This is a genomic window from Mycolicibacter algericus DSM 45454 (genome assembly GCF_002086455.1).
GTDB classification, from domain to species: Bacteria; Actinomycetota; Actinomycetes; order Mycobacteriales; family Mycobacteriaceae; genus Mycobacterium; species Mycobacterium algericum.
In genome coordinates this window covers 1-57,071 of sequence record NZ_MVHC01000024.1, presented here as the reverse complement: position 1 = coordinate 57,071, position 57,071 = coordinate 1, and the positions used below count along the sequence as shown (strand labels likewise).

At 68.4% G+C, this 57,071-nt stretch carries 52 protein-coding genes, 1 tRNA gene and 2 pseudogenes; 36 read left to right on the top strand and 19 right to left on the bottom strand.

Translation table 11 applies throughout. The features are described 5' to 3' along the window. Window positions 1-226: 226 nt before the first annotated feature. The 11 genes and pseudogenes from BST10_RS23550 to xerD form a co-directional block, all read left to right on the top strand. A pseudogene (locus BST10_RS23550) lies at window positions 227-1,120 on the top strand (hypothetical protein); the annotation flags it as partial. Next, complete coding sequence (locus BST10_RS17695; RefSeq protein WP_109559573.1) at window positions 1,109-2,146, top strand: HAD-IIA family hydrolase; 1,038 nt, start codon at window positions 1,109-1,111, stop codon at window positions 2,144-2,146. The pseudogene BST10_RS23550 and the gene BST10_RS17695, both read left to right, overlap by 12 nt. Window positions 2,147-2,194: 48 nt before the next feature. After that, window positions 2,195-2,371 carry a hypothetical protein gene (locus tag BST10_RS23360; RefSeq protein WP_013828785.1) on the top strand — a complete coding sequence of 59 codons (177 nt, stop codon included), beginning with the start codon at window positions 2,195-2,197 and terminating at the stop codon, window positions 2,369-2,371. 8 nt (window positions 2,372-2,379) lie between these two features. Beyond that, window positions 2,380-3,186 carry a TlyA family RNA methyltransferase gene (locus BST10_RS17690; RefSeq protein WP_083039465.1) on the top strand — a complete coding sequence of 269 codons (807 nt, stop codon included), beginning with the start codon at window positions 2,380-2,382 and terminating at the stop codon, window positions 3,184-3,186. Continuing rightward, window positions 3,183-4,115: an NAD kinase gene (locus tag BST10_RS17685; protein WP_013828787.1), complete on the top strand. Its 933-nt coding sequence runs from the start codon at window positions 3,183-3,185 to the stop codon at window positions 4,113-4,115. Before BST10_RS17690 ends, BST10_RS17685 begins: the two co-directional genes overlap by 4 nt. Before the next feature lie 15 nt (window positions 4,116-4,130). Further along, on the top strand, window positions 4,131-5,927 hold the full coding sequence (gene recN / locus BST10_RS17680; RefSeq protein ID WP_083039463.1) for a DNA repair protein RecN: 1,797 nt from the start codon (window positions 4,131-4,133) through the stop codon (window positions 5,925-5,927). Between the two features lie 103 nt (window positions 5,928-6,030). Next, window positions 6,031-7,212 (top strand): putative cytokinetic ring protein SteA, encoded by a 1,182-nt coding sequence (gene steA / locus BST10_RS17675; RefSeq protein ID WP_013828789.1) that lies wholly within the window; start codon window positions 6,031-6,033, stop codon window positions 7,210-7,212. A gap of 18 nt (window positions 7,213-7,230) precedes the next feature. Continuing rightward, the gene (locus BST10_RS17670) at window positions 7,231-8,172 is read left to right on the top strand and encodes a copper transporter (protein ID WP_083039460.1); all 942 of its coding nucleotides are present in this window, start codon (window positions 7,231-7,233) and stop codon (window positions 8,170-8,172) included. 141 nt (window positions 8,173-8,313) lie between these two features. Beyond that, a complete protein-coding gene (locus BST10_RS17665; protein WP_083039477.1) occupies window positions 8,314-10,116 on the top strand; it encodes a CTP synthase in 1,803 nt (600 codons plus the stop codon). Continuing rightward, window positions 10,109-10,732, top strand: coding sequence for an NUDIX domain-containing protein (locus BST10_RS17660; protein WP_083039458.1), 624 nt, complete (start codon window positions 10,109-10,111; stop codon window positions 10,730-10,732). Before BST10_RS17665 ends, BST10_RS17660 begins: the two co-directional genes overlap by 8 nt. Beyond that, complete coding sequence (gene xerD / locus BST10_RS17655; protein WP_083039456.1) at window positions 10,729-11,685, top strand: site-specific tyrosine recombinase XerD; 957 nt, start codon at window positions 10,729-10,731, stop codon at window positions 11,683-11,685. Before BST10_RS17660 ends, xerD begins: the two co-directional genes overlap by 4 nt. A gap of 101 nt (window positions 11,686-11,786) precedes the next feature. Here the strand turns inward: xerD and BST10_RS17650 are convergent, their stop codons facing one another. Beyond that, window positions 11,787-12,539 (bottom strand): O-methyltransferase, encoded by a 753-nt coding sequence (locus tag BST10_RS17650; protein ID WP_083039475.1) that lies wholly within the window; start codon window positions 12,537-12,539, stop codon window positions 11,787-11,789. Window positions 12,540-12,654: 115 nt separating this feature from the next. Here BST10_RS17650 and BST10_RS17645 point away from each other — a divergent pair, with 115 nt between their 5' ends. From BST10_RS17645 to BST10_RS17615, 7 genes are read left to right on the top strand one after another with little or no spacing between them, the layout of a single operon-like run. Next, on the top strand, window positions 12,655-13,512 hold the full coding sequence (locus BST10_RS17645) for a ParA family protein (RefSeq protein ID WP_083039454.1): 858 nt from the start codon (window positions 12,655-12,657) through the stop codon (window positions 13,510-13,512). Further along, window positions 13,509-14,330, top strand: a complete 822-nt coding sequence (locus BST10_RS17640) for a segregation/condensation protein A (RefSeq protein ID WP_083039452.1) — start codon at window positions 13,509-13,511, stop codon at window positions 14,328-14,330. Before BST10_RS17645 ends, BST10_RS17640 begins: the two co-directional genes overlap by 4 nt. A 14-nt stretch (window positions 14,331-14,344) precedes the next feature. Next, on the top strand, window positions 14,345-15,109 hold the full coding sequence (gene scpB / locus BST10_RS17635) for an SMC-Scp complex subunit ScpB (protein WP_235673589.1): 765 nt from the start codon (window positions 14,345-14,347) through the stop codon (window positions 15,107-15,109). Continuing rightward, window positions 15,109-15,870: a pseudouridine synthase gene (locus BST10_RS17630; RefSeq protein ID WP_013828799.1), complete on the top strand. Its 762-nt coding sequence runs from the start codon at window positions 15,109-15,111 to the stop codon at window positions 15,868-15,870. The genes scpB and BST10_RS17630 overlap by 1 nt, the downstream gene beginning before the upstream one ends. After that, a complete protein-coding gene (cmk, locus tag BST10_RS17625; protein WP_083039450.1) occupies window positions 15,867-16,559 on the top strand; it encodes a (d)CMP kinase in 693 nt (230 codons plus the stop codon). The genes BST10_RS17630 and cmk overlap by 4 nt, the downstream gene beginning before the upstream one ends. Beyond that, window positions 16,556-17,974: a ribosome biogenesis GTPase Der gene (der, locus tag BST10_RS17620; protein WP_083039448.1), complete on the top strand. Its 1,419-nt coding sequence runs from the start codon at window positions 16,556-16,558 to the stop codon at window positions 17,972-17,974. Before cmk ends, der begins: the two co-directional genes overlap by 4 nt. A gap of 22 nt (window positions 17,975-17,996) precedes the next feature. Continuing rightward, window positions 17,997-18,779 (top strand): sulfite exporter TauE/SafE family protein, encoded by a 783-nt coding sequence (locus BST10_RS17615; RefSeq protein ID WP_109559570.1) that lies wholly within the window; start codon window positions 17,997-17,999, stop codon window positions 18,777-18,779. 5 nt (window positions 18,780-18,784) lie between these two features. Here the strand turns inward: BST10_RS17615 and BST10_RS17610 are convergent, their stop codons facing one another. Beyond that, window positions 18,785-20,470, bottom strand: a complete 1,686-nt coding sequence (locus BST10_RS17610; RefSeq protein WP_083039443.1) for a patatin-like phospholipase family protein — start codon at window positions 20,468-20,470, stop codon at window positions 18,785-18,787. A gap of 163 nt (window positions 20,471-20,633) precedes the next feature. Between BST10_RS17610 and BST10_RS17605 the strand changes: the two genes are divergently transcribed. Beyond that, a tRNA-Pro gene (locus BST10_RS17605) sits at window positions 20,634-20,707 on the top strand. A gap of 123 nt (window positions 20,708-20,830) precedes the next feature. On the opposite strand, the gene BST10_RS17600 is transcribed toward BST10_RS17605, so the two are convergent. From BST10_RS17600 to BST10_RS17590, 4 genes are all read right to left on the bottom strand, one after another. Then, on the bottom strand, window positions 20,831-21,385 hold the full coding sequence (locus tag BST10_RS17600; protein WP_083039441.1) for a hypothetical protein: 555 nt from the start codon (window positions 21,383-21,385) through the stop codon (window positions 20,831-20,833). A 79-nt stretch (window positions 21,386-21,464) separates the two neighbouring features. Further along, a complete protein-coding gene (locus BST10_RS17595; protein WP_133054441.1) occupies window positions 21,465-21,827 on the bottom strand; it encodes a toll/interleukin-1 receptor domain-containing protein in 363 nt (120 codons plus the stop codon). A 33-nt stretch (window positions 21,828-21,860) separates the two neighbouring features. Further along, window positions 21,861-21,992: a recombinase XerD gene (locus tag BST10_RS22640; protein ID WP_109559569.1), complete on the bottom strand. Its 132-nt coding sequence runs from the start codon at window positions 21,990-21,992 to the stop codon at window positions 21,861-21,863. Between the two features lie 87 nt (window positions 21,993-22,079). Next, window positions 22,080-22,307, bottom strand: a complete 228-nt coding sequence (locus tag BST10_RS17590; protein WP_083039437.1) for a hypothetical protein — start codon at window positions 22,305-22,307, stop codon at window positions 22,080-22,082. Window positions 22,308-22,477: 170 nt separating this feature from the next. Here BST10_RS17590 and BST10_RS17585 point away from each other — a divergent pair, with 170 nt between their 5' ends. The 4 genes from BST10_RS17585 (at window position 22,478) to BST10_RS17565 (ending at window position 27,226) form a co-directional block, all read left to right on the top strand. Then, entirely contained in the window at window positions 22,478-23,017 is a 540-nt protein-coding gene (locus tag BST10_RS17585; RefSeq protein WP_083039435.1) for a GIY-YIG nuclease family protein, read from the top strand. Window positions 23,018-23,131: 114 nt separating this feature from the next. Continuing rightward, on the top strand, window positions 23,132-25,348 hold the full coding sequence (locus BST10_RS24205) for a PGRS repeat-containing protein (protein ID WP_163762320.1): 2,217 nt from the start codon (window positions 23,132-23,134) through the stop codon (window positions 25,346-25,348). Between the two features lie 19 nt (window positions 25,349-25,367). Continuing rightward, window positions 25,368-26,033 (top strand): chymotrypsin family serine protease, encoded by a 666-nt coding sequence (locus BST10_RS17570; protein ID WP_083039433.1) that lies wholly within the window; start codon window positions 25,368-25,370, stop codon window positions 26,031-26,033. 197 nt (window positions 26,034-26,230) lie between these two features. Beyond that, entirely contained in the window at window positions 26,231-27,226 is a 996-nt protein-coding gene (locus tag BST10_RS17565; RefSeq protein WP_083039429.1) for an oxygenase MpaB family protein, read from the top strand. Window position 27,227: 1 nt separating this feature from the next. On the opposite strand, the gene BST10_RS17560 is transcribed toward BST10_RS17565, so the two are convergent. Continuing rightward, window positions 27,228-27,728 (bottom strand): TspO/MBR family protein, encoded by a 501-nt coding sequence (locus tag BST10_RS17560; RefSeq protein WP_013828810.1) that lies wholly within the window; start codon window positions 27,726-27,728, stop codon window positions 27,228-27,230. A gap of 67 nt (window positions 27,729-27,795) precedes the next feature. Here BST10_RS17560 and BST10_RS17555 point away from each other — a divergent pair, with 67 nt between their 5' ends. Both BST10_RS17555 and BST10_RS17550 read left to right on the top strand, forming a co-directional pair. Beyond that, a complete protein-coding gene (locus BST10_RS17555) occupies window positions 27,796-28,485 on the top strand; it encodes a type 1 glutamine amidotransferase domain-containing protein (protein WP_083039427.1) in 690 nt (229 codons plus the stop codon). Window positions 28,486-28,508: 23 nt separating this feature from the next. Beyond that, window positions 28,509-30,875 (top strand): AAA family ATPase, encoded by a 2,367-nt coding sequence (locus tag BST10_RS17550; protein ID WP_235673590.1) that lies wholly within the window; start codon window positions 28,509-28,511, stop codon window positions 30,873-30,875. Between the two features lie 55 nt (window positions 30,876-30,930). On the opposite strand, the gene BST10_RS17545 is transcribed toward BST10_RS17550, so the two are convergent. From BST10_RS17545 to BST10_RS17520, 6 genes and pseudogenes are all read right to left on the bottom strand, one after another. Continuing rightward, window positions 30,931-31,641 (bottom strand): VldE C-terminal domain-containing protein, encoded by a 711-nt coding sequence (locus tag BST10_RS17545; RefSeq protein ID WP_083039425.1) that lies wholly within the window; start codon window positions 31,639-31,641, stop codon window positions 30,931-30,933. A gap of 25 nt (window positions 31,642-31,666) precedes the next feature. Continuing rightward, window positions 31,667-33,310, bottom strand: a complete 1,644-nt coding sequence (locus BST10_RS17540) for an NAD-dependent malic enzyme (protein ID WP_083039423.1) — start codon at window positions 33,308-33,310, stop codon at window positions 31,667-31,669. A 13-nt stretch (window positions 33,311-33,323) separates the two neighbouring features. Beyond that, a complete protein-coding gene (locus BST10_RS17535; protein ID WP_013828815.1) occupies window positions 33,324-34,583 on the bottom strand; it encodes an amidohydrolase family protein in 1,260 nt (419 codons plus the stop codon). An 18-nt stretch (window positions 34,584-34,601) separates the two neighbouring features. After that, a complete protein-coding gene (locus BST10_RS17530; RefSeq protein ID WP_041317798.1) occupies window positions 34,602-35,393 on the bottom strand; it encodes an LLM class flavin-dependent oxidoreductase in 792 nt (263 codons plus the stop codon). A 42-nt stretch (window positions 35,394-35,435) separates the two neighbouring features. After that, a pseudogene (locus tag BST10_RS17525) lies at window positions 35,436-36,459 on the bottom strand (DNA topoisomerase IB). Between the two features lie 57 nt (window positions 36,460-36,516). Next, window positions 36,517-36,840: a DUF732 domain-containing protein gene (locus BST10_RS17520; RefSeq protein WP_235673591.1), complete on the bottom strand. Its 324-nt coding sequence runs from the start codon at window positions 36,838-36,840 to the stop codon at window positions 36,517-36,519. A gap of 125 nt (window positions 36,841-36,965) precedes the next feature. On the opposite strand from BST10_RS17520, the gene BST10_RS17515 reads away from it, so the two are divergent. Next, complete coding sequence (locus tag BST10_RS17515; RefSeq protein WP_013828819.1) at window positions 36,966-37,358, top strand: hypothetical protein; 393 nt, start codon at window positions 36,966-36,968, stop codon at window positions 37,356-37,358. Window positions 37,359-37,364: 6 nt separating this feature from the next. Here BST10_RS17515 and BST10_RS17510 read toward each other — a convergent pair whose 3' ends face one another. Together BST10_RS17510 and BST10_RS17505 are read right to left on the bottom strand one after the other, a co-directional pair. Then, on the bottom strand, window positions 37,365-39,020 hold the full coding sequence (locus tag BST10_RS17510) for a ribonuclease H-like domain-containing protein (RefSeq protein ID WP_083039419.1): 1,656 nt from the start codon (window positions 39,018-39,020) through the stop codon (window positions 37,365-37,367). A gap of 12 nt (window positions 39,021-39,032) precedes the next feature. Next, a complete protein-coding gene (locus BST10_RS17505; protein ID WP_205277390.1) occupies window positions 39,033-39,371 on the bottom strand; it encodes a hypothetical protein in 339 nt (112 codons plus the stop codon). Between the two features lie 54 nt (window positions 39,372-39,425). Here BST10_RS17505 and BST10_RS17500 point away from each other — a divergent pair, with 54 nt between their 5' ends. Then, on the top strand, window positions 39,426-39,938 hold the full coding sequence (locus BST10_RS17500) for an SAM-dependent methyltransferase (RefSeq protein ID WP_371869212.1): 513 nt from the start codon (window positions 39,426-39,428) through the stop codon (window positions 39,936-39,938). Here the strand turns inward: BST10_RS17500 and BST10_RS17495 are convergent. Further along, complete coding sequence (locus BST10_RS17495) at window positions 39,935-40,579, bottom strand: glycoside hydrolase (protein ID WP_083039469.1); 645 nt, start codon at window positions 40,577-40,579, stop codon at window positions 39,935-39,937. The two genes, BST10_RS17500 and BST10_RS17495, sit on opposite strands and share 4 nt — an antisense overlap. Before the next feature lie 647 nt (window positions 40,580-41,226). Between BST10_RS17495 and BST10_RS17490 the strand changes: the two genes are divergently transcribed. Beyond that, window positions 41,227-41,790 carry a hypothetical protein gene (locus BST10_RS17490; RefSeq protein WP_013828824.1) on the top strand — a complete coding sequence of 188 codons (564 nt, stop codon included), beginning with the start codon at window positions 41,227-41,229 and terminating at the stop codon, window positions 41,788-41,790. Window positions 41,791-41,824: 34 nt separating this feature from the next. On the opposite strand, the gene BST10_RS23350 is transcribed toward BST10_RS17490, so the two are convergent. From BST10_RS23350 to BST10_RS17475, 3 genes are all read right to left on the bottom strand, one after another. After that, window positions 41,825-42,226: a hypothetical protein gene (locus tag BST10_RS23350; RefSeq protein WP_083039415.1), complete on the bottom strand. Its 402-nt coding sequence runs from the start codon at window positions 42,224-42,226 to the stop codon at window positions 41,825-41,827. Window positions 42,227-42,286: 60 nt separating this feature from the next. After that, on the bottom strand, window positions 42,287-44,047 hold the full coding sequence (locus tag BST10_RS17480) for a molybdopterin-dependent oxidoreductase (protein WP_083039414.1): 1,761 nt from the start codon (window positions 44,045-44,047) through the stop codon (window positions 42,287-42,289). Window positions 44,048-44,230: 183 nt separating this feature from the next. Then, window positions 44,231-46,030 (bottom strand): molybdopterin-dependent oxidoreductase, encoded by a 1,800-nt coding sequence (locus tag BST10_RS17475; RefSeq protein WP_083039412.1) that lies wholly within the window; start codon window positions 46,028-46,030, stop codon window positions 44,231-44,233. A 568-nt stretch (window positions 46,031-46,598) separates the two neighbouring features. Between BST10_RS17475 and eccB the strand changes: the two genes are divergently transcribed. The 8 genes from eccB to BST10_RS17435 all read left to right on the top strand — a co-directional run. Then, window positions 46,599-48,110, top strand: a complete 1,512-nt coding sequence (gene eccB / locus BST10_RS17470) for a type VII secretion protein EccB (protein ID WP_041317807.1) — start codon at window positions 46,599-46,601, stop codon at window positions 48,108-48,110. Beyond that, the gene (eccCa, locus tag BST10_RS17465; RefSeq protein WP_083039410.1) at window positions 48,107-52,306 is read left to right on the top strand and encodes a type VII secretion protein EccCa; all 4,200 of its coding nucleotides are present in this window, start codon (window positions 48,107-48,109) and stop codon (window positions 52,304-52,306) included. The genes eccB and eccCa overlap by 4 nt, the downstream gene beginning before the upstream one ends. Window positions 52,307-52,657: 351 nt before the next feature. Continuing rightward, the gene (locus BST10_RS17460; RefSeq protein WP_013828830.1) at window positions 52,658-52,957 is read left to right on the top strand and encodes a PE family protein; all 300 of its coding nucleotides are present in this window, start codon (window positions 52,658-52,660) and stop codon (window positions 52,955-52,957) included. A 93-nt stretch (window positions 52,958-53,050) separates the two neighbouring features. Beyond that, window positions 53,051-53,347 carry a WXG100 family type VII secretion target gene (locus tag BST10_RS17455; protein WP_013827942.1) on the top strand — a complete coding sequence of 99 codons (297 nt, stop codon included), beginning with the start codon at window positions 53,051-53,053 and terminating at the stop codon, window positions 53,345-53,347. Between the two features lie 20 nt (window positions 53,348-53,367). Then, window positions 53,368-53,652, top strand: coding sequence for a WXG100 family type VII secretion target (locus tag BST10_RS17450; RefSeq protein ID WP_013827941.1), 285 nt, complete (start codon window positions 53,368-53,370; stop codon window positions 53,650-53,652). A gap of 144 nt (window positions 53,653-53,796) precedes the next feature. Then, window positions 53,797-54,696 carry an ESX secretion-associated protein EspG gene (locus BST10_RS17445; RefSeq protein WP_013828831.1) on the top strand — a complete coding sequence of 300 codons (900 nt, stop codon included), beginning with the start codon at window positions 53,797-53,799 and terminating at the stop codon, window positions 54,694-54,696. A gap of 173 nt (window positions 54,697-54,869) precedes the next feature. Beyond that, window positions 54,870-56,384: a type VII secretion integral membrane protein EccD gene (gene eccD, locus BST10_RS17440; protein ID WP_083039408.1), complete on the top strand. Its 1,515-nt coding sequence runs from the start codon at window positions 54,870-54,872 to the stop codon at window positions 56,382-56,384. Further along, window positions 56,362-57,071 (top strand): S8 family serine peptidase (locus tag BST10_RS17435; protein WP_242665672.1); only part of this gene is annotated, 710 nt, incomplete at its 3' end. The genes eccD and BST10_RS17435, both read left to right, overlap by 23 nt.

Below are 57,071 nucleotides of genomic sequence, written 5' to 3'. Positions count from 1 at the left end.
CCCGGAAGCTAAGCCTGTCAGCGCCGATGATACTGCCCAACCGGGTGGAAAAGTAGGACACCGCCGAACACAACATAAAGCCCTGTGGCCCCCAAAACAATTGGGGGCCACAGGCATTTCCAACAGCCCGAGCCGAAACGCGTGACCAGAGCGCGGGTCGGTGCAGTAGCCGGACTATTAGCGGCGGGCCGTATCCTTACATGAGGTTTTACGGTGAAAGGTTTCCGTGGTCGACAACAGAGCAAGTGGCGGACGTGGTCAGTCGCGCGGGGGCGCCGGGCGTGACCAACGCGGCCCGCAGCAACGGCGGGGAGCTGGCGACCAGCGGCGCACACCCACCGGCGATCAGCGGCGCACGCCCCGAGGCGGCGGACCGGATCGGGATCGGCGCAGCCAACCGCGGCGCGACCACGACGGCGGCTCACGGCCGCCGCATACCGCCGCTGCGGAACCGGCTGCGCGCTACGACGATCCACCGCTTCCCCCCGGGATCGAACCCAAGCAACTGGCCCCGGAGGTGCGTCGGGAACTGAGCACGCTGAACCGGGCCACCGCGGACGGTGTCGCCTGTCATCTGGTGGCCGCCGGGATGCTGCTGGACGACGACCCGCCGGCGGCTCTTCGGCACGCCCGGGCCGCCCGGTCCCGCTCGACGCGGATCACCGCGGTCCGCGAAGCGGTCGGCATCGCCGCCTATCACTGCGGTGACTGGGCACAGGCGCTGGCCGAGTTGCGGGCGGCACGCCGCATGGGCAGTAAGTCCGCGCTGTTGCCGCTGATCGCCGACTGTGAGCGCGGCATGGGCCGGCCGCAGCGGGCGATCGAGCTGGCCGCCGGCGACGAGGCCGCCCAGCTGGAGGGCGACGAGGCCGACGAACTGCGGATCGTCGTCGCCGGGGCGCGCGCCGACCTGGGCCAGCTGGAGCAGGCGCTGACGGTGCTCTCGACCCCGGCAGTCGATCCCGACCGCACCGGGTCGACGGTGGCGCGGCTGCACTATGCGCATGCCGAGACGCTGGTGGCGCTAGGCCGAGAGTCCGAGGCGGTGGAATGGTTCCTGCGGGCCGCCGCCGCCGACGTCGACGGGGTCACCGACGTCGAGGACCGTATCGCCGAGCTCGGCGGCAGCGCGGCCCTGGCAGACGAATACGACTGTCTGCTGCTGGATCTCGACGGCACGGTGTTTCGCGGCGGTGAACCCACCGTCGGCGCCGTCGAGACCCTCGCGGAGCTACCGAGCCGCGCCCTGTTCATCACCAACAATTCCTCGCGTGGCGCCGATGAGGTCGCGGCACACCTGAACCGGCTGGGCTTCACCGCCGCCGCCGAGGATGTCGCCACCAGCGCCCAGATCGCCGCGCATCTGCTGGCCGAGCAGCTTCCCGCCGGATCACGAGTGCTGGTGGTGGGTACCGAATCGCTGGCCGCTGAGATCGCCGCCGCCGGACTGGAACCGGTGCGGCTGGCCTCCGATGAGCCGGCTGCGGTGGTGCAGGGGCTCTCCACCGAGACCGGCTGGGCGCAGCTGGCCGAGGCGGCGCTGGCGATCAGGGCCGGCGCCATGTGGATGACCACCAACGTCGACAAGACACTGCCGTCGGAACGCGGCCTGCTGCCCGGCAACGGCTCGATGGTGGCCGCGTTGCGGGCCGCGACCGACGCCGAACCGCAGGTGGCCGGCAAACCCGGTCCGGCGCTGCTCACCGAGGCGCTGACCCGCGGCGAGTTCTACGCGCCGCTGGTGGTCGGTGACCGGCTGGACACCGACATCGCCGCCGCCAACGCCGCCGCGCTGCCCAGCCTGATGGTGCTCACCGGCGTCAACTCGGCGCGCGACGCGGTCGGCGCGGTCGCCGAGCAGCGGCCCACCTACATCGGCCACGACCTGCGGGCCTTACATCTCGACGCCGACGGGCTGGCGATCGGTCCGCAGCCGCAATGGCAGATCAGCGTGGACGGCACGACGCTCACCGTGGCCGCGGCGCAGCCCGAGGAAGACGACTCTGATGGCCTGTCGATCGTGCGGGCCCTGGCCGGGGCGGTCGCGGAGGCCGATCTGGCCGGGCGCCCGTTCACCGTCGAGTCCGCCGATGACACCGCCGCGCAGGCCCTGCAACACTGGTCCTTGCTCGGCACCTGGCCCTGAGGGGCACGCACCGGCTCAAACTGACATCGTCTAGCGTTGGTGGCACCCATGAACAGTGAGATTGATGATGTCCGGGAACGTATCGCGGCCTTGCTGGCCGAGCTGCCCGGGGAAGCCGAGCTGGCCGAACTACCGGCTCACAGCGATCTCAACGCCTTGGCGCAGCGGCTCGAAGCGGCCCACGAGGTGTTGGTCGCCGCGCTGGAGTCGGTGGAGAAGGGCTGAGGGCATCGATGTCGCGGCGCGCGCGTGTTGACGCCGAACTGGTCCGGCGCGGACTGGCGCGATCCCGCCAGCAGGCCGCCGAATTGATCGGCGCCGGCAAGGTCACCATCGACGGCATCCCCGCCGTGAAACCGGCGACCGCCGTGACGCTCTCGGCGGCCCTGGCCGTCGTGGGCGACGGCGAACGCGGCTGGGTGTCGCGCGGGGCGCACAAGCTGATCGGCGCGCTGGACACCTTCGGGATCGACGTCGCCGACCGGCAGTGCCTGGACGCGGGCGCCTCGACCGGCGGGTTCACCGAAGTGCTGCTGGACCGCGGCGCGGCCCGGGTGGTCGCCGTCGATGTCGGCTATGGCCAGTTGGCCTGGTCGCTGCGCACCGATCCGCGCGTCGTGGTGGTCGAACGCACCAATGTCCGCGGGCTGACGCCGCAGATCATCGGTGGGCTCGCCGAGCTGATCGTCGCCGACCTGTCGTTCATCTCGCTGGCCACCGTGTTACCCGCGCTGGCTGGCTGCGCGTCACCCGACGCCGATATGGTTCCGATGGTGAAGCCGCAGTTCGAGGTGGGACGAGCGCAGGTGGGCGCCGGCGGGGTGGTGTCGGACCCGCGGCTGCGGGCCGACGCGGTGCTGTCGGTGGCGCACCGCGCGGCTGAGCTCGGCTGGGGCACCGTCGCGGTCACCGCCAGTCCGCTGCCTGGGCCGTCGGGCAACGTCGAGTACTTTCTGCACCTGCGCGCCGCCGCCGCACCGCGAAGCGGTGACGCACTGGATGCAGCTGTCCAGGATGCCGTCGCGAAGGGACCCCAGTGAATAGCGGGAACGGCGAGCGCACCGTCCTGTTGGTGGTGCACACCGGGCGGGAAGAAGCCACCGACACCGCCCGCCGTGTCGAGAAGGTGTTGGGCGACCACGGCATCACGCTGCGGGTGCTGACCGCCGAGGCCGTCGACAAAGGCTCGCTGCATCTGGCGCCCGACGACATGCGCGACCTCGGAGTCGAGATCGATGTGGTGGACCCGGACAACCGGGCCGCCGAGGGCTGCGAGCTGGTGCTGGTGCTCGGCGGCGACGGCAGCTTCCTGCGGGCCGCCGAACTGGCCCGCACCGCCGACATCCCGGTGCTGGGGGTCAACCTCGGCCGGATCGGGTTCCTGGCCGAGGCCGAGGCCGACCACATCGACGGGGTCCTCGACCACGTCATCGCCCGCGATTACCGAGTCGAGGACCGGATGACGCTCGACGTCGTGGTGCGCGCCGACGGGGAGATCGTCGACCGCGGATGGGCGCTCAACGAGGCCAGCATGGAGAAGGGTCCCCGGCTGGGCGTCCTCGGTGTCGTCCTCGAGGTCGACGGCAGGCCGGTGTCGACGTTCGGCTGCGACGGCGTGCTGGTGTCGACGCCGACCGGGTCCACCGCCTACGCGTTCTCCGCGGGTGGGCCGGTGCTCTGGCCCGACCTGGACGCCATCCTGGTGGTGCCCAACAACGCTCACGCGCTGTTCGCCCGGCCGATGGTGACCAGCCCCGACTCGACGATCGCGATCGAGGTTGAAAGCGACGGACACAACGCGCTGGTGTTCTGCGACGGCCGCCGCAAGATGTTGGTGCCGGCCGGCGGTCGGCTCGAGGTGCAGCGAGGCGGTAGACCGGTCAAGTGGGCGCGGCTGGGCAGCTCCCCGTTCACCGACCGGCTGGTGCGCAAATTCCGGCTGCCGGTGACCGGCTGGCGGGGACAGTGACGACGGTGCCGGCCGTTGCTTACTGAGATCCGCATCGAGTCGCTGGGCGCGATCCAGGCGGCGACCGCCGAATTCGACCGCGGCCTGACCGTGCTCACCGGGGAGACCGGCACCGGCAAGACGATGGTCGTCACCAGCCTGCACCTGCTCGGCGGTGCGCGCGCCGACGCCAACCGGGTGCGCTCGGGGGCCACCCGCGCCGTGGTGGAAGGCCGGTTCTGCACCGCTGATCTGGCACCGGCCTCGGCCGCGCAGATCGACGAGCTCCTGGAGTCCTCCGGGGCCGAGCGCGACGAGGACGGCAGCGTGATCGCGGCCCGTTCGGTCAGCCGCGATGGGCCGTCGCGCGCCTACCTGGGTGGCCGCGGGGTGCCGGCCAAATCGCTGAGCGGCTTCACCGGCGGGCTGCTGACGCTGCACGGCCAGAACGACCAACTGCGGCTGATGCGCCCCGACGAACAGCGCGGTGCGCTGGACCGGTTCGCCGCGGTCGGCGCCCGGCTGGAGCGCTACCGCAGCGCGCGGGAGGCCTGGCTGTCGGCGCGGCGTGACCTCATCGACCGCCGCAACCGCGCCCGGGAACTGGCTCAGGAAGCCGACCGGCTCACCTTCGCGCTGCGCGAGATCGACGACGTCGACCCGTGCCCCGGTGAGGACGACGCGCTGACCGTCGAGATTCGCCGGCTCTCCGAACTCGACGCACTGCGCGCCGCGGCGGCCGGCGCGCGGGCGGCCCTGGCAGGCGGCGCCGACGATGACGCGGCCACCGCGCCCACCTCGGCCACCGACCGGCTCGGGCAGGCAAGGACGGCGTTGACCGGCACCGACGACGGCGCTCTGCAGGCGCTGGGCGACCAACTCGGCGAGGCGCTCACGGTGGTCGGCGACGTGGCCCGCGAACTGGGTGGTTATCTCGACGAACTGCCCACCGGCACCGACGCGCTGGACGCCAAGCTGGCGCGGCAGGCCGAGCTGCGCTCGCTGACCCGCAAGTACGCCGCCGACGTCGACGGGGTGCTGGCATGGGCGGCCGAGTCGCGCGAGCGGCTGGCCCAACTCGACGTCTCCGAAGAAGCACTGGCGGCGCTGTCCGATCGCGCCGAGGAGCTCGGGCAACGGGTGGTCAAGACCGCCACCGATCTCAGCGCCGCGCGCGGCAAGGCGGCCGGCTCGCTGGCCAAGGCGGTCAGCGCAGAGCTTTCCGGGCTGGCGATGGCCGACGCCGAGTTCAGCGTCGGCGTGCACCACAGCCCGGCCGCCGACGACGACCCGGCCGCCCTGCGGCTGCCCTCGGGGCAGGTGGTGCACGCCGGCGCCGACGGCATCGACGACGTCGAGTTCGGGCTGGCCGCGCATCGGGGCATGACGGTGCTGCCGCTGGCCAAGAGCGCCTCCGGAGGTGAGCTGTCCCGGGTGATGCTGGCACTGGAGGTGGTGCTGGCCACCTCGTCCTTGTCGGCGTCGTCGCGCGACTCGGCCGGCACCACGATGGTGTTCGACGAGGTCGACGCCGGCGTCGGCGGCCGCGCGGCGGTGCAGATCGGGCGGCGGCTGGCGCGGCTGGCCCGCACCCACCAGGTCATCGTGGTGACGCACCTGCCGCAGGTGGCGGCCTACGCCGATGTGCACCTGATGGTGGAGCCCACCGGCAGTGACGGCGCCAGCGGGGTGCGGCGGCTGACGGATGAGGAGCGGGTCGGCGAACTGGCCAGGATGCTGGCCGGGCTGGGGGAGACCGACACCGCCCGGGCGCACGCGCGGGAATTGCTCGACGCCGCCCGGGATGATCGGGACGTAGACCGCGGCGGATAAGCCGCCAAGGCCGTGTGACAACTGTGACGTAATTGAACTTCTGAGGCTATTGTTGCGGCGCGCCTCCCGGGTTTTGAGCTGTTTCGAGGACAGAATCGCCGCCATGAAGATGTCTGCGCTGCTGTCTCGTAACACCTCCCGGCCCGGTGTCATCGGCACGGCCCGGGTTGATCACGACATCGACCGACTGCTGCGGCGGGTCGGCCCGGGCGACATCGTGGTGCTCGACATTCTCGATCTGGACCGGATCACCGCCGACGCCTTGGTGGAGGCCGAGATCGCCGGTGTCGTCAACGCCTCGGCGTCCATCTCCGGTCGCTACCCCAACCTCGGGCCCGAGGTGCTGGTCGCCAACGGCGTCACGCTGATCGATGAAGCCGGACCCACGGTGTTCAAGAAGATCCGCGACGGCGCCAAAATCCGGCTGCACAACGGCGCCGTCTACTCCGGTGACCGGCGGCTGGCACGAGGCGTCGAGCGCAGCGACGTCGAGATCGCCGACCTGATGCTGGAGGCCAAGAGCGGGCTGGTGGCGCACCTGGAGTCCTTCGCCGGCAACACCATCGAGTTCATCCGCAGCGAGAGCCCGCTGCTCATCGACGGGATCGGGATCCCCGAGATCGATGTGGATCTGCGGCGCCGGCACGTGGTGCTGGTCGGTGACGAACCCGACGCCGCCGACGACCTGAAATGCCTCAAGCCCTTCATCAAGGAGTACCAGCCGGTGCTGATCGGCATCGGCTCCGGAGCCGATGTGCTGCGCAAGGCCGGCTACCGGCCGCAGCTGATCGTCGGCGACCCCGATCAGATGAGCGCCGAAGTGCTGCGGTGCGGATCGCAGGTGGTGCTGCCCGCTGACGCCGACGGCCACGCGCCGGGGCTCGAGCGCATCCAGGACCTCGGTGTCGGCGCGATGACGTTCCCGGCGGCCGGGTCCGCGATGGACCTGGCGTTGCTGCTGGCCGATCATCACGGCGCGGCGCTGCTCGTGACGGCCGGGCACACCGCCAACATCGAGACGTTCTTCGACCGGACCCGTCAGCTGACGAATCCGTCGATGTTTTTGACCCGCCTCAAGGTCGGCGAGAAGCTGGTGGCCGCCCGCGCGGTCGCCACGCTGTACCGCAGCCGGATCTCCGCCGGCGCGATCGCGCTGCTGGTGCTGTCGATGCTGCTGGCGGTCATCGTCGCGCTCTGGGTGTCGCAGACCGACGCCCTGGTGCTCGAATGGCTCAGCAACTACTGGCACGACCTGTCGCAGTGGCTGCGGCACTGGGTGACGTAACGGGATCGGGGTACCGCGATGATCACCCCTCGTTACCACGCGATGTCGCTGACCGCCGTGCTGCTGGCGCTGGTGTTGGGTGTCGTGCTGGGCTCCGGGCTGCTGTCGGGCCCGCTGATGGGCGGCCTGCAGTCCGACAAGCAGGAGTTGCGCGCCCAGATCGACACGCTGCACCAACAGCAGAACGCACTCGGTGAGCGGCTCAGCAACGCAAACGATTTCGACGCGGCCATGGCACCACGCATCGTGCGCGACGCGCTGCAGGGCAAGTCCGCGGTCGTCTTCCGGACTCCCGACGCCGCCGACGAAGACGTCGACGCGGTGGCGCGGATCATCGGCCAGGCCGGCGGAACCGTCACCGGAACGGTCGCGTTGACGACGCAGTTCGTCGACGGCAACGCCGAGGAGAAACTGCGCGCGGTGATGGAGTCCGGGATCGTGCCGGCCGGTGCCCAGCTGAGCAGCAACCTCATCGACTCGGGCGCCCAGGCCGGCGATCTGCTCGGTATCGCGCTGCTGATCAATCGCGACCCGGCCGTCGGGCCCGTTGATGACCCGCAGCGCGCGACGGTGCTGGCCGCGCTGCGCGACACCGGCTTCATCACCTACCGCGAGCAGCGATTCGGGCCGGCCAACGCGGCCGTCGTCATCACCGGTGGCGCCCTGCCCGACGATGCCGGCAGCGCCGGGGTGAGCGTCGCCCGGTTCGCCGCGGCGTTGGCCCCGCACGGCTCGGCGACGGTGCTGGCCGGCCGGGACGGCTGCGCGTCAGGTACTGCGGCGGTCGCGATGGCCCGCACCGACTCCTCGGTGGCCGCGGCCGTCAGCACGGTCGACGACGTCGACGTCGAGTCGGGCCGGATCACCACGGTGATGGCGATGAGCAGCCTCATCGAGGGCGGCCACCCGGGTCAGTACGGCATCGGGCACGGCGCCGGCTCGGTCACCATTGCGCAGTAGCGGGCCGGCCGCGGTCGGTGGGGCCGGGCGTGGCTGGGCGTGTTAGCGGCCGCGGGCCGCTCTCGATGTTAGGGTGAGATTCCGTGGGTCGGCAGGCCCTCAATCCCTGCGCCGTCGTCACGGAGGTTGGTGTTGCCACCACTGCGAAAGCACCCGCAAACCGAGCCGAAGCACCTCTTCGTCACCGGTGGAGTTGCCTCCTCACTGGGTAAGGGATTGACCGCGAGCAGCCTCGGTCAGTTGCTGATCGCCCGCGGGTTGCAGGTCACCATGCAGAAGCTCGACCCCTACCTCAACGTCGATCCCGGGACGATGAACCCGTTCCAGCACGGGGAGGTCTTCGTCACCGAGGACGGCGCCGAGACCGACCTCGACGTCGGCCACTATGAGCGATTCCTCGACCGCGACCTGTCCGGGTCGGCGAATGTGACCACCGGACAGGTCTATTCGACGGTGATCGCGAAGGAACGCCGCGGCGAATACCTCGGCGACACCGTGCAGGTGATCCCGCACATCACCGATGAGATCAAGCGGCGCATCCTGGCGATGTCCGATCCGGACGCCGACGGCCGGCGGCCCGACGTCGTCATCACCGAGATCGGCGGCACCGTCGGCGACATCGAGTCGCAGCCGTTCCTGGAGGCTGCCCGTCAGGTCCGCCACGATGTCGGCCGGGACAACGTGTTCTTCCTGCACGTGTCGCTGGTGCCCTACCTTGCCCCCTCGGGCGAGCTCAAAACCAAGCCCACCCAGCACTCGGTGGCTGCGCTGCGCAGCATCGGTATCACCCCCGACGCACTGATCCTGCGCTGTGACCGCGAAGTACCCGAACCGCTGAAGAACAAGATCGCGTTGATGTGCGACGTCGACGTCGACGGGGTGATCTCCACCCCGGACGCGGCGTCGATCTATGACATCCCCAAGGTGCTGCACCGCGAGGAACTAGATGCCTACGTGGTACGCCGGCTCAACCTGCCGTTCAAGGATGTCGACTGGACCGAGTGGGACGAACTGCTGCGCCGCGTCCACGAGCCCCACGAGACGGTGCGAATCGCGTTGGTGGGCAAATACATCGACTTGTCCGACGCCTACCTGTCGGTGACCGAGGCGTTGCGCGCCGGTGGCTTCACCCACTACGCGAAGGTCGAGATCAACTGGATCGCCTCCGATCAGTGCGACACCCCCGCCGGGGCGGCTGCCGCGCTCGGTGAGATGCACGGCGTGCTGATTCCGGGCGGCTTCGGGATCCGGGGCATCGAGGGCAAGATCGGCGCCATCGCCTACGCCCGCACCCACGGGCTGCCGGTGCTCGGATTGTGCCTGGGCCTGCAGTGCATCGTGATCGACGCCGCCCGTACCGCCGGGATCGCGCAAGCCAGCTCGGCGGAGTTCGATCCGGACACCCCCGACCCAGTGATCGCGACCATGGCCGACCAGCAGGACGCGGTTGCCGGGACGGCGGACCTCGGCGGCACCATGCGCCTGGGCGCCTATCCGGCGGTGCTGGAGGCGGATTCGATTGTGGCCGAGGCCTACCAGGCCACCGAGGTCTCCGAGCGGCACCGCCACCGGTTCGAGGTCAACAACGCCTACCGGGACCGGATCGCGCAGAGCGGACTGCGGTTCTCCGGCACCTCCCCGGACGGCAAGCTGGTGGAGTTCGTCGAGTACCCGCGCGAGATGCACCCGTTCCTGGTGGGCACCCAGGCACACCCGGAGCTCAAGAGCAGGCCGACCCGGGCGCACCCGCTGTTCGCGGCGTTCGTCGGTGCGGCCATGGATTACAAGGCCGCCGAGCGGCTGCCGGTGGAGATCCCCGAACAGCACCACGAACACCACGAGCCCGCCGACCTCCAGCACCGGGCAGACGGGCGAGGCGGCAGCGCCCAGCCGTTGGCCGATTCGCTGCAAGAAGCCCTGCCGGAACATGTAACCCGTGGCTGACCACGTCTTCGAGACCACCTCGTCGCAGCTGCTGCACAGCGGCAAGATTTTCGCGCTGCGCCGTGACGAGGTGCGGATGCCGGGCGGCACTACGGCCACCCGCGACGTGGTGGAACACTACGGCGCCGTCGGAGTCGTCGCCATGGACGATGCCGGCAACATCCCGCTGATCTACCAGTACCGCCACGCGTTCGGCCGGCGGCTGTGGGAACTGCCCGCCGGACTGCTGGATCTAGGCGGTGAGGCGGCGCACCTGACCGCCGGCCGCGAACTCGTCGAAGAGGCCGGATTGACGGCGACCACCTGGCAGGTGCTCGTCGACCTCGACTCCACGCCGGGGTTCAGCGACGAGTCGGTGCGGGTGTATCTGGCCACCGGCCTCTCGGCGGTCGACCGCCCGGAGGCGCACGACGAGGAGGCGGATCTCACGCTGCGCTGGTATCCGATCGCCGAGGCCGCCAAGCTGGTGTTCAGCGGTGAGATCGTCAACGCCCTTGCGGTGGCAGGGATCCTGGCGGCCTATCTGCACCATCAGGGATTCACGGCGTTGCGCCCGGTGGACGCCGAGTGGGTCGACCGGCCTACCGCGTTCGCCGCCAGGAAGAACCCGTCATGACGGCGGCGGCGCAGCCGGTCGATCCGCTGAGCGGGCAGCTGCAGGGCTACCTGGATCATCTGACGGTCGAGCGGGGGGTCGCCGCCAACACCTTGAGCTCCTACCGGCGGGATCTGCGCCGCTACAGCGAGCACCTGCTGGCCCGCGGCGTCGACGACCTGGCACGTGCCGGCGAGAGCGACGTCACCGACTTCCTGGTGGCGCTGCGGCGCGGCGACCCGGAGAACGGCATACCGGCGCTGTCGGCGGTCTCGGCCGGGCGCGCCCTGATCGCGGTGCGGGGCCTGCACCGGTTCGCCGCCGCCGAGGGCATGGCGCCGATGGATGTGGCGCGCGGCGTCAAGCCGCCGACGCCGGGGCGGCGACTGCCCAAGAGCCTGACCATCGACGAGGTGTCGGCGCTGCTGGCCGGCGCCGGCGGAGAAAGCGTCTCGGACGGTCCACTGACACTGCGCAACCGGGCGTTGCTGGAGATGCTGTACTCCACCGGGTCGCGGATCTCGGAAGCGGTCGGACTGGATCTCGACGACGTCGACGTCAGTGATCGGTCGGTGCTGTTGCGCGGCAAGGGCGGCAAGCAGCGGCTGGTGCCGGTGGGCCGGCCGGCGGTGGCCGCGCTGGACGCTTATCTGGTGCGGGGCCGCCCGGACTTGGCGAGGCGCGGGCGCGGTACCCCGGCGGTATTCCTCAACGCCCGCGGAGGCCGGCTGTCGCGGCAGAGTGCCTGGCAGGTGCTGCAGGACGCCGCCGAACGCGCCGGGATCACCGCGAAGGTGTCACCGCACACGCTGCGGCACTCGTTCGCGACCCATCTGCTCGACGGTGGCGCGGACGTGCGGGTGGTGCAGGAACTGCTCGGTCACGCCTCGGTGAGCACCACCCAGATCTACACGCTGGTCACGGCGAACACGTTACGTGAGGTCTGGGCCGGCGCCCACCCCCGCGCCCGCTAGTTTCTTCTGGTCTTTCGCGCGGTTTCTCTTGCGCGAGCAGACGCGTAAGCCCCCAAAAGCACCCCGCGGAGGGGGCTTTCGCGACTGCTCGGCGGAGGGAATTACCCCAGGTACGTCGACTCGAGCACCAGGTCGGACAGCAGACGCTGATACTCCACGTGGGTCTTGTGTTCGACGGTGTCCCAGTGCGTCCCCTGTTGAGCCCGCATGTATTCGCGGTAGCGCGGCGCTCCCGGCACCTTGACATTGTCGGCGACCACGACCGACCCCGGATGCAGCCAGCCCCGGTCCAAAATGCTCTGGAGGTCCGACAGGTAGGCGTCCTTGTCGTGGTCGAGGAACAGGAAATCCAGCGCACCGGCGGCGAAGCCGTGCCGCGCGGTCAGTGCGTCCAGGGTGCGCCCGCCGTCACCGATGGTGCCCACCACGCAGGTGATCCGGTCGGCCACCCCGGCGTGCGCCCAGATCTGCCGGGCGTTGTCGGCGTTGGCCTCGGCCAGCTCAATCGAATAGATCCGGGCCGCCGGTGCGGCGCGGGCGATACGCAGGGCGCTGTAGCCGCAGTAGGTGCCCAGTTCCAGGGCCAGGGCCGGCTGGATCCGTTGCACCGCGGCGTCGAGCAGGGCGCCCTTCTCGTCGCCGATATTGATCAGCAGCGACTTCTCGTAGGCGAACTCGTCGATGCGGGCCAGCACGTCGTCGATATCGCCGGCTCGGGCATGGGCCAGCACGTAATCGACGGCGGCGGCTTCGCGGCCGTCGCCGATCTGGCCGGTGGTGGTGATGTTGCGGCCGCCGGTCGCCATCCGCAAGAACGACCACCGCAGGAAGGGGAGGCGTCGTTTCAGGCTCATGGCTGCGATCTTATGGCGCTCGGCACGCCGCGGCGGACTGTTCATGTAGCAGGTGTGGGCGTCGGTCACCGGTTAGACTTCTTCGGATGTTCGCCACGACCACGCCGACTCGGCCATGAGCGACGACGACAGCTCCGCCGTCGGCTTGACCGGGCGTCCCCCGCGCAACATCCCCGAGCCGCAGCCCCGCTCCACACACGGCCCCGCCAAGGTCATCGCGATGTGCAACCAGAAGGGCGGCGTCGGCAAGACCACCTCGACCATCAACCTCGGCGCGGCGCTGGCCGAGTACGGCCGCAAGGTGCTGCTGGTGGACCTGGATCCGCAGGGCGCGCTGTCGGCCGGCCTGGGGGTGCCGCACTACGAACTGGCGCATACCGTCCACAACCTGCTGGTGGAGCCGCGGGTCGAAATCGACGACGTGCTGATGCAGACCCGCGTCGAGAACCTGGACCTGGTGCCCTCCAACATCGACCTGTCGGCCGCCGAGATCCAGCTCGTCAACGAGGTGGGACGGGAGCACTCGCTGGCGCGGGCGCTGCGCCCGGTGCTGGACCGCTACGACTACCTGCTGGTGGACTGTCAGCCGTCGTTGGGCCTGCTCACCGTCAACGGCCTCGCGTGTGCCGACGGGGTGGTGATCCCGACCGAATGCGAGTACTTCTCGCTGCGCGGGCTGGCGTTGCTGACCGACACCGTCGAGAAGGTCCGCGACCGGCTGAACCCGAAGCTGGAGATCAGCGGCATCCTGCTGACCCGTTACGATCCGCGCACGGTCAACTCCCGGGAGGTGATGGCGCGGGTGGTGGAGCGCTTCGGCGACCTGGTGTTCGACACGGTGATCACCCGCACGGTCCGGTTTCCCGAGACCACCGTGGCCGGGGAGCCCATCACCACCTGGGCCCCGAAGTCCAGCGGTGCGCTGGCTTACCGCGCGCTGGCCCGCGAAGTCATCGACCGATTCGGCGCGTGAGTACCGACGCCCAGACCGACACCGAAACGGCCGCCACCGGTTTCCGCGTTCGCCTGACCAACTTCGAAGGTCCGTTCGACCTGCTGCTGCAGTTGATCTTCGCGCATCGCCTCGACGTCACCGAGGTGGCCTTGCACCAGGTCACCGATGATTTCATCGCCTACACGCGTGAAGTCGGCGCGCAGCTGGAGCTGGATGAGACCACGGCGTTTCTGGTGATCGCCGCCACGCTGCTCGATCTCAAGGCGGCCCGGCTGCTGCCTGCCGGACAGGTCGACGACGAAGAGGACCTGGCGCTGCTGGAGGTCCGCGACCTGCTGTTTGCCCGGCTGCTGCAGTACCGGGCGTTCAAGCATGTGGCGCAGATGTTCGCCGAACTGGAGGCCGCCGCGCTGCGCAGCTATCCGCGCGCGGTCTCGCTGGAGGACGGCTTCGCCAACCTGCTGCCCGAGGTGATGTTGGGCGTCGACGCCGAGACGTTCGCCCAGATCGCGGCGGCGGCATTCACCCCGCGCCCGGTTCCGACCGTGGGCACTGAGCATCTGCATCAGGTGATGGTGTCGGTGCCCGAGCAGGCCGGTGTGTTGCTGAGGCTGCTGGAGGCACGCGGCAGCGGTCAGTGGGCGTCGTTCTCGGCGCTGGTGGCCGATTGCCAAGCGCCGATCGAGATCGTCGGCCGCTTCCTGGCGCTGCTCGAGCTGTATCGAGCGCGGGCGGTAGCATTCGATCAGTCAGAACCACTTGGTGTGCTCCAGGTGTCGTGGACCGGTGAACGTCCCAGCAATGAAGACCTGGTGAAAGCAGAATCGGCCGAGTAGTGCGAGACGAGTTGATGACTGACCACATGCCCGAACCCGAGGTGTCCGACGGCGCCGCGGCTGCGGAAACGGTGGACGACACCGGCCAACTGGAGGCTTCCGGCGGGTCGGGCTCCGATCTGGGTATCGACGTCGCCGTGGCCCCCGAACTCGAGGACGCCGAACTCGGCGCGGTGCTCGAGGCCCTGCTGTTGGTGGTCGACACCCCGGCGACCGTGGAGTCGCTGGCGGCCGCCACCGACCAGCCGGTCTACCGGATCACCGCCAAACTGCGGGCGATGGCCGACGAACTCGCCGACCGCGACAGCGGTATGGATTTGCGCGAGGCCGGCGGCGGCTGGCGGTTCTACACCCGCGCCCGGTTCGCCCCCTACGTCGAGCGGCTGCTGCTCGACGGCGCCCGCTCCAAACTGACCCGCGCCGCCCTGGAGACACTGGCGGTGGTCGCCTATCGCCAGCCGGTGACGCGTGCCCGGGTCAGCGCGGTGCGCGGCGTCAACGTCGACGCGGTGATGCGCACGCTGCTGGCGCGCGGCCTGATCACCGAAGCCGGCGCGGACGCCGACACCGGCGCGGTGACATTCGCCACCACCGAGCTGTTCCTGGAGCGGCTGGGACTGTCGTCGCTGGTCGACCTGCCCGACATCGCGCCGCTGCTGCCGGATGTCGACGTGATCGACGACCTGAGCGAATCCCTGGACAGCGAACCGCGTTTCATGAAACTCGGTGGCGCGCCGGCGGCCGACCAGCCGCTGACGTTCGATGTGGACCACCTCTGATGGCTTTCTCCGATTTCCAGCCGGACGCTGAGGGCGTGCGCCTGCAGAAAGTGCTGTCGCAGGCCGGGGTCGCCTCGCGCCGGGTCGCCGAGAAGATGATTCGCGACGGCCGAGTCGAGGTCGACGGTCAGGTGGTGACCGAACTGGGCACCCGGGTGGATCCCGCCGCTTCGGTGATCCGCGTCGACGGGGCGCGGGTGAGCGTCGATGACACCCGGGTCTATCTGGCGCTGAACAAGCCGCGCGGTGTGCACTCGACGATGTCGGATGACCGCGGCAGGCCGTGCATCGGCGACTACGTCGAGCACCGGGTTCGCGGTGATGCCAAGCTCTTTCACGTCGGACGGCTCGACGCCGACACCGAGGGGCTGATGCTGCTGACCAACGACGGTGAGTTGGCGCACCGGCTGATGCACCCGTCCTTCCGTGTTCCCAAGACCTACGTCGCCACCGTGCTCGGATCCGTTCCGCGCGGGCTGGGCAAGAAGCTGCGCGAGGGCGTGGAACTCGACGACGGGCCGGCGAAGGTCGACGACTTCGCGGTGGTGGACGCCGTACCCGGCAAGTCGCTGGTGCGGGTGACCCTGCACGAGGGCCGCAAGCGCATCGTCCGCCGGATGTTGGCCGCCGTCGGGTTCCCGGTTCAGGAGTTGGTGCGCACCGACATCGGCGCGGTTGCGCTGGGGGAGCAGCGGCCCGGAACCATTCGGGTGCTGAACCGCAAGGAGATCGGCGAACTGTATACGGCGGTCGGACTATGAGCGCGGGCCGTCTGGCGGTCGTCGCCATCGACGGACCGGCCGGAACCGGAAAGTCCACGGTCGCGCGAGGATTGGCTAAAGCGCTGGGATCGCGCTACATCGACACCGGCGCCATGTACCGCGCCGTCACGCTGGCGGCGCTGCGCGCAGGCGTCGCCCTCGATGACGCCGGCGGTATCGCCGCGGTCGCCCGGAACGTCGAGGTCTCGGTGTATTCCCAGCCCGATGGCGACCGCACTTACCTCGGTGGAGAAGATGTTTCGCGAGAGATTCGCGGTGACGAGGTGACCGGGGCGGTGTCGGCGGTGGCGGCGGTCCCCGAAGTGCGTACTCGTTTGGTGGCCTTACAGCAGCAACTGGCCGCTGCCGGCGGTGGCGTGGTGGTGGAAGGCCGCGACGTGGGCACCGTGGTGCTGCCCGATGCCGACGTGAAGATCTTCCTGACCGCCTCGGCCGAGACCCGTGCCCAGCGCCGCAACGACCAGAACGTCGCGGCCGGCCTGCGTGACGATTACCCCGGTGTGCTGGCCGATGTGCGGCGGCGTGACGAACTGGATTCCACCCGGGCGGTATCGCCGCTGCGGCCCGCCGACGACGCGGTGATCGTGGACACCGCAGAGATGAGCCAGCAGCAGGTGATCGACCACCTGCGCGATCTGGTCGAGCAACGCTGCGGGGCGATCCGATGAGCACTTCCGATTCCGACGGCACCTGGTTCGACGAAACCGACTGGGAGATCGGCGAAGACGGTGGCGTCGATGAGAACGTCGAGGACTCCGGGCCGCCACCGGTGGTGGCCGTGGTGGGCCGGCCCAACGTCGGCAAATCAACGCTGGTCAACCGCATCCTGGGCCGGCGCGAAGCCGTCGTGCAGGACCTGCCCGGCGTGACCCGCGACCGGGTCTCCTATGACGCACTGTGGACCGGACGCCGTTTCGTGGTGCAGGACACCGGCGGCTGGGAACCTGACGCCAAGGGCCTGCAGCAGCTGGTCGCCGAGCAGGCGGCGGTAGCGATGCGCACCGCCGACGCGGTGATCCTGGTGGTGGACACGGTGGTGGGTGCCACCGCCGGCGACGAGGCGGCCGCCAAGATCCTGCGCCGCTCCGGTAAACCGGTGTTCTTGGCCGCCAACAAGGTTGACAGTGAGCGCGCCGAGGCAGACGCGGCGGCGCTGTGGTCGCTGGGGCTGGGCGAACCGTTCACGGTCAGCGCGCTGCACGGCCGCGGGGTGGCCGATTTGCTCGACGAGGTGGTCGCCAAGCTGCCCGAGGTGGCCGAGGTGTCGGCGGGCAGCGGCGGCCCGAGACGGGTCGCCTTGGTCGGCAAGCCCAACGTCGGCAAGAGCTCGCTGCTCAACCGGCTCGCCGGCGATGAGCGTTCCGTGGTGCACGACGTCGCCGGCACCACCGTCGATCCCGTCGACTCGCTGATCGAGATGGACGGCAAGATCTGGCGTTTCGTCGACACCGCCGGGCTGCGCCGCAAGGTCGGGCAAGCCAGCGGACACGAGTTCTACGCCTCGGTGCGCACCCACGGCGCGATCGATGCCGCCGAAGTGGTGATCGTGCTGGTCGATTCGTCGCAGCCGCTGACCGAGCAGGACCAACGAGTGATCTCGATGGTGGTCGAGGCGGGCCGCGCGGTGGTGCTGGCCTACAACAAGTGGGATCTGGTCGACGAGGATCGCCGCTACCTGCTGGACAAGGAGATCGACCGGGACATGGCCCGGCTGGCCTGGGCGCCACGGGTGAACATCTCGGCCAAAACCGGTCGCGCCGTGCAGAAGTTGGTGCCCGCGCTGGAGACCTCGCTGGCATCGTGGGACACCCGGATCTCCACCGGCCAGCTCAATTCCTGGCTCAAAGAAGTCGTCGCCGCGACGCCGCCGCCGGCGCGGAGCGGCCGTGCACCGCGAATCCTGTTCGCCACCCAGGCCACCGCTCGCCCGCCGACATTCGTGTTGTTCAGCACCGGATTCTTGGAGGCCGGCTACCGCCGATTCATGGAGCGACGGCTGCGCGAGACGTTCGGGTTCGAGGGCAGCCCGATCCGGATCAATGTGCGGGTGCGAGAGAAGCGGGGCGCCAAGCGCACCCGTTGAGGCCTCGGAGAAGGGGGAGCCGGTGCCGGTTTCGCAGATGGTGTTGATCATCCTGGCCGGGGTGGGCGCCGGGGCCGTCAATACCCTGGTCGGTTCCGGCACGCTGATCACCTTCCCGACATTGGTGACGCTGGGTTTCCCGCCGTTGACCGCGACCATCTCCAACTCGATCGGCCTGGTGGCCGGCGGGGTGTCGGGTACCTGGGCGTACCGGCGTGAGCTGCGCGGGCAGTGGGACCAGCTGCGTTGGCAGATCCCGGGTTCGGTGGCCGGCGCCATCTTGGGCGCCTATCTGCTGCTGCACCTGCCCGAAAGCGTCTTCAACCGGGTGGTGCCGGTGCTGTTGGTCATCGCCCTGACGCTGGTCGTGGTCGGGCCGCGGGTTCAGGCGATCGCCCAACGCCGGGCGGAACAGGCCGGCCGCTCACGTGAGCACCTGAGTCGCGCTCGGATGACAGTACTTACGATCGGAACTTTCGCGGTCGCTGTCTACGGGGGTTACTTCTCTGCGGCGCAGGGCATTCTGCTGATCGGCGTGATGGGGGTGCTGCTGCCCGAGTCGATGCAGCGGATGAATGCGGCCAAGGTCTTGCTGACGACGTTGGTCAATGTGGTCGCAGCGTTGGCTTACATTCTGACCGCATTCGACAGGATCAGTTGGGTTGCAGTGGGATTGATCGCGGTCGGTTCCATGGTAGGCGGCTACTTGGGAGGGCATTACGGGCGCCGGCTGTCACCGAATACCCTGCGCGCGGCGATCCTGGTGGTCGGCCTGATCGGGCTTTACCGGCTGCTGGCGGTTTGAGCGGTTCAGATCGCGTCGCGGTTGCGCCACCGCTCCCAGCGATTCCGCGGCCGGCGCAACGCCGACATCACCGTGCTCATAGGCGCGGCCTTCTGCTGCACCGGTTGCGCAGGTTCGGACTCGACCACCGCCGGTTTCTCGCCTTCCCACCACACCGGTTCCAGCAGCGCCGAGACCACCGGGATCGCGCCCTGGACGCTCTTGCGTCCCCATTGACAGGCCCGCTCGATGGTGGCCGCTGACGGCGCCAGGTTGACCGGTGACAGCGTCGGGGAGAACCGGACCAGATGGTCGGCGTAGGGGGCGTTGCGCACCATCTGCAGCTGGATCGCCTGCGTGATCGGCACCAGCCACAGGTGCCGCGGATCCCACTGCGGATGGAAACAGTCGAAGGCCAGATAGCAGGCGTTGCGGGTGCCCAGCCGGCCGTCGCGGACCCGCTTCCAGGCCAGCTCGACCGGAACGTTGCTGGCCGCGCCGCCGTCCACCAGGGCGCCCACGTCGTTGTCGGCGAGCAGCGCATCGAACATCGGCACCGTCTGCGGGTCTTTGGTCTCGTGGTGCAGCACCCCGGGGATCGCCGAGGAGAACGACGCCGCGTCGACCACGTTGACGTCGCGATCCGGGTCGTCGCCGCCGATGACCAGCGGTTTGACCACCCGTGGGTCGATGAAGGCCGCGGTCTGCCACAGCCGGGTCGCCACCTGCGGGCCGAGTCCGATCGGCAGATACGGGAACGAGCGCAGTTGCAGCGCGGCGAGCCGCTGATTGCGGTACCGCGCCGGCAGCGCAGCAAAAGGCTGCCGGCGCACGCCGGCGACCACCGCGTCGAACGGGATGGCCAGATCCGACATCCGCATCAGTTCGCCGTCCTCCCGGCGGAACATGGCGTCGGCGAACTGATCGAAATTCAGCGAGAACACCCCGGTCAGTCCGTGGCGGCGGCGCAGCCGTTCCGGTCCCAGGATGGCGCGGAACGACACCGTCTTCGCCCACGCGACATACTCCTCGATGGGCACCGGAAGCGTCCGGCTGACCACCGATCCCAGGATCGAACCGAACGACGAGCCGATCAGATAGTCGGGGACCGGTCCGGCCTCCAACAGCGCATTCATGCCGCCGATATAGACGAACCCGGCTCCGCCGCCACCGCCGAGCACGGTGACCAGCTTCTTGTGGCCGACCTCGGCGTCGAGTTCGCACGCGGAGAAGTCATCACCGTGGCGCTCGATCAATTGCCGGCGCTGCTCGTCCTGATCGGCGGCCAGCGCACCGAGTGCGTCGCGTGCGGCGGTAAGCGCGATCACCGGGTCGCGTTCCTCGCGCAGCGGGCCGTACAGGGCGTCGGTCACCTTGCCCCGCCATGGGGCCAGCTCCGCCCCGACGGAGACATCACCGCGTCCGCGGCTGCCGCCCGGACCCGCGGCCCCGGGCTCGAAGTCACCCAGCCGGGCGAAGTTGAGCAGATACCGCAGCCGGCGCAGCTGCTCGGCCGAGAGCACATCGGGGTGGCGCAGCGAGTGGCGGACCAGCCGGTTCTCCATCTTCTGCAGCAGCAGGACGGCGTCACCGGGGTCGGCGGTGTCGACGACGTCGTCGGTGACGGCGTCCTCGGTGGTTCCGGGGATGTGCATCGGGTCAGGGCGGCGATCGACCATGCCGAGCATTGCTTCGACGAAGGGGATCTGCATCAGTTGCGGTTCCTGGGGTTGTGGGCGTTGCGGAGGGGGGAGGCACGCTCGCGTGGCGAGCCTACGCGTCTCGATCCGGGCGGCCGGTGCCCTCACGCGGGTTCGGCGCGCCCGATCCCTTGCGGTAGGCTTTCGACCTGCTGCCGGGGTTGTTCGGCGGTGGCGGGCTGTGGCGCAGTTTGGTAGCGCACTTGACTGGGGGTCAAGTGGTCGCAGGTTCAAATCCTGTCAGCCCGACAGGAGAAAACCCGTTCTGACCAGCGTCAGAACGGGTTTCGTCTTTCTCGGGCCGGGGCCATCGTGGGGCCACGTGGCTAATAAGTTGCCAAACGGTCGGCTGTTGCGAGCGCGGGAGACATGTCACCGACCAGCCGGTTCGCTTGTTTCGGTGTCGTCGGCGTCCGTTCCAGGGAAGACGAACCCGCTGAAATCTGGGGTTCGGTTGGGTTGTATGGCGTAGCGGAAATCGACTAGATCCTCGCGGTTCAGCTGTCCAGCGCGCGTGTATAGCTTGTCGATATACAGCAGCGCCCAGAACCCGTTGCAGTTGTGGAGCACGAAAGCGTCGCCGGTGCCGGCATATACGACCCGGTTACTTGTGTCGAACTGAGATACATCCGCTAGCAGCTTGGTCCGTTCTCGCGCTCTGCTGATGACGGCAACATGGGCGATATCGCCCGCATCCCGATATGCGCGGACCTGGGTGCCGAGCCAGTCGATATTCAGGGTGAACTGCGATTTCCCGGACCCGATCCTGTAATTTCCGCTGTTCTGTGAAGCCGGAAACTTGACGTCACCCTGGAACGCAGGATTGTGCCACCGTCCCGGTGAGTTTCTGATTGCCAGGCTTGCCTCGGTATCGGTGCGCCCCTCGAACGGGGTTCGCCCGATAGGCGGTGCGGCGTCGACGGCCACTCCGTGAATGTCGCGTAGCAGCCGTTCGTATGCGGCTTCCTGCGTGGTGTCGTCCCTGAAATCCAGCCAGAGCCGACCGCTAAGGGAAGGCAGGCAGCTCCGGTGGGTTCTTCGGGTTGTTCCGAATGATCGGGATGATGTCGTCGGCATCCAACTTGTCGAATAGCCGTGATGACAGCATCTGTGCCTCGACTCCGGCACCGCCAGCGCGGTCATTGCATCTGCGGCGGTAGGTCTCGGACACGATGGCAACCACCCGATATGTGTCATTCGCTGTTCGCTCCATGAAGTGAGCTAGGTTGCCGCCGAGTGCAACGTCCCACCGATCGAGACAGACATCAACCCCGTTCCCGCGCAAACGCGATGATAGTTGCAGGACCCAATCCCGGTGTTGGTCGTCGTCGTGTGAATAGGACATGAAAACACGCGGTGCAGTAGTCACGGCCCCATTCTGCAATGCAGTGACGACGGTCCATCAGCCGAACAACGACGACCCGGCCGCGCCCAGCTCATCGGCCCTGCCGTCGCTGTAGATCGACAGCGAGACCGCCGGATCGTGGCCGTGCCAGGCTGCCACGATGTGCACCGGCTGCGAGCTGTCGAGCATCAGGCTCAGGCTGGTGTTGCGCAGGCCCTTGAGGTGGATGCGGCGCAGGCCGGCCCGCTCGCGCAGGCGGTGGAACTCATCCGAGTACTACTCATGCCGCACCGGCTCGCCGTCCTCGCGGACCGCGATCAGCCGTTCGTCGCTCCACCCGATGCCCAGTGCCATCGCCTCGCGCTGCTGTGTTGCCTTGAGCGCCCGCAGCGTGGTGACCAGATCGGCGGGCATCGGCAGATCGCGCCGTGAGCGCCCCGATTTCGGCTGACCGACGACCGACTCAGACCGCACCGCCACCCGGCCCTGACCGATCAGCAGCACGTCGCGGTCGATGTGCGAACTGACCGGTCCACGACATGCGCGCGGGTCGCTACTGCGCTCGCCAGCAACTGAACATCGTCTGGCTGATCGCTGGATATGATCCACCAGCGCAGTGCGACAGCCAATGCGGGGTGGTGCGGCTCCTGCGGGGTTTTGGCTAGGTTCCGTACATGGAAACGGCCCATGCGCTGGCGCAATTGTCGGAGCACCGATCCAGCTGGGAACTGCTCGATGCCCCAGCAGCGCCCGGTGTCTACGCGATCTTCCTGCGTGACGGCGTCCTGCCGGGAGTGCACTGCGCCGCCGGCACCTGCCTTTACGTCGGACTGTCGTCCAACCTCGCCCAGCGAGAGTTCGACACGCACTTCCGGGCGGGACGCAGCGGGTTCTCCACGCTGCGCAGATCACTGGGTGCGTTGCTGATCGATGACCTCCAGCTGCAACCCGAACCCAGAAGCGCGGGGAACAGCGACACCAACTATCGGAACTACCGCTTCGGCGCGGGCGGAGAAGAACGGCTCAGCGCCTGGATGCAGCGTCATCTTGATATAGGCGTCTACCCCGAGGCTGATCCCAAACCGCTTGAGCGCGAACTCATCGCACTGGCCGGACCGCCACTGAACCTGACGCATTGGCCGAACCCGGACGCCCCGATGATCCGCGCCGCACGCAAGCGCTGCGTCGACGCGGCTCGGGCCAGCCGACAGTGACGCGGTTGCGCCGCGCCGATCGCAGATTTCCCGGCAGTTCCTCGGCCGACGCCGGCAGGTTGGCACAGGTGCTCTCAAATGGCGGTACCCGACCGTCCGTGGTAGGCACCTGACGTGACGATCTCAGGTTGGCTTAAGGGAAATTCGGCGACGCCGCTGCGGCGACTGGCCACGGCGGGAGCCTCGGTCGGGGCGTTGGCGGCGTTCGGGTTGGCGCCGACAGCTCACGCCGACTTCGAGGACTTCTTCGCGGACCTGTTGGATCCGGCCGCATGGGGCACGCTGTTCGAACCGGGCTACTGGGATGGCCTGGACTCGGCGTCGACGCTCGACTTGGCGGCACTGTTCAACGGTGATGAGCTGGTGGGTGCCGCTGTCGGCACTGATTTCGCCGACTGGTTCCAGAACGACTTCTATCTGCCGCTGCATGCTGCGATGCAGGACTGGATCGACAGTCCGTTCGGGTCGCAGGTCAACGACCTCATCAACCCGCTGTTTGCTTTCGGTGGCTCTTGCGGCCTGGTCTGCAACGGCGTCGATGGCACTGAGACCGATGTCGACGGTGGAAATGGGGGCTGGATCTTCGGTGACGGTGGCACCGGTTGGAGCAGCACCGAAGCCGGCGTGGTCGGTGGCGCCGGCGGTGACGGCGGTTGGCTGGGCAACGGCGGCGACGGCGGGGTTGGCGGTGCCGGAGCCGACGGTGGTGCGGGTGGTTCGGGTGGCTGGATCGGCAACGGCGGCAACGGCGGTGACGGCGGCGCCGGCTTGGACGGACTGCATGCCGGCGACGGTGGCAACGGCGGCGATGCCGGCAGTAGCGGGGAGTTCGGCAGCGCAGGAGTCGGTGGCAACGGCGGCAACGGTGGCAACTCGGTCGGCGACGGCGGAACCGGTGGTGCCGGCGGTAACGGCGGTGTGGGCGGCGGGAACGGCGGTCACGGCGGAACATCTGTCGGCGCCAACGGGACCGGTGGCGCGGGCGGTGACGGCGGCTACGGCAGCGGTAACGGTGGAAACGGCGGTGCTGCCAACGGGGCAGGAAGTGTCGCCGGTGATGGCGGAACCGGCGGCGCGGGCAACTTCGGCAGCATCCTGGGTGGCGGGAATGGGGGAGGTCCCGGCGGTGCCGGCGGCAACGGCGGTGACGCCACCGGGGATGGCAGCACGGCGGGCAACGGCGGCGATGGTGGTACCGGCGGCTACGGCAGCGCCCTGGGCAGCGGCGGCGACGGCGGTATCGGCGGCGCCGGCGGCAAAGGCGGTGACGCCACCGGCGACGGCAGCACCGCCGGCAACGGAGGTGACGGCGGCAACGGTGGCACCAGCAGCACCACTTCCGACGGCCGCAACGGCGGCGTAGGTGGCAACGGCGGAGACGGTGGTGCAGCCATCGGAGACCACAGCAGCGGTGGTACCGGCGGCAACGGCGGCGAGGGAGGCATCAGCAGCCTGGTGGGCGGCGGCCAGGACGGGGGCGTCGGCGGCAACGGTGGCAATGGCGGCGCAGTGAGCGGTGTAAACAGCGTCGCCGGCAACGGCGGAACAGGTGGGACCGGTGGCATAACCAGCCCGCTGAGCGGTGGCCGGGACGGCGGTGCCGGTGGTAACGGCGGTGACGGCGGTGTCGCCGAGGGTGAGGGCAGCATCGCCGGTGCCGGTGGCAAGGGAGGCGACGGCGGTATCGGCGGCATGCTGGGCGGCGGCCGTAACGGTGGTGTTGGCGGTAACGGCGGCGACGGTGTCGACGGTGCTGCTGCCAGCCACGGGGGTGCCGGCGGTGCCGGCGGCGGTGTCGGTCTGAACGCGAGCGGCCAGGGCGGCACCGGCGGCGTCGGCGGCAATGGCGGCGCCAGCGACGGCGGAGTCGGCGGTGCCGGTGGTAGCGGCGGTGATGGAGCGAGCAGTAGTGGCTTCGGGGGCGCCGGCGGTGGTGGCGGTGGTGGCGGCGGTGCCGGCACCGGAGGCCAAGGTGGTGATGGCGGCAACGGAGGAAACGGTGGCACTGGCCTGACTACCGGCTCCGATGACGCGCCTCGTGGCACCGGAGGGACCGGCGGGACCGGCGGCGACGCCGATGGCGGTACCGGCGGAGTCGGCGGCGCCGGCGGAAACGGCGGCTCCGGCGACTTGGGTAGCGCCGGCGGCATCGGTGGCGATGGCGGTGATGGTGGGCAAGTCGGTCCCAACGGCAACGGTGCCGGGGGCAACGGCGGCAACGGCGGAGGAAACTCGCGCGAGCCCGGTGGAACGGGTGGCAACGGCGGCGCCGACGGAACGTCGGGAACACCCGGAGCCGATGGCGACGCCACCCTGAACCCAGTCGGCTGACCGACGCGTGAGAGGCGCCGTGCGGTTCGCGCGTTGGCGGGAAACCGTCGCCCTCGCACTGCTTTTCGCCGCGGGATTGCCGGCTGCTCCTCCGGCGGCTGCGATGGTGATCCTGGGCGGTGGAGCGGTCGTCGTCGTCAACGGCGATAGCTTCTGCACCTTGACCACGATCGGACGCGACCGGGCCGGCGACGTCGTGGGCTTCACCGGAGCGCAGTGCGGCGGGCCAGGGGCTGCCGTCGCAATTGCGGGAGCCGACACCACCGTGGGCACGGTGGTGGCCGCCAACGGCGACCTCGGCTACGCGGTGATCAAGTTCGATGCGCCCGAGCTGATTCCGGTGTCTGACTACGCCGGCGTTGCGATCAACGGCCTCGGTCCCGACCCGGTGTTCGATTCGCAGGTGTGCAAGTGGGGACCTGCCAGTCCTGGCATCTGTTATGGCATCAGGCAGGACGGCTGGCCGCGCATGCAGATGCATGGGTGGTTTGACGGAGGCGATGTGGGAGCCCCGGTAACGATGGATGGTCTGTTGGTCGGAATGGTCGTCGGTGGCGGCATCACCTGGGGCGGCAGGTCTACCCCCTCGTTGCCGATTACGTACGTGACGAAATTCAGCGCAATCCTGGCCGACGTCAACGCCGGCGACGGACCCGGCAGCGGATTCGTCCCGATCGGGAGCTGACGGGGCGGGTGCGGTTCTGGTCGCCCGCGCAACGGGAATGCGCTGGTAGCCATACACCGCGCGCACCCTGACCGCCAACCGTGCCGGACCGACCGTTGACCGCGGTCGCTGGCCCGTCCTAAGCTGTCGATACTGACAACACATGTTGTCCAAAATGGACCACCACTGACTGGGAGTGCGCGCTCGTGACTCAAGACATGTCGGAAACCTGTCCGGCGGCCGACGGTGCGCCGATGGCTCCGGGCTGTCCGGTGAGCACCGGCGGCTACGACGCGCCACCGGTGCCGCTCGGCCCCGACTCGCTGACCTGGAAGTACTTCGGTCAATGGACCGGCTTGTTCCAGGGGACCTGGGCGGGCTCGATGCAGAACATGCACCCGCAGCTGGGCGCGGCGGTGAAGGATCACTCCATCTTCTTCGTGGAGCGCATCCCGCGGCTGATGCGGTCGATCTACCCGATCGGCGGCGTAGTGTTCGACGGTTACCGCGCCCCGCAGACCGGCGCCGAGGTCCGCGACTACCACATCGGAATCAAGGGCGTCGACGAGCAGGGCCGCCGGTACAACGCGTTGAACCCGGACGTCTTCTACTGGGCGCACGCCACGTTCTTCAAGTCGACCCTGCTGGCCGCCGAGAAGTTCGCCGGCGGACTCAGCGAGGACGACAAACGACAGCTCTTCGACGAGCACGTCGCCTGGTACCGCATGTACGGCATGAGCATGCGTCCGGTGCCCAAGACGTGGGAGGAGTTCCAGGAGTACTGGGACCACATGTGCAACAACGTGCTGGAGAACACCTGGGCTGCCCGCGAGGTCATGGATCTGTCGACCATGCCCAAACACCCGTCACTGCAGTGGATTCCGGACTGGCTGTGGGAGCTGAACCTCAAGGTGATGCAGCGCTTCCTGACGTTCATGACGGTGGCCCTCTACGACCCGCCGGTGCGCGAACTCATGGGCTACACCTGGTCGGCGCGACAGGAGCGGGTGCACGGGTATCTGTGCAAGGCGATCACGCTCGTCTCCAAGTACGGGCCGAAGCGTGCACTGATGCATCCGCGCAAGCGCTCGGCGTTGGACCGTGCCTCGGGCCGTCTTCCGGTCGACGCCCCGCTGGTGCAGACCCCGGCGCGTAATCTGCCACCGGTCGAATACCGCGACAGCCCGCACTTCTACTGCCCGAAAGTCGACTGAGTCAGCTGTTCAGCGTCCACACCGAATAGTTCAACGCGGTCGCGAACAGAATCCACCCGAGATACGGCAGCATCAGCAACGCCGCGGCGCGATGAAGCTTCCAGAACGCGACGATGGTGACCACCACGACGACGTCCAGCACCACGATGTCCACGAGGGCCAGACCCCGCCAGCCGAGTCCGAAGAACAGTGGTGACCACGCCAGATTCAGGACCAGCTGCACGCCGTAGGCGATGACTGCCGGGCTGCTCCACCGGGGATCGGCACGCCAGACCAGCCACGCCGCGACCGCCATCAGCAGATAGAGGCCACTCCACACCGGCCCGAACAGGTAGCTCGGTGGCGCCCAGCCGGGCTGGGCGAGCCTCCCGTAATCGGCTGCGGCATCGGCGGTCGCCAGCCCTCCGAGCGTGGCGACGATGATGACGGCGAGCAGTGAGACCAGCAGCGCGGCGAGGTGCAGCGAACCGGGTTGATGCGCTTTCGGCGAGGTTACCTGCATGGTTGCACCCTAAAGGGCGGCGGCCGAATGCTGGCGCGGTTGGGGGGAGCAGCGCAATCCTGGGAGGATGACCAAGCACATTCTCAACGTCGTATCCAACGTCGCCCACTACGACGACCCGGCCGAGCCGACCGGGCTGTGGCTCTCGGAGCTGACCCACGCCTATCAGATCTTCGCCGACGCGGGCTACCAGCAGACGATCGCCAGCCCGAAAGGCGGGCCTTCGCCGCTGGAACCGCGCTCGTTGAAGTTCCCCAACTTCGACAAGAGCGCCAAAGCCTGGCACGCCGACGCGGCGAAGATGGCACTGCTGGCCGGCACCGCCTCGCCCGATGAGCTCGACCCGGCAGATTTTGACGCGATCTACTTCACCGGCGGACACGCGGTCATGTTCGACTTTCCCGATAGCCAAGGGCTGCAACGCATCACGCGGGAGATATTCGAACGAGGGGGAATCGTATCTTCGGTCTGCCACGGCTACTGCGGCCTGCTCAATACCAGGCTCTCGGACGGATCGCTGCTGGTCTCCGGGCGCAGGCTCACCGGGTTCGCCTGGGTGGAGGAGGTTCTTGCGCGCGTCAACAAGTTGGTGCCCTACAACGCCGAAGCAGAGATGAAAAAGCGCGGCGCCCGCTACCAGAAGGGCTTGCTTCCCTTCGCGTCGCACGTCGTTGCCGACGGGCGGCTGGTCACCGGACAGAATCCGGGATCGGCCAAGGCGACCGCCAAGAAGATCGTCTCCGTGCTGGGTGGGTGACGCCGCAAAGGTAAGGTGCAACCGTGGTTGCAGCGAGCAACACGGTGCTGCTGACCGACGAGTTCCGGCAAGCGTTGGCGCTGTTGGATTCAGGCCGAAACCTGTTCCTGACCGGTAAGGCCGGCACCGGAAAGTCGACGCTCATCCGCCATTTCATGGCCGGCACCGACCGCAACGTCGTCGTGGTCGCTCCGACCGGCATCGCGGCGCTCAACGTCGACGGGCACACCATCCACCGCCTGTTCGGATTCCGTCCGACAACGACGCTCTCCGATGTCACCGTCGGGGCTTATCGGCCCGGACGCTTCAGCAAGACGCTCGGCAAGCTGCAGACCCTGATCATCGACGAGACGTCGATGGTTCGTGCCGACGTGTTCGACATGGTCGCAGGCGCGTTGCAGCGGTTCGGCCCAGAGCCCGGAACCCCGTTCGGCGGGGTGCAGGTCGTGTTGGTCGGCGACCTCTATCAGCTGCCACCCGTGGTCACGGAGAGAGAGCAGCATTACTTCTCGACAACCTATGACACCCCATACTTCTTCTCGGCCAACGCCTTCAGCCGTGAGGACTTTCCGAGTGTCTCGCTGACGACGGTGTTCCGCCAGCTCGGCGACGACCGGATGACCGCGATTCTCAATGAGATTCGCGAAGGCGTGTTGCTCGGTCATGCCCGGCACCACCTGGACGCTCGGGTCAATGCCGACTTCGTGCCTCCCGACGACGAGTTCTGGTTGACACTCGCGCCGACCAACAGACTGGTAACCGCCCGCAACCGCCAGCACCTCGAACGGTTGCCCGGCGAAGTAATGGTGCACCGGGCCACCGAATCCGGTGACCTGTCGTTATTCGACAAGCCGATCGACGACGAGTTGCGGTTCAAGGCCGGCGCCCAGGTGATGATGCTGAACAACGACCACGCCGAGCGCTGGGTGAACGGCTCGATCGGACGTGTGGTGGGGGTGGACTACGACCGCCACGGCGCGGTCGTCGAGGTCGAGTTCCCCGACGGTGCGATCGCCGAGGTCGCCCCGTTCACCTGGGAGGCCACCCGCCCGGTGGTCGACGGCGGTACCTTGCGCCGGGAGGTTGTCGGCACCTACACCCAGTTGCCGTTCAAGCTGGCGTGGGCGATCACGATTCACAAGAGCCAGGGCCAGACGCTGGACCGGCTGGTGGTGGACCTGTCTGGGGGCATGTTCTCCACCGGCCAGCTCTACGTGGCCCTGAGCCGATGCACGTCGTTGGCAGGCCTGGTGCTCAAACGCCCGGTGCTGCCGAAGGATCTCAAGGTGGACCGCCGGATCGCCCGGTTTCTGCGTGCCTCGGCCAGCCCCGAGCGGTCTCGCCGCTTCTGCGCGATCGGCCTGCTCACCGTGGGCGACGAGGGTCGGATGTCCCGGCCGCGCCCGGTGGAGTTGGCGGTGGCTTTCGATGACGGTACCGCGGTGTCGACGCTGATCAACCCGCAGCGTGATCTGGCCGACGCCCGGCAGGCGTACCGGATCGGGGTGGCAGATGTGCTGCTGGCGCCCACGCTGCGGGAGGCGTGGGCAGTGATCGCTCCGATGCTGGCCGGATGCACACCGGTGGGGGTGAATATCGACGAGATGCTGGGGCTGATCGATTTCGAACTCAAACGGCTGGGGCAGGTCGTTCCCATGCCGCTGGGGGCCGAACTGCGCGGCGCTGCCGTCACCGGCCAGACAGCGCTGCAGCGGGCCAGATCGGCGCTGGCCACCCTGGATGCCGGCACCCTGGATGCCGGCTCATCGCCGTTCGACGAGCCCGACGAGACCGATGCGCTGACGGGAATCCTGCTCAGCCGCGACCCTGACGTCACAACACCGACGGCAGAACACCTTCCGGCCCTGTCAGCGTTGCTGCGGATCAGCCGCGACATCGGCGCCGTCCTGCTGGGCGCCGTCCCGGCTGATGAGGGCTTCCTCGCCGGTGAGACGAGTTGGGAGCACGCGGCCCGCCAGACCGCCGCCGACCAGCTGCTGCTGGCGGCGGCCCGCACCCCGCTACCTGACGAGGTGCTGGGGCGCCTACGCGACGCCCTGGCAGCATTGGGAGCCGGTGAATTGGGCGCCGGGCTGGCTCAGCCGCCGTCGACGGCCGATGACATCGACGCGGTCCTGGTCCCCGGCGCCCGCGTCTGCTTCACCGGGACCGCGGTCGACGGCCAAGGCCGCGTGATGGATCGCGACGAGATGGAGCACCTGGCCGCCTCAGCCGGGCTGGCGCCGGTACGTTCGGTGACCAAGACGCGGTGCGAGGTGCTGGTCATCGCCGAGGCAGGCACCCAGTCCGGCAAGGCCCGCAAAGCCCAGGAGTACGACAAACCGGTGTTCACCGTGGCGGAGTTCCTCGGCTGGATTGCGCGCCGGTGACCGGCGGCAACACCGCCCGACCCGCCCGGGGCGACACCCGTGAACGCCCCGGCTCTCAGTCGGGCGGCGCGGGCGTCATCGAGGTGATGAAGTACGTCTCCTGCCCGGTCGGGTAGCCGCCGCCGTTGGTGGCGATGTGGACGTGGTCGTAGTGGTTGGCGGTCTCGTTGCCGTAATCCGACGTCCAGTTCCCGCCTCCGACGCCCGGGTAGATCTTCTGCCGCCAGATCACATGGTTGACACCCCAGCGCTTGGCGTTGGCCAGGGCGTAGCCGGCGATCTGATCGCCGAGCAGGATGCCGGCGTCGCTGTGATAGTTCGGGATCATCACGTCGATGGCCAGCCCGTCGGGATGCCATCGCAGCGGGTCCTGCCGGTACCCGTAGATGGTCTTGATCTCCTGGAACAGCACGCCGATGGTGCGGGCGGCCCAGATGGTCTTGACTTGCAGCCCGTTCTCCGGGGCCACGCCGGCGGGCAGCGGGAAGGTGAACTGCTGGCCTTCGGTCGGCATCGGCACGTTGGCGGCCAGCGCGGCGGCTTCGGCGGGGTCGGCGAGGCGGATCTTGCCGGCGGGCGGCGGCGGAGCGGGCGCCGGGGCCGCTTCGGCGGTCTCGGTGGGTCTCGGCGCCGCATCCTGGGTTCCCTGGGCCTGGATGAGGGCGGCGGAAACCGCCAGCGACGCCACGATGGCGAGGCCGCGACCACATCGCCGGGCGATCTTCCCTCTATCCACCCCGAGCACTTTAGTGAACTGACCTCGCATATTGCAGGACGGTGGCCCAGCTCGGCTAGCGAGTCGCATACTCCGGTGCCCAGCGGGTCCGTCGGACGGCGGCTGCGAGCTCGTCGTCGGAGGCCTCCGGCGCGACCCCGTCGCGCACCGCCTGGACCGCCACGGCGGTCGCGATGCGGGTGGTGATCTCCGGCAGATCCGCGAAGGACGGCAACAGCGGCTGGTCGGGGTCGGACAGCGCCGGGGAAGTGTCGCCGAGGGTGGTGGCCGCCGCCCGCAACATGGCGTCGGTGACGCGGGTCGCCCGCGCCGCGGTCACCGCCAGCCCGATCGCCGGGAAGATGTAGACGTTGTTGCACTGGGCGACGTGGCGGGTCCGCCCGCCGCGGCGCACCGGGGCGAACGGCGAACCAGTCGCGATCAGTGCGCGTCCGTCGGTCCACGCGTCGAGCTCAGCGGGGTGCGCCTCGGCGCGGCTCGTCGGATTGGACAGCGGGAAGATGATCGGGTGGTCGGTCTTGGCCGCCAGCGTGCGCACGATGTCCTCGTTGAAGGCCCCGGCCGCCGTCGACAGCCCCAACAGGATCCCCACGTCGACGTGGCGCACCACATCGGCCAGGCCCCGGCCCTCCCAGCCCGCCAGGCGGGAAGCGGGCTGCGCGAACCGGCGCTGGCTGTCGGACAGATCGGTGCGTTCGTCGGTCAGCAGCCCCTCGACATCGATGGCCCAGATCCGTTCGGCGGCTTGCGCATCGGTCAGCCCTTCCGCCACCATCTCCTGGCGGATCATCTCCAGCACGCCGATGCCTGCCGAACCGGCACCGAACATCACCACCTGCTGCCGCGACAGCGGCCGGTCGGCGGCCCGGACGGCGCCGTGCAGCGCGCCGAGGGCGACCGCGGCGGTGCCCTGGATATCGTCGTTGAACGTCAGCAACCGGTTGCGGTAGCGCTCCAACAGCGGAAGTGCATGCGTGGTGGCGAAATCCTCCCACTGCAGCAGCACATCGGGCAGTTCCTCGCGTACCACCGCGACGAAGTCATCGACGAACGCGTAGTACTCCTCGTCGCTGATGCGGCGATGGCGCCAGCCGAGATACTGCGGATCGTCGAGCAATTCGACGTTATCGGTGCCGACATCGAGGATGATCGGCAAGGTGCGGGCAGGCGCGATGCCACCGATCAGGGTGTACAGCGAGAGCTTGCCGATCGGGATGCCCATGCCGCCGATGCCCTGATCGCCCAGGCCGAGAATGCGCTGGCCGTCGGTGACGACGATGACGTCGATCTGCTGCTCTCGCCGGTTGCGCAACACCTCCCGTAGCTGTTGCCGATCCGGATACGACACGAACAACCCGCGCGGTCGCCGGTAGATCTCGCTGAACTGCCGACAGGCCTCGCCGACCGTCGGAGTGTAGACGATCGGCAGCATCTCCTCGATGTGTTCACTGAGCAGTCGATAGAACAACGTCTCGTTACGGTCCTGCAGCGCCCGCAGATAGATGTGCTTGTCCAGATCGTCACGGCGGGTGGAGAACTCGGTGTAGGTGTGGGCGGCCTGTTCGGCAATGGTTTTCACCGCGACGGGCAGCAGTCCCAGCAGGCCGTGCTCACGACGCTCCTCGTGGTTGAATGCGGTCCCCTTGGTGGTCAGGGCATCGAAGAGCAGATCCTGACCGCGGCGCTGTTGCGGTGTCACCGCGTCACCTCCCTCATCTCACCTGCCGACCGTAGACGTAGACGCGTTCGATGTTGCGGTCATCGCCGCAGTAGATGAGCTTCTCGACACGCTGCGCCAGCGTCATGGGCTTGAACCGCGGCCACATCGAGTCATCGACGACGAGCGCGTCGAACGCGTAACCCGGTTCGAAACTGCCGGTCTTGCCGAAGAATCCGCCACCGCCCTTGGTCGCGCAGTAGAACGCCTCGGCGGCCCGCACCGGCCGTGTCGTGCGCTCGGCCAGATAGCTCACGGCGCCGGATTGGATTGCGCCGACGATGTTTTGAAACATGTTGAGCGCATGCCCGGCCGCGACGTCGCTGCCGAGCCCGACATGGACACCCGTGTCGTGGTAGTCGGCCAGCGGCATCACCCCACTGAGCAGGTTCAGGTTCGAGTGGGGGCAGTGCGCGACCAGGATGCCGGTGTCACGCAGCACCCGCTTTTCGCGGTCGTTGAGATGAATCGCATGGGCCACCACGGTGTCGGCCGTGCCCATCAGGCCTGCGCGCTGGTAGATGTCGACGAAGTCGGCGCTGTCCGGGTGCATCTGCAGGGTCATCTCGATCTCCGTGGGGTTCTCCGCTAGATGCATGTGACACGGGATGCCGAACTCGCGGGCCTGCTGCGCCAGCCCCGCCATCAGCTCGCGCGAGCAGACCATGGCCACACTGGGGCCGATGGCCGGAGTGATCAGCGGCGATTTGGGCAGAGTCTGCTCGATGAAAGCTCGGGAGTCGGCGATCTCCTGCGCGGTGTCCACGCGGGAGTCAGCCGGTGCGTTGCGGTCCCGGGACACCTTGGCCACACACGATCGCAGTCCCGCCGCGATGAGCTTGTCGACGAGAATGCCGGTGCTGTCGGCGTGGATCGTGCCCATCACGATCGAACTGGTGATGCCGTTGCGCAGCAGGCATTCGACGAACTCACCGTAGACGGCGTCCGCGTAGACCGCGTCACGCAACGCGGCCTCTTGGGGGAAGGTCAGCGTGTGCAGCCAGTCGATCAGTTCGGTGCTGCCCTGCAATCCGGTGATCGGCAGTTGGCAGGCGTGCACATGCGCATCGGTGAAACCCGGCAGCATCAGTCGGTCGCCGTGATCGGTGACCGGCGCACCGGCGTACCGGTCCGGCAGTTCGGCAACGCAGTCGGCGATGACACCGTCGTCGCCGACGATGACGTAACCATCGGCGAGCGTGACGAAATCCTGCGGCGTCGGGGTGAACACGATGTTGCCGCGATGGATCTGCACGCCGGCCTCCTCAGCTGCTCACGGGGCGCACCGCTCGATGACCCGCAGGATCTTGTCGGGACGGTCGCCCGGCCAGAACTCCCGCACCGCCCAGGTGGCGCCGAGGGCGCGCAGTCGATCGAGATCGGCGCCCGGGCCGGCGGCCACCGCGATGTCGAAGTCGGCCAGACCGCCGCGGGCGGCCGCAACCGTCTCGGCGATGCGGGCGATCCCGTCGGGATCCATGCCCAGCGGAAAGATGCCGTCATAGCGGGCGGCGCGCTCGATCGGCGCGCCACTGGTTCGATTGGTGCCGAACCACATCGGTATTCGCGGCCGTTGGACCGGACCCGGATTGAGGCGAATACCGTCCACGATGACCTCGCCGCGGTGGGTCACCGTTTCACCGGCCCACAACGCGGTCAGCACCGCGGTGGCCTCGTCGAGGACGCGGGCCAGCCGGCGCGGGTCACCGTTGTCGCCGAAGGCCGAATACTCGCGCCAGACGTCGCGGCCGGTGCCCAGGCCCAGAATCAGCCGGCCACCGCTGAGCCGGTCCAGGGTGACGGTCTCGCGGGCCACGTTGACCACCCGGCGGCGGGGCAGCGGGGTCACCATCGGGCCCATCCTGATGCGCTCGGTCGACGTCGCCGCCGCGGCCAGCGTGATCCAGGGGTCGGCGATATCCCATTCACCGGCAACCGGACTCAGGACGTGATCCCATACGAACAGCGCGTCCCACCCGTTCTGCTCAGCGGCGCAGGCGATATCGGCGATCGCGCGCGGGTCGGCCAGCGTGCCGAACAGGGGCACGTGGATCGCGTGACGCATCAATCGATCCTAACCGCCGGAGGCCGCAACCAGCGGTGCAATTCAGCGCCGTGCCCGGTCGATACGCCGGATCAATCGGGCGGTCGCGTTCTCCGCGGCGACCCGGCGGGCGGACTCCTTCCCGCGGGGGGGGGGGCACCCGGTTCAGCGCCGCACGGATGGTCATGCCCTGCTCGTAGGCGTCCACCACCCGCGGATCCACGTAGGAACCACGGGCGACCGCCGGCGTGTTACCCAACTCCTCGGAGACGCAACGCATTACCGCGGCGATCTCCCTTCGGCGAACGGTTTTCGATGTCGGCTCGCGGGCAGCGGCGAAGTTCTCGGCTGCCAGCACGGTGCCATGCCAGGTCCGAAGATCCTTGACGCTGAACTGCACATCGGTGAGTTCCCGGAACCGCTCGTTGAGGTCGTCGGCGCGCACCTCGCACCAGCCCTCGGGCGTGCGGTACACCAATAACCGGGGAATGTCGGTGGGGGCGCGCAACAACGCGCGCACCGCCCGCACCACCAGCGGATCGTCGACCGACACCGTCCGCCGTACGCCGCTTTTGGCCGGGTAGTCGAAGTCCACGCAGTCGCTGCGTATCCGGACGTGGTCGCGCAGCAGCGTGGCCAGTCCGAAGCTGCCGTTCTCCTGGGTGTATTCCTCGCCGCCGGCCCGGAAATAACCCCGGTCGATCAGTTGCTGGGCGAGGGCCAGCACGCGGCCGCGATTCAGCCCGCGGCCGCCCAGGTCGGCCAGCAGATCGGCGCGCCACTGCGGCAGCATCCTGGCCAGGTTCAGCACCCGGTCGTACTTCTCTTCGGCTCGCTCTGCCTGCCACTGCTGGTGGTACAGATATTGCCGGCGCCCGGCGGCATCGGTTCCCACGGCCTGGATGTGGCCGTTGGGGTAAGGGCAGATCCACACGTTCCGCCAGGCCGGGGGGATGGCCAGTTCCTTGATCCGAGCGAGTACCGCCGGGTCGTCGACCGGCTCATTGCCGTCGGTGTAGGAAAAGCCGCGGCCCCGTCCGACCCGGCGGAATCCGGTGGCGCCGACCTGGCTCCTGCGCAACCTCATGGCACCGAATTACCCCCGGCGCGCCCGACTGACACCCGGGCCGGGCTCCCGCGTTGTCTACAGGCCCGGGCACAGCTCGTGCTGGGCGGCCTCGGCGATGAGGGTGAACTGCGGCCACGCCGGGTAATTCGGCGCCTGGACCGCGACGCTCCTGCCGACGCGCAGGTTCTCGCAGATCATGTGCCCGAGTGCGCGCACGCTCGGCTCGGAGATCGGTTCGTCGCCGGCGTAGCGGGCGGTGTAGCCGTGGCTGTTGAGGTATTTCATGAAGCCGCTGTCGTCGGCGTTGGCCGGGGCAGGGACTATCCACGCCCCTACCAGGGCCACCGCCGAGACGCAGCACGCGGTCAGCGGCGCGGTGAACCGGGCGACCCAACTCATGATGGCGATGCTACGGCGAGCGCCGGGATCGGCGATGACCGGTCCCGATCGCAGGATCGCGAAGTCCTCCCGGCGGCGGCGCGACAACTGCTAGCGTCAGCGGCGAGAACAGAAAGGCGCTGGACGTGAACGCAACCACGCTGCTGCCGGCCCTGGCCGCCACCGCGCTGGCCGGACTGGTCGGTGCCGCGTCATCGGCCCACGCTGACCCGCTCAATCCCCGCGATCCGGATTACTGCGGTAACAGCGCCGATATCCTGCTCTGCGCCGAGCAACAGTCGACCTACCCGAACGCGGGGGAGATGGCCTACCTCAATGCCATCCGCGGGAAGTTCCCGCCCGGCAGCGAAGCGCCACGGCTGGCCGCCGGGCGGACCGCCTGCCTGGAGTTCCCGAAGCACCCGACCAGCCTGATCGTCGAACAGGTCTCGGTCTACCTTCAGGTTCCCAAGCCGACCGCCACCGGAGTCGTCGACGCCGCGCACGCTGAGATCTGCCCGTCGGTGCAGCGAAGCTGAGCCGGTTCACCGGGGACCGGGGCGCAACCCGTCGCGAATCGCCGCCTGGGCCGCGACGTCGCACTCGTTGTATCGCAAGCACCACTGCCGGGCGATGTCGGCCTCCGGCCCGCACCCGCGGGCGACGTCGATCGCCAGCTGCGACGCCAGCCCGCCTGCGTCGTCGACGTCCCACTCGAAGCCGAAATACCCGGCGACGCTTTTGATTGACGATGAGGTGCGCGCGAAGTACTCGGCCTCGAACCACTGATGCAGGTCGTGGGTGAGTCCGTCGAGGGCTTCGACGACGGCGGGAAACCTGCGGGTCCTCGACCGCTCGGCGTGATGCCAGTGGAAGACGGCCAGCGATTTGCCCTCCCGCGTAGCTCGATCGCGCAATTGCCATATGCGGGAAGCGAATTCATCAGCTAGCTGCGCTTCGCCGTGTTCGTCGAGCGGCTCGAACGACACCACCGGGTCGTAGTGCGCGGCGGTGTCGTCCTGGCCCTCTCGGATGCGAAGACCCCACTGGTAAATCCGGGAGTCGGCATCCCACTCGATGTCGAAGTCGACCTCGATGTCGGCGGACGGCACCGTCGGGCGGCCTGGCCGGTGTTGCTCGTAATCGATGCCGGCGCAGCTCATCCGGGCGCGTCGAACAGCTTTGGCCAGCCGCTCTTCAGGCTTCTGGGTGCGCACCGATTGGGTGCGGAATTCCTCGGCGTGGCGGTCCGGGTCGACCCGGGCCAACTGCGCGACGCTCAACGTGGTGCCGTCGCCACAGTGCCGGTAGAGGTACTGCCACTCCCGGACGTTGAGGTGGCCGGTCTCGAGAGCGAACGATGCGTCGTCCTCGCCGGCCACGGTGGCGCAGTGGTCGACCCAATCACAGGAATCGCAGTCAACGATCCGGTAGGGCCGCACCAGTTCCCGCCCGGACGCGGCGGCGCGCGCGACGTCCAGCCGGAAGGCGAACTCATGGTCGTAGCGTTGCAGAGCGGAGCGCTTCTTGCGGTGTTCGGGGTCGCTGGCGGAGTAGGTGAGGATGGCTTCGGCGTCGAGGTCGTACCAGGTGATGGCATGCTCCTCGCCGACGACCTCGCTGAGATCGGAGCTGCCGATGATGCCGCCGCGGTTCAGGCCCGGGTGATACCCCAGCTCCTGCAGCATCCGGGTGTAATGCGCCAGTTGCATGACGTCGTCACGCCAGCGCGCGCCGTGATCACTGTAACCGGGGAAGGAGAGCAGCTGATCCGGCGCCGACAGTGTCGACACCTGCACTTCGAAGGTTTTCGCGCTGCTTACAGTGCGGTGGTTCTTGATGTCGACGGGCAGGTAGCCGTTCCCGTAACGGATCAGCACATCGGGCTTCCCGACGCGGCCGTTCACCTCCGGCAACCACCCGCCGGCGATCACGTCGACACCGGCTTCCATCGCCGCACGGGTGGCCTGTTGCTGCTCGCTGCGGCCGGCGTCGGCGTCGAGCACCAGCAGCCGTCCCGAATCGCGGTAGCGGGAGCCTAGCTCGTCGAAGATCGCCGCTTCAAAGGCGATGCCGGCCGCGCGCAATGCCAGCTGCTCCGGTGAGGGAGTCACCGGCTCGACGTCGCCGGGGGAGAACAGGTTGTGGGTGACGCGGGCGCACTGCTGGGCGTGATAGCCGCCGAGGGTGACCCCTTCCATGGCCTGTAGATCCTAGGGCGTCGTCCGCCTTGTGGCAGCGGTGATTTCGCCGATCAGCGCGGCGACGATCCCGAACGCGAAGTACAGCGGGACCAGCCACGGGGCCACCCCGAGCAGTGCGTCGGAATCGGCGGCGTAACGAAACTGGCCCGCCGCGGCGATCGCGATCTCGATGGCCGGGCCGCACACCGCGGCCAGGACACCGCACACAATGGCGGGACGATCCCCCAGGGCGCAGTAGGTGAGCACCGCGAATGCGCAGATCAGCGTCGTGATCGGCACCTGCGGTGCGGTGTGCGCCATGGCGGTCGCGATCCAGGGCTGCAGTTTCACCGCCGCAGTATCGTCCATCGAGTGAGCGACGATGACCGGACCCGCTGGGATGCGAAATACGCGGACCGGGATCTGCCCTCGCCGGACGCGCTCGGCCCGGCAGCGGTCTTCACGGCGTTCCGCCACGAGTTCCCGACCGCGGGCCATGCGGTTGACGTCGCCTGCGGGCAGGGGACCGCTGCCGTCTGGCTCGCCCGCAGGGGGCTACAGGTGCGGGGCTTCGACGTCTCCCCGGTTGCGATCGAGCAGGCGCGCGCCCTGGCGGCAGGCAGCGGCGTCGGCGACCGATGCCGCTTCGAGGTCGTGGACCTCGACGGTGGGCTGCCCGACGGGCCGCCGGCTGACGTGATCTACTGCGCCCGGTTCCGCGACCGCCGGCTGGATGCACCGATGCTGGAGCGGCTGACACCGGGCGGGCTGCTGGCCGTGACCGCGCTCAGCCAGGTCGGCAGCGTCGCCGGGCGGTTCCGTGCCGCGCCCGGTGAGCTCCGCGAGGCATTTGCCGGTCTCGAGGTGATCGCGGCCGGCGAAGGGCAGGGGCTGGCGTGGTTGCTGGCGCGACGCCGGATCGACGGCGCGGGTTAAGGCTGCGGCGGCGCGTCGCGTTCGATTGGCTCCGGGCCGGGCTCGGTCGGCGGCTCGTCGAACGCTGGGGCGTCCATCGGCGGCGCCTCGCCAGGCGGGGCCTGGAAGGGCGGCGGTGCCTCGAACGGGGGCGGTGCCTCGAACGGCGGCGGTGCGTCCAACGGCGGGGCCATGTCCATGCCCATCGGCTCGGCGGCCGGCTCGGGCGCGGGAGCCGGCTCCATCATGGCGGCGAACAGCACCGGCGCCGCTTCGTCGGCGGGTGCCTCGGTAGGCATCGGCAGGTACATGTGGTGGGTGAACTGCGGCTGGTAGGCGCCGCCACCACCGATCTTCACGCCGCCCCGCTCGCCGCTGGACACCGGAGTGCCGTCGGGCAGCGTCACCGCGGTGTGGCTCCTGTTCCAGCCCACCACCAGTGCACCCGGCGCGGTGCCGTACTGGAAGCCGCGCGCCAGCAGAGCCGACTCCTCGTTGGCGGTGTGAAACCGGTCACCGAAGGCCGGCCGGCCGGTGGCGACGTTCGACACCCACGACGCCAGTCCCGAGCAGTCCGTCCCAGCGGGGCTGTCCCCACCGGTGATGTACGGCGTGCCCGAAACCTGCTGGATGAGCGCCATCAGCGCTTCGAGACCAAACATGACCAGGCACATTAACAATGGCTAACTGAGCGGACCAAAATCTGTGGCAGGCATCACGTTTGACGTTGAAGTTGTTAGGCATTACGCCACAACATAAAACACCAGGTAGCGGGGTGAAAATATGCCGCGCAGACCGGATTTCGACGTTGAAGTGCTGGTAGATGCGGTGTAGCGGGCCCGCCGAGAGTGGTTGGTGGCAGCGTTAATTCAAATTGTTCGACGAATTTTGCTGGTGGACGGGTGAACTGGGTCAGTGGTACCGGCGGTATCGGTGAGAAGGTCTGCCGCGCAAAGTGTATCGGTCGCCCGGCGTGCCGTGTCAGTGAAACGGTTTGTCATTTCGCACTATTCAATGAATTTTGAAACGACGGCCGGTCGGCGCCGCACGGTGCTTGGCTTGAGCCGTCGTCGTGGAGATCACGGCCGGCCGGCGGAGCTGAACCCGCCAGAGCGGGAATCCCGGGCTGCCGGCGCCCGCCGGCGCGATGCTGATCCGAGCCGCTCCGGCGACGGCCCGCCGCCCCCCCGACCGACATCGGCGCGCCGGCCTGGTTCCGTGCGCGCCGCGGGGCGCCCGGGTGAGAAGATGGCGACGCGCACGCCGATCAGCGGCCGTTGCCGATGTGGACGTGAGACGGTATCAAGCTATGCAGAACCTCAGCTACCTGACTTATGAAGAGTTCGGGCGGAAGTTCTTCGAGATCGCGGTCACCGAAGAGCGCGTGGCAGCTGCGTTCGCCGCGATCGCCGGTGATGAGTTCGAGATGCCCCCGATGCGGCAGGGGCCGGGCGGGATCGCCCGGGTCAGCGCGAAGGTGCGGATCCAACAGCCCCGGGTGGCTCGCGGCCTGGGTGATCTGCTCACGTTCGCCATCCACATTCCGCTGGTGATCGACCTGCTCATCGACCTGCGCCTGGACAAGCAGCGGTTCACCGTGGCCGGTGACATCGCGCTGCGGGCCACGGCTCGAGCCGCCGAACCGTTGCTGCTGATCATCGACGTACCGAAACCGCGGCCGTCCGACATCACCGTGGAGGTGTCGTCGACGTCCATCCGAGGTGAGCTGCTGCGGATCTTCGCCGGGGTCGACGGGGAGATCCGACGGTTCATCGCCAGCTATGTCGCCGACGAGATCGAGAGCCCGCAGTCGCAGCAAGCACAGGTCATCGACGTCGCCGAGCGGCTGGACTCGGCCTGGACGGGCGTCTGACCGGGCGCCGAGGGCCGGGCCGGCCCGCCCCTGGCTACGGGTGGGGTATCGCGGGGATGGCAGGAATCGCCGGGATCGCCGGAATGGCGGGAATGGCGGGAATGGCGGGGATGGCGGGAACGGCAGGCGCTGACGGAACCCGGGGTGCCGCCGGCGCGGGTGCGGGCGTCGCCCCGCCCTGCGGCGCGGGGTGCTCGACGGCAGGTGCCGCACTGGTCAGCGGGGCCTCCGGGACGACGGTCTGTTCCGGCACGGCTTCGTCGGGGGCAATCGGTGTCATCGGGGCCAGCGGAGCGCTGGGCGCGGTGGTGACCTCGCCGTAGCCCCCGTCGTCTGAATCGTTCTCGCAGTCACCGCAGGCGGTCGCCACCGCGCCCACCGCGATCCCTGCCACCACCACCGACAGGACTGACTTTCCGATACCGCGATTCCGCATGGCTGCTCCCGTCGCTCGGTTGACTGGATCTACCCTACGACGGCCCGGCCGACGCGCGGGTTACAGCGTCTGCCGGTAGCCGAAGAACTCGTGATCCTCGTTGTAGCCGCCGTAGCCGCCGCCGACCTCGCGGAAGTGCTCGACGAACTCGATCCCCTTGAGCCACTTGACCATTTTGAAGCCGTGCTGCAATTCGTTACGTAGCCGCAGCGGCGCTCCGTGGCCGTAGCTGAGCGGTTCGTCGTTCATTCGGTACGCCAGCATCGTCAGGTGGTGCTCCATCTGCTCGATGGCGTGGGCGTCGTAGTAAAGCCCGCCCTCGGAACCGGGCGCCATGGAATAGAACACCACCCACTTGGCCTCCGGCAGTGGTCTGACGATGTCGAGGACGGTCTTCATCGCCACGCCGCCCCACTTGGCCACCCCCGACCACCCCTGGATGCAGAAGTGCTGGGTGATCTGCTCGTGGTAGGGCAGGGTCTTCAGTTCGTCCAGCGAGAAATCCCTCGGGTGCTCCACCAATCCGTAGACGTGCAGCCGCCAGTCGGCGAAATCCCCGGCGAACATCTCCTTGTACTCGACGGTTTCGGGGTAGGTGCCGTTGTGCCAGAAGTGCGGGGAGATGTGTTCCTCGGTGAAACCGCCGGGTTCGGGGTTGACGTGCTCGAACAGTCGCTGCAGCGGGCCGATCAGTGCGTAGCCGACCCGCTGCACCACCCGCGGATGCCGGTAGGTGAACGGGGTTGCCCACACCCAGGCAAGGGCGGTCACCGCCATCGCCACGGCGAAGACCCAGAAACCGGCGAGACCGGAACCGTCCCGAGCGGCGAACATGTGGTTGAAGTTGCGCACCGCATCGGTGGCGAACACCAACGTCACATGCACCAGGATGAACACCAGGAAGTAGGCCATCACCAAGAAATGCAGCGAACGGGCCAGCTGGATGCTCAGCCGCTTGCTGATGCGCGTCAGCCGCATGGACACCGCTGGGCTCATCCCGATCCCGGTGATCACAGCTGCCGGCGCGGCGATGAACACGGTGGTGAAGTACGCGAGCTGCTGCAGGCCGTTGTAGGCCACCCAGCCGTTGTCGTCGGGCCAGTCCAGCGACAGGTACTGGATGCCCACCGACAACGCGTCGGGGAAGACGGCCCAACTGGTCGGCACGAGGTGGCGCCAATGCCCGGTGGTGAACAGCAGCGCGTAGAACACCGCACCGTTGGCCAGCCACAACACGTCCGCGCCGAGATGCCACCAGCGGGCCAGCCCGATGGCGTGGCGGATCCCGGGCAGGCCGAGTTGGTCGGGCAGGCCCACCGAGTCTTGTTTGGCCGTCCACATCGGGTCCTTCGGGACCGGCCCGGCGATGCGGAACCACTCATCGGTGTCCGGGGTGGCGTTGCGGCTGAAGTACAACCGCGGATGGTCGGCCAGGATCTGGATGCCCGACCGGACGATGAACGTCATCAGGAAAAGATTGAAGAAATGCTGCCAGCCGGCCCAGGCGGGTATTCCCGCGGCTCCGCCGGTCGCGAGGGTACCGGGGTAACGGTGGACGAAGGCGCCGACCGCCGGGAAACCCACCAGGTACCTCGCCACCGCGACAGCGATAACCAGTGCCGCGAAACCAATTGGGAGCAACCACAATAGGTTGAACCATCGGTTTCGGCCGACGCGCAGCCGCGGAGCGGTGGCCATCTTCTCGCCCAGGCCGCCCGCCCAGGTCTCGTGGTCGACGACGTGGTGTGCCGGTGTGAGCTCGTCGCGGTGGCTCACCAGTGCCGTGCGACCGGTGCGGTGGTTGTCGTCAACGTCTGCCATGACCCGATTCCTCGCCCGTCTGCATCCCCGTAATAAAAAGCATTAACATGCGGAATATTAGGGGGCGTGGCTGCGAGCTTCATGGACATTCGGTGCCGGGTCCCTGAGCGCACCGGGCCGCCCGGCGCGAAACGCAGAAAGGGCCGGCCTAGTCAGGCCGGCCCTCACTGCTTACAGCGAGTGTCAGATCGTCTGGTGGCGACCGAAGAACTTGTGGTCTTCGCTGTAGCCGCCGTGACCGCTGCCGATCTCCTTGTAGGACGCCACGAACTCGATGCCCTTGATCCACTTGACCAGCTTGTAGCCGTGCTGCAACTCGTTGCGCAGCCGCAGCGGGCGACCGTGCATGTAGGGCAGCGGCTCGTCGTTCATGTTGTAGGCGAGCATCGACATGTGATGCCACATCTGGTCCACCGGGTGCGCGTTGTAGTAGATACCGCCGGTGGCGCCCAGGCCCATCGAGTAGAACACCACCCATTTCGCCTCGGGTAGTGGCTTGACGATCTCCATGATCGTCGACATCTGCACGCCACCCCACTTGGCCACCCCGGACCAGGCCTGCACGCAGAAGTGTTGGGTGATCTGGTCGTGGTAGGGCAGCGCCTTGAGGTCTTCCAGGCTGAATTCCATCGGGTTCTCGACCAACCCGTACACCTTGAGCCGCCAGTCCTTGAAGTCGCTGGCCTCGTGCTCCTTGTACTCGACGGTCTCGGGCAGCCGACCGTTGCGCCAGTGGAACGGCGAGATGTCGTCCTCGGTGAAGGTGCCGGGCTTGGGGTTGAGCTTCTCCAGCGAACGCTGGAAGGGCCCGATCAGGGCGAAGCCCACCTTCTGCACCACCCGCGGGTATTTGATCGTGAGCGGGGTCGCGGCGAACCAGGCGACGATGCACACCGCGGCGGCCGCGCAGAAGACATAGAAGCCCGTGGCGCTGTGGCATCCCGGCTCGGCGCCTTCGACACAACCGCGCGCGGCGAACATGTGGTTGAGATTGTCGAACGCGTCGGTGGCGAACACCATCGTGACGTGGACCAGGATGAACATCAGGAAGTAGACCAGCACCAAGAAGTGCAGTGAGCGTGCCACCTGGATGTTGAGCCGCAGGTGCTTGCTGATCAGCCCGAGGCGCTGGGACAGCGCCGGCGACATGCCCAGGCCGGTGATCACCGCGGCCGGGGCGGCGACGAACACCGTGACGAAGTAGGAGATCAGCTGCAGCGCGTTGTAGTTGGTCCAGGTATGGTCGTCGGGCCAGTTCAACGACATGTACTGGATCATCACCGAAGCGGCGTGCGGGAAGACGTCCCAGCTGGTGGGGATGATCCGGCGCCATTGGTCGGTGCTGAACAGCAGGACGTAGAACACCGCGCCGTTGAGCAGCCACAGCACGTCCAGGCCCAGGTGCCACCAGCGGGCCAGCCCGATCGAATGCCGGAAGCCCGGCAGCCCGAAGTGCCGCGGCAGCGCGACGGTGTCGGCGTTGGCCGTCCAGTACGGGTCGTCCGGGACCGGGGGGCCCACCCGCAGCCATTCGTCTTTACCGGGCGTCGAGTTGCGGCTGAAGTACAGCCGCGGGTGGTCGCAGAGAATTTGGATTCCGGACCGGATGATGAACATCATCATGAACAGGTTGAAAAAGTGCGTCCAGCCGAGCCACGCGGGCAGCCCGCTTTCGACCTTCGTCGACGGCATGCTGCCGGGGTATTCGGCGATGAACTCCTCCACGCCGGGGATGTTGCGGATACCCTTGCCGGCCGCGATCGCCGCGAGCAGCCCGACGAAGCCGATCGGAATCAGCCACAACAGGTTCAACCACCTGTCGCGGCCGATCCGCAGGTGCGGGGCGATCGCCCGCCGGGACAGGTCGAAACCGCCCCCGTATGTCTCGACGTCGACGGTGTCGTCGTGATTCTTGTGAATCTCGGTGCGGTAGCCCTGCTCCAGCTCCAGCTCGACGTCCACGACGTCGGTGGGGTAGTTCACGCGGTGAGTGGTCTCTTCCGTCGCTGGTGAAGTGGCCGGCCCCCGAGGGTCGAGCTGGCCCTCAGCGCCCTGTCCGTCGATCGTCGTCACGCCCGCGACAGTACAACCGTCGGCGTCGTGGGCCGCCGCTCTGACACCAAATGCACAGGTTCTTAGCAGCAACCTCGGACCTGCAGATACGTCCCGCGGGGCGCGGGTCGCGGCCGCGGATGCGGTTTTGACCCGCGAGCCCGTCACCGGCCCGGATTCCCGAGTCGGCGGCTTTCGATCGGCACGATTTTTTCCGGGAGCGGATCCGGGTTCCGGCCGGGCGGCGCGCCGTTGCGCTCAGGTGTATCTCGCGCGTAACTGACCGTTCACCTGACGCGCTCATAATCCGAGTCAGAATCGCGGACCCGAATTCGCCATCGCTGCCGGATTGCAATCTGCGCGGGGGGCGGTCGCTGCGCAACACGGCTAGCATGCGCAGTGGAGAAACTTGTGATCAGGCAGGGGTAGATGACGACCAATATGGCACCGGAACGGCGTCGTAGCCGGCCAGTCCGATCGGCGGGGGTTGGGGCGCACCGTGGCTGACGAACAGCGGGGGCCCGGTTACGGCCTGGGGTTGTCGACACGTACCCAGATGACCGGGTATCAGTTCCTGGCGCGGCGGACCGCGATGGCGTTGACCCGCTGGCAGGTTCGGATGGAAGTCGAACCCGGCCGGCGCCAAGCGCTGGCCGTGGTCGCCTCGGTGTCGGCGGCCTCGGTCATCTGTCTGGGTGCGCTGCTGTGGTCGTTTCTGAGCCCATCGGGTCAACTGAACGAATCGCCCATCATCGCCGACCGCGACTCCGGGGCGCTGTATGTGCGGGTCGGCGACACCTTATATCCGGCACTGAATTTGGCATCGGCCCGGCTGATCGCCGGTCGCGCCGACAATCCGCACAAAGTGCGCTCGGCGCAGATCGCCGAGCAGCCGCACGGCCCGCTGGTCGGTATCCCGGGCGCGCCGTCGGACATTCTGCCGACTTCACCGTCGTCGTCGTCGTGGTTGATCTGCGACACCGTGGCCAACGTGCAGGGGGTCGGAGCGCCGTCGCCGGTCACGGTGACGGTGATCGACGGCAGCCCGGACCTCAACTCCCGCCGCCGGGTGCTCGACGGCCCGGACGCCGTCGTGCTGCGCTACAACGACGAGTCGTGGGTCGTTCGGCAGGGCCGGCGCTCGCGTATCGATGCCGCCGACCGGGCGGTGCTGTTGCCGCTGGGCCTCACCCCCGAACAGGTCGAGCATGCGCGGCCGATGAGTCAGGCGCTCTTCGACGCGTTGCCGGTCGGCCCGGAGCTGGCGGTGCCGTTCGTCCCGGAGGCCGGCCGCCCGCCGGCCTTCCCCAACGCCCCCGGGCCGGTTGGAACCGTCTTCACCACGCCGCAATTGGCTGGGCCGCAGCAGTATTCGGTGGTGCTCATGGACGGCGTGCAGACGGTGTCGTCGGTGGTGGCGCGCATCCTGCAGAACGCCGGGGCGACCGCGGGCGGCGCACCGGTGGTGGTGGCGCCGCCGGAGCTGGCGAAGATGCCGGTGGTCACCGGGCTGGACCTGTCGGCCTACCCGGAAGGACCGCTCAAGGTCGTCGACATGAAGGAGAACCCGTCCACGTGCTGGTGGTGGGAGCGGTCCAGTGGTGACAGCCGGGCCCGGGTCCAGGTGGTGTCCGGCCCCACGATTCCCGTGCCGCAGAAGCAGATCAACCGGGTGGTGTCGCTGGTGAAGACCAATAACAACAACATGCCGCAGGCCGACCGGGTCTACTTCGGTCCGGGCTACGGCAACTTCGTCGCGGTGACCGGCAACGATCCAGACGCCTCCACGCGGGAATCGCTGTGGTGGCTGTCCGCCTCGGGGGTGCGTTTCGGGGTGCCCGGCGACGATGAGCGCAAGGCGCTGGGGCTGGTCAGCGAGCCCGCACTGGCACCGTCGGTGGCGTTGCGCCTGCTGGCGCACGGCCCGACGCTGTCCCGCCAGGACGCCCTGGTACGTCATGACACCCTGCCGACCGATATGAGCCCTGCAGAATTGGCGGTGCCCAAGTGAAACGTGGATTCGCCCGGCCGACGCCGGAACGCGCTCCGGTGGTCAAGCCGGAGAACATCGTCTTGCCCACGCCGCTGAGCGTGCCGCCGCCGGAAGGCAAGCCGTGGTGGCTGGTGGTGGTCGGGGTGTTGGTCGTCGGCCTGCTGGTCGGCATGGTCTCGATGACCGTGGCCAACGGCTCCCGGATGTTCCTGGGCGCCGGCGCCATCTTCCCGATCTTCATGATCGGCGGCATCGCGATGATGATGTTCGGCGGCCGCTTCGGCGGTGGCGCCCAGCAACTGAGCCGTCCCAAGCTCGACGCGATGCGCGCCCAGTTCATGCTCATGCTGGACCGGCTGCGCGAGTCGGCCGCGGAGTCCGCAGACAGCATGGACGCCAACTACCGGTGGTACCACCCGGCGCCCTCCACGCTTTCCGCGGCGGTCGGGTCGTCGCGGATGTGGGAGCGTCAACCCAACGGCAAAGACCTCAACTTCGGGCTGGCCCGGGTCGGGGTGGGCATGACGCGGCCCGAGGTCACCTGGGGTGAGCCGCAGAATATGCCGACCGACATCGAGCTCGAACCGGTGACCGGAAAGGCGCTGCAGGAGTTCGGGCGCTACCAGAGCGTGGTCTACAACCTGCCCAAGATGGTCTCGCTGTTGGTCGAGCCCTGGTATTCACTGGTCGGCGACCGTGAGCACGTGCTCGGGCTGATGCGTGCCATCATCTGCCAGTTCGCCTTCTCCCACGGGCCCGACCACCTGCGGATGGTCGTCGTCACTTCCGATGTGGAGCAGTGGGATTGGGTGAAATGGCTGCCGCACTTCGGCGACCCCCGCCGGCAGGACGCCGCCGGTAACGCCCGCATGGTGTACGGCTCGGTGCGCGACTTCGCCACCGAACACGCCGACCTGTTCTCCGGGCGGGGCTCCTTCATGCCGCGGCACGCCAGCTCGTCGGCGGAGACGCCGACGCCGCACCACCTGATCGTCGTCGACGGCGTCGATCCGCAATGGGAGTACGTCAACACCACCGAGGGCATCGACGGCGTCACGTTCTTCGACCTGACCGGCGCCCCGGAGTGGCGAGGGGTGTCACAGCGGGTGCTGCGCTTCGACGACAAGGGCATCATCAACGCCCTGCCGCGCGACCGCGACACCTGGATGGTCATCGACGACAACGAGTGGTTCTTCGCCCTGGCCGATCAGCTCAGCCTGACCGACGCCGAGCAGTTCGCGCAGCGGATGGCGCACTGGCGGCTCGCCGAGGCCTACGAAGAGATCGGCCAGCGCGTGACGCACCACATCGGGGCTCGCGACATCCTCTCCTACTACGGCATCGAGGATGCCGGACGCATCGACTTCAACCAGCTGTGGACGAGCCGGCAGAACGAGGGCAGCCGGGCTCGGTTGCGCGTCCCGTTCGGCAACCGCTCCGACAACGGCGAGCTGCTGTTCCTCGACATGAAGTCACTGGACGAGGGGGGCGACGGCCCGCACGGCGTCATGTCGGGAACCACCGGCTCGGGTAAGTCGACGCTGGTGCGCACCGTGATCGAGTCGCTGCTGTTGGGGCATTCGCCCGACGAGCTGCAATTCGTGCTGGCCGACCTCAAGGGTGGTTCGGCGGTCAAGCCGTTCTCCGGGGTGCCGCACGTGTCGCGGATCATCACCGACCTGGAAGATGACCAGGCGCTGATGGAGCGCTTCCTGGAAGCCATGTGGGGCGAGATCGCCCGCCGCAAGTCGATGTGTGACAGCGCGGGCGTCGACGGCGCCAAGGAGTACAACGAGATCCGGTCCCGGATGGCCGCCCGCGGGGACCACAGTCTGCCGCCGCTGCCGATGCTCGTCGTGGTGATCGACGAGTTCTACGAGTGGTTCCGCATCATGCCGACGGCGGTGGAGGTGCTGGACTCGATCGGCCGGCAGGGCCGCGCCTACTGGGTGCACCTGATGATGGCATCGCAGACCATCGAGAGCCGCGCCGAGAAGCTGATGGAGAACATGGGCTACCGGCTGGTGCTCAAGGCGCAGACGGCCGGTGCCGCACAGGCCGCCGGCGTGCCGAACGCGGTGAACCTGCCGGGCAAGGCGGGCCTGGGCTATTTCCGCAAGAGCGGCGAAGAGGTCATCCGCTTCCAGGCCGAGTTCCTGTGGCGCGACTATCAGCGCGGCGGCATTCTCGACGACGAACAGCTGCCGCAGGTGCACTCCATCGACTACATCCGGCCGCAGCTGTTCACCACCGCGTTCACCCCGCTGGAGGTGAGCGTGAGCGGCACCGAACTCGAAGCGGCCGACGAGATGCCGGCCATCACCGCCACCCCCGCCGAGGAGCCCGCCGCCGAGGAAGAGGACTGGATCCGGATTCCCAAGGTGGGCACGGTGATCATCGATCAGCTGCGCCAGATCGATTTCGAGCCGTATCGGCTGTGGCAGCCGCCGCTGGACGACCCGGTGGCCGTCGACGACCTGGTGAACCGCTACCTGGGCCACCCGTGGCAGGAGAACTACGGCACCCGCCGAGACCTGGTGTTCCCCATCGGTGTCATCGACCGGCCGTTCAAGCACGACCAGCCACCGTGGACGGTGGACACCTCCGGGCCCGGCGCCAACGTGCTGATCCTGGGGGCCGGCGGTGCCGGCAAGACGACGGCGCTGCAGACGCTGATCTCCGCGGCGGCGCTGACCCACACCCCCGAGCAGGTCCAGTTCTACTGCCTGGCCTACAGCGGCACCGCGCTGACCACGGTCGCCACCCTGCCGCACGTGGGCAGTGTCTGCGGGCCGACGGACCCCGACGGGGTCCGGCGCACGGTGGCCGAACTGCTGGCGCTGGTGCGCACCCGCAAGCGCAGCTTCCTCGAGAACGATGTGGCCTCGATGGATGTCTTCCGGCGTCGCAAGTTCGACGGCGCCCCCGGAAGCGTGCCCAACGACGGTTTCGGTGACGTCTACCTGGTGGTCGACAACTACCGTGCGCTGTCCGAGGACAACGAGGTGCTCGTCGAACAGGTCAACCAGATCATCAACCAGGGCCCCTCGTTCGGCGTGCACGTGGTCGTGACCGCCGACCGCGAGTCGGAGCTGCGGCCCCCGGTCCGAAGCGGCTTCGGGTCCCGGGTCGAGCTGCGGCTGGCTGCGGTGGAGGACGCCAAGTTGGTGCGTTCCCGGTTCGCCAAGGACGTCCCGGTCAAACCGGGCCGGGGCATGGTCGCGGTCAACTACGTGCGCCTGGACAGCGACCCCCAGTCCGGTCTGCACACGTTGATCGCCCGGCCTGCGATGGCCGACACCGACCATCACGTATTCGAGTCCGACAGCGTGGGCGCCGCGGTCAGCCAGGTGGCGGTGGGCCGGGTGCGCCCGGTGCGGCGGCTGCCGGCGCGGTTCGGGCTGGACGAGGTGCGGGCCGTCGCGGCCAACGACCAGCGCGAAGGCGTCGGGGCCGGCGGTATCGCGTGGGCCATCTCCGAACTCGACCTGCAGCCGGTCTATCTGAACTTCGCCGAGAACGGGCACCTGATGGTGACTGGGCGCCGCGAATCCGGCAAGACCACCACGCTGGCGACCATCATGAGTGAGATCGAGCGGCTGTACGCGCCCGGCTCCAGCACCGCGCCGCCCACCACGCAGCAGTCCGCGCAAGTGTGGCTGATCGACCCCCGTCGGCAGCTGCTGACCACCCTGGGCTCGGACTACGTGGAGAAGTTCGCCTACAACATGGACGGCGCGGTGGCGCTCGTCAACGAGCTGGCCGCCACCCTGGCCAACCGTGAGCCGCCGCCGGGTCTGTCGGCCGAGGAACTGCTGTCGCGTACCTGGTGGAGCGGGCCGGACATCTTCTTGATCATCGACGACATCCAGCAGTTCCCGCCCGGATTCGACTCACCGTTCCAGAAGGCCGCCCCCTGGGTGACCCGCGCGGCCGACGTGGGCCTGCACGTGATCGCCACCCGGACCTTCGGCGGCTGGTCGTCGGCCGGTAGTGATCCGCTGCTGCGGGCGCTGCACCAGGCCAATGCGCCGCTGCTGGTGATGGATGCCGACCCGGACGAGGGCTTCATCCGCGGCAAGATGAAGGGCGGTCCGCTGCCCCGCGGACGTGGCCTGCTGATGGCCGAGGACACCGGGGTGTTCGTGCAGGTCGCCGCCACGGAGCTGCGGCGGGCACCGACCCAGGAACGTACCGCCGCGCCGGTGCGCTGAGCTGCCCCGTCGCGACAACCGCCGTGGCGTCCGTAACGGCGCCGCGGCGGTTGCTGGCGGCGGAACTTTCAGCAGCGCCGCCGGCAATTCGCCGCGGCCAGATTTAAACGGCGGGCCTCGTTGCGGCCACTGCGGCGAGACGCCCGCGGACCCACTCCGCAGGTGAATTACAGTCTCGTGTTTCGGCAGGTCGTCGCTGTTTTGTATGCCGCGCCACTCCTCGCGGGCCCCACCAGATGAACAGTTGCTGTCGGCAGGTGAACAGTAGGCATAATCGGCCGTTTCGGCCTTTCCGAGCCTTTAAGCTTTGTGGCGGAAAGATTGCTGACAGCGATCCGAGGAGGATTGTCAATGTCGTTCGTGAACACGCAACCGGAGGCGCTCGCCGCCGCTGCGGGGAGCCTGAGCGGTATCGGATCAGCGCTCAACGCGCAGAACGCCGCTGCTGCGGCCCCGACCACCGGTGTGGTCCCGGCCGCCGCCGACGAGGTCTCGGCGTTGACCGCTGCGCAGTTCGCCGCCCACGCGACGATGTACCAGCAGGTGAGCGCTCAGGCCGCGGCGATCCACGAGATGTTCGTCGCGACCCTCAACAACAGCGCCACCTCCTATGCAGCCACCGAGGCGGCCAACGCGGCTTCGGCCGGCTGAGCGGATTGAACGAGCAGGAGTGACGGCCATGCCGGCGACCTAAGACAACGACGTCAACCAACCGACCGACGAACTTCAGACAAGGAGAGACAAGTGGCAACTCGTTTTATGACCGACCCGGATGCGATGCGGGCGATGGCGGGGCGTTTCGACGTTCACGCGCAGACGGTGGAGGATGAGGCGCGCCGGATGTGGGCGTCGTCGACCAACATCTCCGGTGCGGGGTGGGGTGGTCTGGCGGAGCGGACCTCGATGGACACCATGGGTCAGATGCAGACGGCGTTTCGCAACATCGTGAACATGCTGCACGGGGTGCGCGATGGGTTGATCCGTGACGCCAACCACTACGAGCAGCAGGAAGCTGCTTCCCAGCAGATCCTGTCGAGCTAGAAGGGCCAAGGAGAGCAACTATGTCGATCAATTACCAGTTCGGTGATGTGAATGCCCACGGTGCGTTGATCCGTGCTCAGGCTGCCTCGTTGGAGGCCGAGCACCAGGCGATCGTGCATGACGTGTTGGCGGCCGGGGATTTCTGGGGTGGCGCCGGTTCGGTGGCCTGCCAGGAGTTCGTGGCGCAGTTGGGCCGCAACTTCGCGGTGATCTACGAGCAGGCCAACGCCCACGGTCAGAAGGTGCAGACCGCCGGCAACAACATGGCCAACACCGACGCCTCCGTCGGCTCCAGCTGGGCCTGACCGACCCGCAATCCGCAGCGCGGCAGCACACCGACCCACCGGTGTGCTGCCGCGTGCTGCAATTGGTGGGATGGTGGCAGGCGTTCCCACGCCGCAGCGTGATCCAATAGCCAAGTACGTCGGCAAAGGTAGAGGAGGGTAGTGATGGATCCGAGCACCCGCACAGACATCACCGTCAACGTCGAGGGTTTCTGGCTGCTGCAAGCGCTGCTGGATATTCGCCACGTTGCGCCCGAATTGCGTTGCCGACCCTACGTTTCCACCGATTCGAACGATTGGCTGTCGGAACATCCCGGCATGGCCGTGATGCGTGAGCAGGGCATCGTCGTCGACGACCAGGTCAACGAGACCGTCGCCGCCCGGATGAAGGTGCTGGCCGCGCCCGACCTCGAGGTGGTCGCCCTGCTGTCGCTGGGCAAGCTGCGCTACGGCGTCATCGACGACGAAGACCAGCCGCCCGGCACCCGCGACATCCCGGACAACGAGTTCCGCGTGCTGCTGGCGCGGCGCGGCGAGCACTGGGTATCGGCGGTGCGGGTCGGCACCGACATCACCGTCGACGACGTCTCGGTGACCGATGCCGCCTCGATCGCCGCGCTGGTGATCGACGGCATGGAATCCATCCACCACGCCGACCCGGCGCAGATCACCGCGGTCAACGTGCCGATGGAGGAGATGCTCGAGGCGACTCAGAGCTGGCAGGACTCCGGCTTCAACATCTTCACCGGGGGAGACCTGCGGCGGATGGGGATCAGCGCGGCCACCGTCGCAGCGCTGGGCCAGGCGCTGTCCGAGCCGGCTGCGGAGGCCGCGGTGTACGCGCGGCAATACCGCGATGACGCCAAGGGTCCGAGCGCGTCGGTGCTGTCGCTCAAAGACGGATCCGGCGGCCGGATCGCGCTGTATCAGCAGGCGCGCACCGCCGGATCGGGCGAAGCGTGGCTGGCGATCTGCCCGGCCACCCCGCAACTGGTTCAGGTGGGTGTCAAAACCGTGCTCGACACCCTGCCCTACGGCGCCTGGAAAACGCACCGGAGGGTCTAACCGGTGCACCGGGGCTACCGGCACCGAAATGTCGTGTGACGCACCGGGAAATTGCCGGTAAACGCCAATCGTGCGAATTACATGCATTGCCTTTAGAATTGGACAGACTTTGAAATGACAAATTGCGAGGCGGCAGCTATGGGTTCAGTATTCGTCGATCAGGGGGTGCGGCCATGACCACGGCGATCGAAGCGCCGCAGCCGGGCGGTGAAGTCGCGACGTCCGCGCCGCGTGCGGTGGTGGTCGGCGTCATGGCCGGCGACGGTGTCCAGATCGGGACGCTGCTGGACGCCGACGCGCCCGTGTCGGTGATGCTGGACCCGCTGCTCAAGGTGATCAACGGCCGGCTGGCCGAGCTCGATGAGCCCACCCTGCAGGCCGACGGACGCGGCCGCTGGGTGCTGTGCCTGGTCGACGGCACGGCGCTGCGGCCGAACCAGTCGCTGACCGAACAGGACGTCTACGACGGCGACCGGCTGTGGCTGCGGTTCATCGAGGACCGGGAGCGGCGTTCACCGGTCATCGAACACATCTCCACGGCGGTATCGGTGAACCTGGCCAAGCGGTTCGCCCCGGTCAATGCGGTGACCGCGGTGCGGGTCGGGGTGTCGACCCTGGCGCTGGGCGTGCTGTTGGCGACCGGACTGCTCGCCGCTTGGCGCGTCCAGCACGACAACTGGCTGACGGCCGGATTCAGTGCGGGGCTGGCGCTACTGGTGCTGATCGCCGCCACGCTGATCCTGATCCAGGCGCGCAACGCCTCCGACCGGTGGGCCGGCGACATGCTGCTGTCCAGCGGGCTGGTTCCGCTGGTTGTGGCCGCCGCGGCAGCGGTGCCCGGCGAGGTCGGCGCGGCGCAGGCTGCGCTGGGCTTCGGCGTCGCCGGCATCGCCGCACTGTCGGTCATCCGCCTCACCGGACGGCAGCTGGCCGCCTACTCGGCCGTCACCGTCATCAGCGCGGCGGTGATGTTCGCCGGCGTCCTGCGGATGCTGTTCCTGACCGGGGCGGTGACCCTCATGGCGTGCGTGTACCTGGCCTGTGTGCTCGCCTACCAGTGGGCACCGTCGCTGTCGCGGTGGCTCGCCGGGCTGCGCCTGCCGGTCTTCCCGTCGGCGACGAGTCGTTGGGTGTTCGAGGCTCGTCCCGACCTGCCCACCACGGTGGTGAGCAAGCCCGGCGCCGCGCCGTCCCTGGAGGGGCCGGAGTCGGTCCGCGAGGTGGTGCTGCGCGCCGAGCGGGCACGATCCTTCCTGACCGGCCTGCTCACCGGGCTGGGCGTGTTGATCGCGGTGTGTGTCACCGGCCTGTGCGACCCGCACTCGGACCGATCGTGGCTGCCGTTGCTGCTGGCCGGTCTGACGGCAGGGTTCCTGGTGCTGCGAGGCCGTTCCTTCCGGGACCGGTGGCAGGCGGTCACGGTGACGCTGACCGGCCTGGTGATCGTTGCCGCGGTGGTGGTGCGCTTCGTGGTGGTGCTGTGGACGCCCACGACGCTGGTGGTCGGGGCGGCGGTGCTGGTACTGGTGCCGATGTTCGGGCTGTTGTCCGCGGTGATCGTGCCCAACACCATCTACAGTCCGCTGTTCCGCAAGTTCGTCGAGTGGATCGAATACCTGTGCCTGATGCCGTTGTTCCCGTTGGCGCTGTGGTTGATGAATACCTATGAAGCGATCCGGTACCGGTAGGGGCGTGCGTCGGCTGCAGCGCACCGCGGCGGCCGGTGCCGCGATGATCATGATGGCCAGCGGCTCACTGGCCGGGATGCCGGTCGCCGGTGCGATCGAACGGCCCGGCATCGACCCCGGAGCGTTGCCGCCGGACGGTCCGCCCGGGCCGCCGCAGACGATGCGGCAGACCTCGTACTGCACCGAGGTCGGCGTGTTGCCCGACACCGACTTCCGGGTGCAGCCGGCCTACATGGACATGCTCAACCTGCCGGAGGCCTGGAAGTTCAGCCGTGGCGGCGGAGTGAGCGTCGCGGTCATCGACACCGGGGTGACTCCCCACCCGCGGATGCCGAACCTCATCGGTGGCGGCGACTACGTGATGGCCGGCGGGGACGGGTTGTCGGACTGTGACGCGCACGGCACCCTGGTGGCGTCGCTGATCGCTGCGCTGCCGGACAACGGGGTGACCCCGCTGCCGCCGCCACGCCAGACCCGGCGACCGCCGTCGGTTCCCACCAACGAACCCTCGCCACCGCCACCGGTGCCGCAGACGACGATCATGGTGATGCCGCCGCCCCCGGCGCCGCCGGCGCGCGCGGCGCCGGTGGTGCGGCTGGGGGCGCGGGCACCGGCGGTGATGGGGGTGCCGGTGCCGGCGGTGGCGCTAACGCGACCGCGGGTAGCGGTGGTGCCGGTGGCGACGGT

Coding starts and splice junctions, on each gene's coding strand:
- BST10_RS17585 (WP_083039435.1), top strand. CDS start 22,478: ATGGAAACGGCCCATGCGCTGGCGCAATTGTCGGAGCACCGATCCAGC.
- der (WP_083039448.1), top strand. CDS start 16,556: ATGAGCACTTCCGATTCCGACGGCACCTGGTTCGACGAAACCGACTGG.
- BST10_RS17505 (WP_205277390.1), bottom strand. CDS start 39,371: ATGGACGATACTGCGGCGGTGAAACTGCAGCCCTGGATCGCGACCGCC.
- xerD (WP_083039456.1), top strand. CDS start 10,729: ATGACGGCGGCGGCGCAGCCGGTCGATCCGCTGAGCGGGCAGCTGCAG.
- BST10_RS17495 (WP_083039469.1), bottom strand. CDS start 40,579: ATGTTTGGTCTCGAAGCGCTGATGGCGCTCATCCAGCAGGTTTCGGGC.
- BST10_RS17480 (WP_083039414.1), bottom strand. CDS start 44,047: ATGGCAGACGTTGACGACAACCACCGCACCGGTCGCACGGCACTGGTG.
- BST10_RS17650 (WP_083039475.1), bottom strand. CDS start 12,539: ATGAGCCTGAAACGACGCCTCCCCTTCCTGCGGTGGTCGTTCTTGCGG.
- BST10_RS17510 (WP_083039419.1), bottom strand. CDS start 39,020: ATGGAAGGGGTCACCCTCGGCGGCTATCACGCCCAGCAGTGCGCCCGC.
- BST10_RS17545 (WP_083039425.1), bottom strand. CDS start 31,641: ATGCGAGGTCAGTTCACTAAAGTGCTCGGGGTGGATAGAGGGAAGATC.
- BST10_RS17490 (WP_013828824.1), top strand. CDS start 41,227: ATGCAGAACCTCAGCTACCTGACTTATGAAGAGTTCGGGCGGAAGTTC.
- BST10_RS17530 (WP_041317798.1), bottom strand. CDS start 35,393: ATGCGTCACGCGATCCACGTGCCCCTGTTCGGCACGCTGGCCGACCCG.
- BST10_RS17450 (WP_013827941.1), top strand. CDS start 53,368: ATGTCGATCAATTACCAGTTCGGTGATGTGAATGCCCACGGTGCGTTG.
- BST10_RS17610 (WP_083039443.1), bottom strand. CDS start 20,470: ATGCAGATCCCCTTCGTCGAAGCAATGCTCGGCATGGTCGATCGCCGC.
- eccD (WP_083039408.1), top strand. CDS start 54,870: ATGACCACGGCGATCGAAGCGCCGCAGCCGGGCGGTGAAGTCGCGACG.
- BST10_RS17630 (WP_013828799.1), top strand. CDS start 15,109: ATGGCTTTCTCCGATTTCCAGCCGGACGCTGAGGGCGTGCGCCTGCAG.
- BST10_RS17670 (WP_083039460.1), top strand. CDS start 7,231: ATGATCACCCCTCGTTACCACGCGATGTCGCTGACCGCCGTGCTGCTG.
- BST10_RS17565 (WP_083039429.1), top strand. CDS start 26,231: ATGTCGGAAACCTGTCCGGCGGCCGACGGTGCGCCGATGGCTCCGGGC.
- BST10_RS23360 (WP_013828785.1), top strand. CDS start 2,195: ATGAACAGTGAGATTGATGATGTCCGGGAACGTATCGCGGCCTTGCTG.
- BST10_RS17460 (WP_013828830.1), top strand. CDS start 52,658: ATGTCGTTCGTGAACACGCAACCGGAGGCGCTCGCCGCCGCTGCGGGG.
- BST10_RS17560 (WP_013828810.1), bottom strand. CDS start 27,728: ATGCAGGTAACCTCGCCGAAAGCGCATCAACCCGGTTCGCTGCACCTC.
- BST10_RS22640 (WP_109559569.1), bottom strand. CDS start 21,992: ATGCTCGACAGCTCGCAGCCGGTGCACATCGTGGCAGCCTGGCACGGC.
- cmk (WP_083039450.1), top strand. CDS start 15,867: ATGAGCGCGGGCCGTCTGGCGGTCGTCGCCATCGACGGACCGGCCGGA.
- BST10_RS17645 (WP_083039454.1), top strand. CDS start 12,655: ATGAGCGACGACGACAGCTCCGCCGTCGGCTTGACCGGGCGTCCCCCG.
- BST10_RS17690 (WP_083039465.1), top strand. CDS start 2,380: ATGTCGCGGCGCGCGCGTGTTGACGCCGAACTGGTCCGGCGCGGACTG.
- BST10_RS23350 (WP_083039415.1), bottom strand. CDS start 42,226: ATGCGGAATCGCGGTATCGGAAAGTCAGTCCTGTCGGTGGTGGTGGCA.
- BST10_RS17445 (WP_013828831.1), top strand. CDS start 53,797: ATGGATCCGAGCACCCGCACAGACATCACCGTCAACGTCGAGGGTTTC.
- BST10_RS17555 (WP_083039427.1), top strand. CDS start 27,796: ATGACCAAGCACATTCTCAACGTCGTATCCAACGTCGCCCACTACGAC.
- scpB (WP_235673589.1), top strand. CDS start 14,345: ATGACTGACCACATGCCCGAACCCGAGGTGTCCGACGGCGCCGCGGCT.
- BST10_RS17520 (WP_235673591.1), bottom strand. CDS start 36,840: ATGAGTTGGGTCGCCCGGTTCACCGCGCCGCTGACCGCGTGCTGCGTC.
- steA (WP_013828789.1), top strand. CDS start 6,031: ATGAAGATGTCTGCGCTGCTGTCTCGTAACACCTCCCGGCCCGGTGTC.